Source organism: Rhizobacter sp. P3_C12 (assembly GCF_056402735.1).
In genome coordinates, this window is sequence record NZ_JBFUGW010000005.1 from 1 (window position 1) to 57,671 (window position 57,671).

Annotated in this window: 43 protein-coding genes and 1 pseudogene (1 of these 44 running past the window's edge); 24 read left to right on the top strand and 20 right to left on the bottom strand. The window is 69.2% G+C overall.

The genetic code is table 11. The features are described from left to right. From AC1DXV_RS01945 to AC1DXV_RS01955, 3 genes are all read left to right on the top strand, one after another. Window positions 1–419, top strand: a 419-nt coding sequence (locus tag AC1DXV_RS01945; protein WP_477932235.1) for an NAD(P)-dependent oxidoreductase, incomplete at its 5' end; no start/stop codon positions are given. Between the two features lie 2 nt (window positions 420–421). Beyond that, window positions 422–1,939 carry a class I adenylate-forming enzyme family protein gene (locus tag AC1DXV_RS01950; RefSeq protein ID WP_477865629.1) on the top strand — a complete coding sequence of 506 codons (1,518 nt, stop codon included), beginning with the start codon at window positions 422–424 and terminating at the stop codon, window positions 1,937–1,939. 182 nt (window positions 1,940–2,121) lie between these two features. After that, the gene (locus AC1DXV_RS01955) at window positions 2,122–2,658 is read left to right on the top strand and encodes a porin family protein (protein WP_477865630.1); all 537 of its coding nucleotides are present in this window, start codon (window positions 2,122–2,124) and stop codon (window positions 2,656–2,658) included. 127 nt (window positions 2,659–2,785) lie between these two features. Here AC1DXV_RS01955 and AC1DXV_RS01960 read toward each other — a convergent pair whose 3' ends face one another. Then, on the bottom strand, window positions 2,786–3,136 hold the full coding sequence (locus AC1DXV_RS01960) for a hypothetical protein (RefSeq protein ID WP_477865631.1): 351 nt from the start codon (window positions 3,134–3,136) through the stop codon (window positions 2,786–2,788). A 144-nt stretch (window positions 3,137–3,280) separates the two neighbouring features. Between AC1DXV_RS01960 and AC1DXV_RS01965 the strand changes: the two genes are divergently transcribed. Then, the gene (locus AC1DXV_RS01965) at window positions 3,281–3,847 is read left to right on the top strand and encodes a porin family protein (protein ID WP_477865632.1); all 567 of its coding nucleotides are present in this window, start codon (window positions 3,281–3,283) and stop codon (window positions 3,845–3,847) included. A 49-nt stretch (window positions 3,848–3,896) separates the two neighbouring features. On the opposite strand, the gene AC1DXV_RS01970 is transcribed toward AC1DXV_RS01965, so the two are convergent. Then, on the bottom strand, window positions 3,897–5,216 hold the full coding sequence (locus AC1DXV_RS01970; RefSeq protein ID WP_477865633.1) for a hypothetical protein: 1,320 nt from the start codon (window positions 5,214–5,216) through the stop codon (window positions 3,897–3,899). Window positions 5,217–5,418: 202 nt separating this feature from the next. Between AC1DXV_RS01970 and AC1DXV_RS01975 the strand changes: the two genes are divergently transcribed. The 6 genes from AC1DXV_RS01975 to AC1DXV_RS02000 all read left to right on the top strand — a co-directional run bounded on the left by AC1DXV_RS01975 (window position 5,419) and on the right by AC1DXV_RS02000 (window position 12,926). Beyond that, entirely contained in the window at window positions 5,419–6,945 is a 1,527-nt protein-coding gene (locus tag AC1DXV_RS01975; protein WP_477865634.1) for a DUF4331 domain-containing protein, read from the top strand. A 10-nt stretch (window positions 6,946–6,955) separates the two neighbouring features. Then, a complete protein-coding gene (locus tag AC1DXV_RS01980; RefSeq protein ID WP_477865635.1) occupies window positions 6,956–7,219 on the top strand; it encodes a hypothetical protein in 264 nt (87 codons plus the stop codon). Window positions 7,220–7,280: 61 nt separating this feature from the next. Continuing rightward, window positions 7,281–8,480, top strand: coding sequence for a hypothetical protein (locus AC1DXV_RS01985; RefSeq protein ID WP_477932237.1), 1,200 nt, complete (start codon window positions 7,281–7,283; stop codon window positions 8,478–8,480). Next, entirely contained in the window at window positions 8,477–9,577 is a 1,101-nt protein-coding gene (locus AC1DXV_RS01990) for a HupE/UreJ family protein (RefSeq protein WP_477864597.1), read from the top strand. Before AC1DXV_RS01985 ends, AC1DXV_RS01990 begins: the two co-directional genes overlap by 4 nt. An 85-nt stretch (window positions 9,578–9,662) precedes the next feature. Beyond that, complete coding sequence (locus tag AC1DXV_RS01995; protein WP_477864598.1) at window positions 9,663–10,388, top strand: hypothetical protein; 726 nt, start codon at window positions 9,663–9,665, stop codon at window positions 10,386–10,388. A 93-nt stretch (window positions 10,389–10,481) separates the two neighbouring features. Next, window positions 10,482–12,926: a DUF3772 domain-containing protein gene (locus AC1DXV_RS02000; RefSeq protein ID WP_477932239.1), complete on the top strand. Its 2,445-nt coding sequence runs from the start codon at window positions 10,482–10,484 to the stop codon at window positions 12,924–12,926. A gap of 24 nt (window positions 12,927–12,950) precedes the next feature. On the opposite strand, the gene AC1DXV_RS02005 is transcribed toward AC1DXV_RS02000, so the two are convergent. From AC1DXV_RS02005 to mdeB, 3 genes are read right to left on the bottom strand one after another with little or no spacing between them, the layout of a single operon-like run. Then, complete coding sequence (locus AC1DXV_RS02005) at window positions 12,951–13,820, bottom strand: HNH endonuclease family protein (protein WP_477864600.1); 870 nt, start codon at window positions 13,818–13,820, stop codon at window positions 12,951–12,953. A gap of 9 nt (window positions 13,821–13,829) precedes the next feature. Next, the gene (locus AC1DXV_RS02010) at window positions 13,830–15,176 is read right to left on the bottom strand and encodes an AAA family ATPase (RefSeq protein WP_477864601.1); all 1,347 of its coding nucleotides are present in this window, start codon (window positions 15,174–15,176) and stop codon (window positions 13,830–13,832) included. Window positions 15,177–15,210: 34 nt separating this feature from the next. Then, on the bottom strand, window positions 15,211–17,904 hold the full coding sequence (gene mdeB, locus AC1DXV_RS02015) for an alpha-ketoglutarate dehydrogenase (RefSeq protein ID WP_477932241.1): 2,694 nt from the start codon (window positions 17,902–17,904) through the stop codon (window positions 15,211–15,213). Window positions 17,905–18,051: 147 nt separating this feature from the next. Here mdeB and AC1DXV_RS02020 point away from each other — a divergent pair, with 147 nt between their 5' ends. The 4 genes from AC1DXV_RS02020 to AC1DXV_RS02035 all read left to right on the top strand — a co-directional run bounded on the left by AC1DXV_RS02020 (window position 18,052) and on the right by AC1DXV_RS02035 (window position 23,273). Beyond that, on the top strand, window positions 18,052–20,511 hold the full coding sequence (locus AC1DXV_RS02020; RefSeq protein WP_477864603.1) for a penicillin-binding protein 1A: 2,460 nt from the start codon (window positions 18,052–18,054) through the stop codon (window positions 20,509–20,511). 46 nt (window positions 20,512–20,557) lie between these two features. Next, the gene (locus AC1DXV_RS02025) at window positions 20,558–22,387 is read left to right on the top strand and encodes a DUF885 domain-containing protein (RefSeq protein ID WP_477932243.1); all 1,830 of its coding nucleotides are present in this window, start codon (window positions 20,558–20,560) and stop codon (window positions 22,385–22,387) included. A gap of 21 nt (window positions 22,388–22,408) precedes the next feature. Then, entirely contained in the window at window positions 22,409–22,999 is a 591-nt protein-coding gene (locus AC1DXV_RS02030; RefSeq protein ID WP_477864605.1) for a hypothetical protein, read from the top strand. A gap of 94 nt (window positions 23,000–23,093) precedes the next feature. Next, window positions 23,094–23,273 (top strand): hypothetical protein, encoded by a 180-nt coding sequence (locus AC1DXV_RS02035; RefSeq protein ID WP_477864606.1) that lies wholly within the window; start codon window positions 23,094–23,096, stop codon window positions 23,271–23,273. A gap of 53 nt (window positions 23,274–23,326) precedes the next feature. On the opposite strand, the gene infA is transcribed toward AC1DXV_RS02035, so the two are convergent. Together infA and AC1DXV_RS02045 are read right to left on the bottom strand one after the other, a co-directional pair. Further along, entirely contained in the window at window positions 23,327–23,569 is a 243-nt protein-coding gene (infA, locus tag AC1DXV_RS02040; RefSeq protein ID WP_047501667.1) for a translation initiation factor IF-1, read from the bottom strand. An 11-nt stretch (window positions 23,570–23,580) separates the two neighbouring features. Beyond that, window positions 23,581–23,946 carry a hypothetical protein gene (locus AC1DXV_RS02045; RefSeq protein WP_477864607.1) on the bottom strand — a complete coding sequence of 122 codons (366 nt, stop codon included), beginning with the start codon at window positions 23,944–23,946 and terminating at the stop codon, window positions 23,581–23,583. 70 nt (window positions 23,947–24,016) lie between these two features. On the opposite strand from AC1DXV_RS02045, the pseudogene AC1DXV_RS02050 reads away from it, so the two are divergent. Further along, window positions 24,017–24,109, top strand: a pseudogene (locus AC1DXV_RS02050) (addiction module antidote protein); the annotation flags it as partial. A 1-nt stretch (window position 24,110) separates the two neighbouring features. Here AC1DXV_RS02050 and AC1DXV_RS02055 read toward each other — a convergent pair. The 6 genes from AC1DXV_RS02055 to AC1DXV_RS02080 all read right to left on the bottom strand — a co-directional run bounded on the left by AC1DXV_RS02055 (window position 24,111) and on the right by AC1DXV_RS02080 (window position 34,248). After that, window positions 24,111–25,124: a LacI family DNA-binding transcriptional regulator gene (locus tag AC1DXV_RS02055; RefSeq protein ID WP_477864608.1), complete on the bottom strand. Its 1,014-nt coding sequence runs from the start codon at window positions 25,122–25,124 to the stop codon at window positions 24,111–24,113. Between the two features lie 103 nt (window positions 25,125–25,227). After that, a complete protein-coding gene (locus AC1DXV_RS02060) occupies window positions 25,228–26,460 on the bottom strand; it encodes an alginate lyase family protein (protein WP_477864609.1) in 1,233 nt (410 codons plus the stop codon). A gap of 14 nt (window positions 26,461–26,474) precedes the next feature. Then, on the bottom strand, window positions 26,475–28,397 hold the full coding sequence (locus AC1DXV_RS02065) for a chitosanase (protein ID WP_477932245.1): 1,923 nt from the start codon (window positions 28,395–28,397) through the stop codon (window positions 26,475–26,477). Window positions 28,398–28,424: 27 nt separating this feature from the next. Further along, on the bottom strand, window positions 28,425–31,403 hold the full coding sequence (locus AC1DXV_RS02070; RefSeq protein WP_477932247.1) for an RICIN domain-containing protein: 2,979 nt from the start codon (window positions 31,401–31,403) through the stop codon (window positions 28,425–28,427). A 360-nt stretch (window positions 31,404–31,763) separates the two neighbouring features. Beyond that, on the bottom strand, window positions 31,764–32,984 hold the full coding sequence (locus tag AC1DXV_RS02075) for a URC4/urg3 family protein (RefSeq protein WP_477865887.1): 1,221 nt from the start codon (window positions 32,982–32,984) through the stop codon (window positions 31,764–31,766). Beyond that, the gene (locus tag AC1DXV_RS02080) at window positions 32,977–34,248 is read right to left on the bottom strand and encodes a GTP cyclohydrolase II (RefSeq protein WP_477932249.1); all 1,272 of its coding nucleotides are present in this window, start codon (window positions 34,246–34,248) and stop codon (window positions 32,977–32,979) included. Before AC1DXV_RS02080 ends, AC1DXV_RS02075 begins: the two co-directional genes overlap by 8 nt. 121 nt (window positions 34,249–34,369) lie before the next feature. On the opposite strand from AC1DXV_RS02080, the gene AC1DXV_RS02085 reads away from it, so the two are divergent. After that, window positions 34,370–35,899, top strand: coding sequence for a leucine-rich repeat domain-containing protein (locus AC1DXV_RS02085; RefSeq protein ID WP_477865889.1), 1,530 nt, complete (start codon window positions 34,370–34,372; stop codon window positions 35,897–35,899). 17 nt (window positions 35,900–35,916) lie between these two features. Here the strand turns inward: AC1DXV_RS02085 and AC1DXV_RS02090 are convergent, their stop codons facing one another. Further along, a complete protein-coding gene (locus AC1DXV_RS02090; protein WP_477865890.1) occupies window positions 35,917–38,703 on the bottom strand; it encodes a polysaccharide deacetylase family protein in 2,787 nt (928 codons plus the stop codon). Between the two features lie 76 nt (window positions 38,704–38,779). Between AC1DXV_RS02090 and AC1DXV_RS02095 the strand changes: the two genes are divergently transcribed. The 4 genes from AC1DXV_RS02095 (at window position 38,780) to pyrF (ending at window position 44,213) form a co-directional block, all read left to right on the top strand. Further along, a complete protein-coding gene (locus AC1DXV_RS02095) occupies window positions 38,780–40,306 on the top strand; it encodes a leucine-rich repeat domain-containing protein (RefSeq protein WP_477865891.1) in 1,527 nt (508 codons plus the stop codon). A 70-nt stretch (window positions 40,307–40,376) separates the two neighbouring features. Beyond that, window positions 40,377–41,759 (top strand): adenylosuccinate lyase, encoded by a 1,383-nt coding sequence (gene purB / locus AC1DXV_RS02100; RefSeq protein ID WP_477932251.1) that lies wholly within the window; start codon window positions 40,377–40,379, stop codon window positions 41,757–41,759. 82 nt (window positions 41,760–41,841) lie between these two features. Continuing rightward, complete coding sequence (locus AC1DXV_RS02105) at window positions 41,842–43,395, top strand: leucine-rich repeat domain-containing protein (RefSeq protein WP_477865637.1); 1,554 nt, start codon at window positions 41,842–41,844, stop codon at window positions 43,393–43,395. Then, window positions 43,392–44,213, top strand: a complete 822-nt coding sequence (gene pyrF, locus AC1DXV_RS02110; protein ID WP_477865638.1) for an orotidine-5'-phosphate decarboxylase — start codon at window positions 43,392–43,394, stop codon at window positions 44,211–44,213. The genes AC1DXV_RS02105 and pyrF overlap by 4 nt, the downstream gene beginning before the upstream one ends. A 19-nt stretch (window positions 44,214–44,232) precedes the next feature. Here pyrF and AC1DXV_RS02115 read toward each other — a convergent pair whose 3' ends face one another. After that, the gene (locus AC1DXV_RS02115; protein WP_477865639.1) at window positions 44,233–44,847 is read right to left on the bottom strand and encodes a glutathione binding-like protein; all 615 of its coding nucleotides are present in this window, start codon (window positions 44,845–44,847) and stop codon (window positions 44,233–44,235) included. Window positions 44,848–44,925: 78 nt separating this feature from the next. Here AC1DXV_RS02115 and AC1DXV_RS02120 point away from each other — a divergent pair, with 78 nt between their 5' ends. Next, on the top strand, window positions 44,926–45,846 hold the full coding sequence (locus AC1DXV_RS02120) for a LysR family transcriptional regulator (protein ID WP_477865640.1): 921 nt from the start codon (window positions 44,926–44,928) through the stop codon (window positions 45,844–45,846). A gap of 152 nt (window positions 45,847–45,998) precedes the next feature. Beyond that, window positions 45,999–49,220 (top strand): PAS domain-containing hybrid sensor histidine kinase/response regulator, encoded by a 3,222-nt coding sequence (locus tag AC1DXV_RS02125; protein ID WP_477932253.1) that lies wholly within the window; start codon window positions 45,999–46,001, stop codon window positions 49,218–49,220. On the opposite strand, the gene AC1DXV_RS02130 is transcribed toward AC1DXV_RS02125, so the two are convergent. From AC1DXV_RS02130 to AC1DXV_RS02145, 4 genes are read right to left on the bottom strand one after another with little or no spacing between them, the layout of a single operon-like run. Further along, complete coding sequence (locus tag AC1DXV_RS02130) at window positions 49,221–49,634, bottom strand: PIN-like domain-containing protein (protein ID WP_477865642.1); 414 nt, start codon at window positions 49,632–49,634, stop codon at window positions 49,221–49,223. It lies immediately after the preceding gene. Then, a complete protein-coding gene (locus tag AC1DXV_RS02135) occupies window positions 49,631–50,323 on the bottom strand; it encodes a DUF433 domain-containing protein (RefSeq protein ID WP_477865643.1) in 693 nt (230 codons plus the stop codon). The genes AC1DXV_RS02130 and AC1DXV_RS02135 overlap by 4 nt, the downstream gene beginning before the upstream one ends. A 45-nt stretch (window positions 50,324–50,368) precedes the next feature. Beyond that, entirely contained in the window at window positions 50,369–52,648 is a 2,280-nt protein-coding gene (locus AC1DXV_RS02140; protein ID WP_477932255.1) for a xanthine dehydrogenase family protein molybdopterin-binding subunit, read from the bottom strand. After that, on the bottom strand, window positions 52,645–53,148 hold the full coding sequence (locus AC1DXV_RS02145; protein WP_477865427.1) for a (2Fe-2S)-binding protein: 504 nt from the start codon (window positions 53,146–53,148) through the stop codon (window positions 52,645–52,647). Before AC1DXV_RS02145 ends, AC1DXV_RS02140 begins: the two co-directional genes overlap by 4 nt. A 159-nt stretch (window positions 53,149–53,307) precedes the next feature. Here AC1DXV_RS02145 and AC1DXV_RS02150 point away from each other — a divergent pair, with 159 nt between their 5' ends. Further along, on the top strand, window positions 53,308–54,351 hold the full coding sequence (locus tag AC1DXV_RS02150) for a porin (protein ID WP_477865426.1): 1,044 nt from the start codon (window positions 53,308–53,310) through the stop codon (window positions 54,349–54,351). Between the two features lie 12 nt (window positions 54,352–54,363). Here the strand turns inward: AC1DXV_RS02150 and AC1DXV_RS02155 are convergent, their stop codons facing one another. Further along, window positions 54,364–57,480, bottom strand: coding sequence for a hybrid sensor histidine kinase/response regulator (locus AC1DXV_RS02155; protein ID WP_477865425.1), 3,117 nt, complete (start codon window positions 57,478–57,480; stop codon window positions 54,364–54,366). 164 nt (window positions 57,481–57,644) lie between these two features. On the opposite strand from AC1DXV_RS02155, the gene AC1DXV_RS02160 reads away from it, so the two are divergent. Then, window positions 57,645–57,671: the 5' end (the start) of a substrate-binding periplasmic protein gene (locus AC1DXV_RS02160; protein WP_477865424.1), read on the top strand. Its footprint extends 705 nt past the window's final position; 27 of the gene's 732 nt are visible here — the first part of the coding sequence; its start codon is at window positions 57,645–57,647; the stop codon falls past the right edge of the window.

The following is a 57,671-nucleotide window of genomic DNA, read 5'->3' on the forward strand; positions in this document are numbered from 1 at the left end:
GGGTCGAGGTGTTCGGCGGCGAGGGCGGCCTCGCGGCGCTGCTCGCGCGCAGCGACGTGCTGATCTGCACGCTGCCGTTGACGCCGGCGACCCGCGGGCTGCTGAACCGGGCGACGCTGTCGCAGCTGCCGCGCGGCGCGTTCGTCGTCAGCGTCGGCCGCGGCGAGCACCTTGTGGAGGCCGACCTGCGCGCGCTGCTCGATGAAGGCCACCTGGCCGGTGCCGCGCTCGACGTGTTCGAGCGCGAGCCGCCCGATCCGTCGAACTGGGTGTGGCAGCACCCGCAGGTGGTCGCGACGCCGCACATCGCGGCGCAGGCCTCGTTCGACACCGTCGCGGCGCAGTGCCTCGATGCGTTGCGCCGCGTGCGCGACGGGCAGCTGCCGCGGCATGCCGTCGATCGCTCGGCGGGGTACTGACGATGGACGACGCCTTCCAGACGATCCCCTCGCAGATCCGCGCCCATGCGCAGGCGCGGCCGGCGCACGCTGCCCTGGCGCAGGGCGGCGAGCTGCTGTCGTATGCCGCACTCGATGCGCTGATGGACCGCATCGCGGCCGCGCTGCAGCGCGACGGCGTGCAGGTGGGCGAGGCGGTCGCGGTGTGCGCCGGCACCTCGATGCGCTACGCGGCGGTGTTCCTCGGCGCACTGCGGGCCGGCGTCGTCGTCGCGCCGCTCGCGCCGTCGTCGACGGCCGAGAGCCTGGCCGCGATGCTGGCCGACGCGCAGCCGCGCGCGCTGTTCGTCGATGCCGCGGCCGGCGCGTTGATCGCGGCCTCCGAAGGCTCGCGCATCCCGCTCGACGACGACACGGCCTTCGAGCGCTGGCTCGCGCCGGCCGGCACGCGCGTGGACGAACCCGCGCTGCCGCCCGACGCGCCGTTCAACATCATCTATTCGTCCGGCACCACCGGCGTGCCGAAGGGCATCGTGCAATCGCACGGCATGCGCTGGTCGCATGTGCAGCGTGGCCGGCAGTACGGCTACACGCCCGACGGCGTCACGCTGCTCGCGACGCCGCTGTACTCGAACACCACGCTGGTGGTGTTCTTCCCGACGCTGGCTTATGGCGGCTGCGCCGTGCTGATGCAGAAGTTCGATGCGGCCGGCTACCTGGCGCTGGCCGCGCGGCGCCGCGCGACGCACACGATGCTGGTGCCGGTGCAGTACCAGCGGCTGATGGCGCTCCCCGCTTTCGGGCAGCACGACCTTTCCGCCTTCATCAACAAGTTCTGCACCAGCGCGCCGTTCGGCGCCGCGCTGAAGGCGGATGTGCTGGCGCGCTGGCCGGGCGGGCTGGTCGAGTTCTACGGCATGACCGAGGGCGGCGGCACCTGCATCCTCGCGGCGCACGAGCACCCGGACAAGCTGCACACGGTCGGGTGTCCCGCCGAAGGGCATGACATCCGGCTGATCGACGACGACGGCCGCGAGCTGCCGGTCGGCGCCACCGGCGAGGTGGTCGGCCATTCGCCCGGGATGATGCTCGGCTACCACCGGCAGCCGCAGAAGACGCGCGAGGCCGAATGGTTCGATGCGGCGGGCAAGCGCTTCATCCGCACCGGTGATGTCGGGCGCTTCGATGACGACGGCTTCCTGGTGCTGCTCGACCGCAAGAAGGACGTGGTGATCAGCGGCGGCTTCAACATCTACCCGAGCGACCTCGAGGCGGTGCTGCGCGAGCACCCGGCGGTGGCCGATGCGGCGGTGGTGGGCGTGCCGTCCACCGAGTGGGGCGAGACGCCGGTGGCCTTCGTCGTGCGCCGCGCGGGTGCGGACGCGGGTGCGGACGACGCCACGGCCGACGATCTGAAGCACTGGCTGAACGCCCGTGTCGGCAAGACGCAGCGCGTGGCCGGCGTGCGCTTCGTCGACGAACTGCCGCGCAGCGCGATCGGCAAGGTGCTCAAGCGCGAGTTGCGCGAGCGCTGGCGCTGAGCACAAAGCCGGTGCGATTTCTTGCAGCCGTGTGAAAGGCGGACAAGTTCGTCGGGTATCCGGAAGTCACGGATGCGAAGGGCGGGTTTACACGTAGCATCCCGCCCGCCAAGGGTTCCGCCCGTGGCGCCGGCAGCAGTCAACGGCCGGATTCACCCCTCCGAGACAACACAGGATTCCCCATGAAGAAGATCCTCCTCACCGCCCTCATCGCGATGGCCGGCAGCGTCGGCGCGCACGCCGAAGGCATCTACGTCGGCGTGGCCGCCGGCGGCACCAACACCGACGTCGACTGCGCCGGCACCACCAGCTGCGACAAGAGCGACACCGGCTTCAAGCTGTTCGGCGGCTACAAGCTGACCGAGAACATCGCCGTCGAGGCGCATTACGCCGACTTCGGCAAGGCCAAGCTCAGCGTCGGCGCCGCCTCCATCGACGTGAAGATGTCGGGCTTCGGCCTCGGCGCGGCGTACCTGGGCGACTTCACGCCCGACTGGAACGGCGTGGTGCGTGCCGGCCTCGCACGCAACAAGGTGAAGCTGGAGGGCGCGGCCTCTGATTCGCAGAGCAAGACCAAGGCCTACGTCGGCGCCGGCGTCGGCTACAAGCTGACCAAGGAAGTCGCGCTGACCGCCGCCGTCGACTACACCGAAGGCGAGATCGGCGGCGACAAGGCCAAGGCCACGCTGTACACGATCGGCGTCAACTACAACTTCTGATATCCCACCCCCGAGGCGCTGCGCGCCTCCCCCTCAAGGGGGCGCCTCCAGTGGACCGGCGGAGCCGGATCCACGGAGGCCGCTGGATCGAACCGTTCTTCGCGTGCGTTGGCACGCTTCGGTCCGGCTATTTCTTTGCGCGCTGCGCTTCGCCCCACAGGGCCTGGCACTGCTGGGCCAGCGGTCCGGACGCGGCCGAGGCCGGCGGCGCGGGCGTCTTCTTCAGGCGCTTCTGCTCGGCCAGGTAGGCGCTGCTCTTGCGCAGCGCGGCCAGCTTGCCCAGCATCTTCTCGTCTTCCGCCACGTGGTACATCCGCAGGTAGGCCACATCGCGCTGGCCTTTCATCTGGGGGTACAGCGCCTCGCAGCGCTGGTAGCTGGCATCGTAGCGGGCCAGTTTCTTCGCATCGAGCGTGAGCGCCTGGGCGGAGCCGGCGAACAGCGTGAGGGCGGCGAGAGCGGTCAGGAGGAGGCGCATCCGTCGAACTGTACAGGGTGGGTGAAGGATGGAAGCAGATCTGCGGCCTGCCGGTGGGAACGAACCGCTGCGTCAGGTTACTCACCGCGCCGACCCCGCCGCTTCCGCGCGTGGGCGACTCCCCGAAACAGCACAGGATTCACCGTGAAGAAATTTCTCCTCAGCGCCCTCATCGCGGCCGGCAGCGTCGGCGCACACGCCGAAGGCCTCTACATCGGCGTGGCCGCGGGCGGCTCGCACCTCAATCTCCGTTGTGCAAGCGGCGTCAGCTGCGACGAGGGTGACACCGGCTTCAAGCTGCTCGGCGGCTACAAGCTGACCAAGAACGTGGCCGTCGAAGCGCATTACGCCGACTACGGCAACGTCAAGGGCAGGGTCAGCGGAGACACCAGCGGCTTCGATGTCGCCGCCAATGCGAATCTGTCGGCCCTCGGCGTCGGACTCGCGCTGCTGGGCGATTTCACGCCCGACTGGAACGGTGTGGTCCGCGCCGGCCTCGCGCGCAACAAGCTGAAGACGAGCGGCTCCGCAGGCAGCTTCTCGTTCTTCGACTCGGACACCAGCACCAACGCCTACATCGGCGCCGGCGTCGGCTACAAGTTGACGAAGGAAATCACGGTGAACGCCGCCATCGACTACACCCGAAAAGCCTTGGGGAACGAAGCCATCAAGGCCACGCTGTACACGATCGGCGCCACCTACAACTTCTGATCCGGCTGACCCTGCGGCATCGGGCCGGCCTCGCGCGATGCGGGGTCGGCTATTTTTTTGTGCGCTGCGCCTCGCCACGCTGATAGCGCAACACCGTCATCGAGCGCGCAGGCAAGGTCACCGCCGCAGCCGGCTGGATGCGCCTGAACGCCGCCTCCTTGTCGACCACGCGCGCATCGAAGGACTGCCCGCCAGCCAGCTTCCATGACGCGAGGCTCGTCTTCAGCGGCTTCGCCACCGTGTCGCTGTTGATCAGCACGACCGTCAGCGTGTCGCCATCGACCAGCGCATGGCTCCACACGCCGGCATCGCTCGCGGCCACCGGCATGAAGCGCCCCTGCAGCGGCGCGAGCAGCCGGAACGCGTAGTACGTCGCCCGCGGCGCCCCGCCGCTGTCGAGCAGGCCGTGGAAGCCCGTCCCCTGGTACGCGAAGTAGTGCGCGAAACGCAGCCCCGCCTCGGCGCTGCGCAGCGCGAACTCGGCGGCCCACAGCGCGCCGACCTGCTCGCCGATGAAGCGCTGGCCGTCGGAGCGCGACGACAGGCCGTATTCGGTGATGCCGAGCTCGATCGCACGCGCATGGCCGAGCGGGTTGCTCGCCGGGTCGGCCAGCAGCCGCCGGTACTCGGCCGGCCAGCGCGTCGCCTCGTCGATGCTCGCGAGCGCGGCCGCCTCGGAGCCGGTGCCTTCGGTCGGGTAGATGTGCCAGGTCAGCACGTCCACCACGTCGCCGCACAGCGCAATGAAGCGGCGCGCGAACGCCGGCGCGATCGGCATCGCGCCCGAGACCGCCGGGCCGGCGATGCGCGCCTGCGGATCCTCGCGCCTGATCGCCGCGGCCTGCGCGCGGAAGACCTCGCAGTAGCGCTCCGGCGTCCAGCTCGCGTCGCCGCGCGTGACGGCGAACAGGTCGGGCTCGTTGCCGATCTCCCACACCGGCACCTTCAGCCCGCGTTCGCGCGCCAGGCGCACCGCCGACGCAGCGTCTTCGGGCGTGTTCGCCGCGACCACGCCGGGTCGGCCGCCCTGGAACACACGCGTCTGGATCAGCAACTCGGGCGCCGGCCCGCCCAGCAGGTCGAGGTTGGTCTTGAACAGGTCGAGCCGCGTGCCGTTGAGGTCTTCGTCGTCCCCGGCATTGCCACCCGGGAAGCGCAGCGCCGCCGCCGGTGCCTGCCGCATCTCGCGGGCGAACTCGCCGATCTGCATCCAGTTGCCGATGTTGTAGCCGCGCAGGATCGCCGGCGCGGCCACGATGGGCCCCGGCGATGGGGCATCCGGCGCGATGCGCAGCGTGACGGGTGCCGCCATGACAAGCAGCGGCAGGGCCAGCAGCGACGCGCAGGCGGCAAGTGATTTGATCGGCATGGCCGCGATGCTAGGGGCGTTGAAATCGATTTCACATCGGTACTTTCCAGGCGCGCCCGCTACGCCGCTTCGTGCCGATTGGATGCAAGCCCCCACCGGCAGAGCGTCGAGACGGCGCGCTGCGTCCACCACCTCCGTCGCGGCGTAAACGCAGGTCAGCCGGCATCCCGCCGGCTGCCATGCCAACACACCAGGAGAAGCCATGACACCCACCCGTTTGCGCAGCGCGCCGCTCGCGCTGGCCGCGACCCTCGCGCTGTGCGCCGCCGCCCAGGCCTCCAGCCACCGCGAGGCGCCGTTCATCACCACGCAACCCAAGGTCGACGCCACCGATTTCTACATGTTCCGCAGCTACGAGGCCGACCGCGCCGACTACGTCACGCTGATCGCGAACTACCTGCCGCTGCAGGACGCCTACGGCGGACCGAACTACTTCTCGATGGATCCGAACGCGCTGTACGAGATCCACATCGACAACAACGGCGACGCGAAGGAAGACCTGAGCTTCCAGTTCCGTTTCAGGAACACGCTGAACAACGTCAAGCTGCCGATCGGCGACAAGAGCGTCGCGATCCCGCTGATCCAGGCCGGGCCGGTCACCGACGTGCGCTCGGCCGCGCTGAACCTCACCGAGACCTACACCGTCGACGTGGTGCGCGGCGACCGCCGCAGCGGCCGGCGCAACGCGATCACGAACGCGGCCGGCGGCAGTGCCACCTTCGACAAGCCGGTCGACAACATCGGCGTGAAGACCCTGCCCGACTACGCCGCCTATGCGGCCAGGCACATCTACACCGTCAACATCCCGGGCTGCGCGATGCCGGGCAAGGTGTTCGCCGGCCAGCGCAAGGATCCGTTCGCGGTCAACCTCGGCACCATCTTCGACCTGGTCAACGCGCCGGTGGCCGTGATCACCGACCCGGCCCTGATCAATGCGGCGCCGAACACCATCGACGACAAGAACGTCACGACGCTCGCGCTCGAGGTGCACAAGAGCTGCCTGACCGCCGGCACCGAGCCGGTGATCGGCGGCTGGACCAGCGCCAGCCTGCGCCAGGTGCGCCTGCTCGACCCGACGCCGAAGGCCGGCCACCAGACCACCGAGAAGGCCGGCGGCGCCTGGACCCAGGTCTCGCGCCTGGGCATGCCGCTGGTCAACGAGGTGGTGATCGGCCTGCCCGACAAGGACCGCTTCAACGGCTCGAAGCCGAAGGACGACGCGCAGTTCGCCGCCTACGTCACGAACCCGACGCTGCCCGCACTGCTGGAGATCGCGCTGAAGCTGCCCGGCACCGCGCCGAAGAACCTGCCGCGCACCGACCTCGCGACGGCCTTCCTGACCGGCATCAAGGGCGTGAACCAGCCGGCGAGCGTGACGCCCGCCGAGATGCTGCGGCTGAACACCGCGATCGCACCGGTGGCCTTCGCCGACCAGAACCGGCTCGGCATCGTCGGCAACATCCTCGCCGGCGGCACCGACAACGCGGGCTTCCCGAACGGCCGCCGGCCGAAGGACGACGTGGTCGACGTCTCGCTGGTCGCGGTGATGGGCGGGCTGTGCATGGCCAACGGCGACACCGACAAGTTCGGCTTCGGCGTGAACTGCAAGCCGGCCAATGTGCCGCTGGGGGCCACCTCGCTGAAGCTGCACGACGCGGTCGACCAGGCCGTGGCGCCGCTGCTGCCGGGTTTCCCGTACCTGTACACGCCCATCGGCGGCACGCATTGAGGAGCATGGCATGAACAAGCTTCTTCAAGCGCTCGGCACGAGCTTGGCGGGTGCCGCGTTGCTGGCAGCGTGCGGCGGTGGCGGAGGGTCCGGCGGCGACGCGCCGGCCCCGGAGGAAACCGCGGTGCCCGTCACTGCGGCTGCCACGCCGGCGGCGTACACCGAGTACGCAGCGGCGCGGGTGAACGTGGCGTCCGACAGCGGCGAGCCGCTGAGCCTGGACGCCCTCACGAGCGTGCCGACCAGCGAGACCGACGAACCGGCCACGCTCTGACCGGCACCCGTGGCCCGGACGCCCATCCGGGCCACGGATCATCTTCCATGGCGAGGTGACGATGCTTCACTCGATCTTCCGGTGGTGGCCGGTCGCGCTGCTGCATGCCGCGCTGTGCCACGCCGCCCCCTTCGCACCGGCCGGCGACGACACCCTCGTCGAACGCCTGCCGGCCCGCATCGGCAACAGCGCCGAGCGCCAGCAGCAACGCGCGCTGCGCGAGCAGCTGCGCCAGCACCCGGCCGAACTGCAGCTCGCGACGCGGCTGGCGCGCGACGCCATCGAACGCGCCCGCCGCGACGGCGACCCGCGCGAACTCGGCCAGGCCCAGGCGGCGCTGGCGGCGTGGTGGACCCTGCCTCACCCTCCGGCACCGGTGCGCCTCCTGCGCGCGATCGTGCGGCAGAGCCAGCACGACTTCGGGCCGGCCCTGCAGGACCTCGACGCGCTGTTGCAGCCCGGTCCGCAGCCGGTGTCGCTGGCCCTCCAGGCCCAGGCCGAGCTGACGCGTGCCTCGGTGCTGCAGGTGCAGGGCCGCTGGCGCGAGGCCGATGCCGGCTGCGAACGCCTGCTGGGCGCGCACTACACGGCACTCGGCAGCGCGGTGCAGCTGCCGGCGCAGGTCTGCCGTGCCGAGTTGATGAGCCTGCAAGGCCAAGCCGCCACCGCAGCGACAGCCCTGGCCGCACTGGCCCGGCACCCGGACGCCGACACCGGCTGGCTGGCGCTCGTGCAGGCCGAACTGGCCGAGCGCCGCGGCGATGCATCGGCCGATGCGCTGTACCAGCGCGCGATCGCAGCGTCACCGCTGCCCGATGTCTACACACTGGCCGCGTACGCCGACTGGCTGCTGGCGCAGCACCGCGAGCGCGACACCGCAGCGCTGCTGGCCGGCCGCGAGGATGCGGACGCCTTGCTGCTGCGCCTGGCGATCGCGTGGAAGCGCAGCGCCGATCCGCGCGCGCCGCAGGCCATCACCACGCTGGCCGCGCGCTTCGATGCGGCCCGCCTGCGCGGCGACCGCAGCCACCGGCGCGAGCAAGCGCGCTACGAGCTCGACCTGCTGGGCGACGCGCCCGCCGCACTGGCGAGCGCGCAGGCGAACTGGGCCGTCCAGAAGGAACCGGCCGACGCGCTGCTGCTGGCACGCGCCGCGCTGGCCGCGCAGCAACCGCAGGCGGCGCAGCCGGTGTGGCAACGGGCCCGCGACACCGGCTGGCAGGATGCGCGCCTGCAGGCGCTGGCGGGGAGCGGTTCATGAACGCGCGCCACCTGCTGATCGCGTGCCTGGGCCTGCTGCCGCTCATCGCGCAAGCCCACAAGCCGAGCGACGCCTATGTCCACCTGAAAGTCGATGGGGCCGTCGTGGAACAGCGCTTCGACATCGCATTGCGCGACCTGGAACGCGAACTCGCGCTCGATGCCGACGACGACGGTCAACTCGCCTGGGGCGAGGTGCGCACGCGCTGGGCCGACATCGACCGGCTGTCGCTGCAAGGCCTGTCGGTGCAGGCCGACGGCGCACCGTGCGCGCCCGGCGCCCTCGACGCGCAGCAGCTCGACGAGCACAGCGACGGCCACTATGCGGTGTTGACGCGACGCTGGACCTGCCCCGCGGCGGTCCGGTCCTTGACGCTGGTCTACCAGTTGTTCGCACAGAGCGACCCGACGCACCGCGGCATCGTCCGCGTGCAACAGCAGGGTCGCGACGAGACCGCCGTGTTGGTGCCTGGCGATGCGCCGCGCAGCTTCGGCACGGCCGCCGAGCCCGCCCTCCCCGGCTTCGTCACCGAGGGCATCCACCACATCCTGATCGGCAGCGATCACATCCTGTTCCTGCTCGCGCTGCTGCTGCCGGCGGTGCTGGCATCGCCGCGCCTGCGGCCGGTGCTGGCCGAGGTGCTGCGCGTCGTCACCGCCTTCACCGTGGCGCACTCGATCACGCTGGCGTTGGCCGCCTTCGACCTCGTGAACCCGCCGTCGCGCTGGGTCGAATCGGTCATCGCGGCCAGCGTGGTGTTCGCGGCGCTGAACAACCTGGTGCCGATGGTGCGCGAGGGCCGCTGGAAGCTGACCTTCGCGTTCGGGCTGGTGCACGGCTTCGGGTTCGCAGGCGCGCTGAAGGATGCCGGGCTCACGCAGGGCGCCCTCGCGCTGCCGCTGCTCGGCTTCAACCTCGGCGTCGAGCTGGGGCAGCTCGCGATCGTCGCCGTCTTCGTGACGACCGTCTGGACGCTGCGGACGACACGCTTCTACCGGCAGATGCTGCTGCGCGGCGGCTCGGCGCTGATCGTGCTGGTCGCCACGGCCTGGCTCGTCGAACGTTCCCTCGACATCAAGCTCGGGCAGTTCCAATGAGCGGAGTTGCTCGAAGGCAGGCTTCAGTTCGGTGCCGGCCCCGCCGATAGCATGCTGTGCGGGACCCTCTCGCCGGGGAGACGAGATGAAGACAGCCCTCCTTTCGCCCACGCGCGCACTGACCATCGCCACCGCCGTGCTGGTCGGCGGTCAGACGGAGATGGCCCGACCGACGAGCCCGATCGCAACGAGAAAGAAGGAGGCCACGCGATCTGCATCGACGCTGGTCCAACACAATCTCGTCACCCAGCCCAAAACCCCAGCCACCGTCACCGCACTCGAGGCTGTCCATGCCAGGCACTGGACGATCTGTCGCCAGACAGCCAATAAGCTCACTAAAGCAAGCCGTCTCTGCGGCGACGCGCGATCCCTGAAACTGACGAAGATCAATGGACGGGCAATCGCACACCTGAACAAGCTCGCACGCGCCAACCCCCCTCCCAAAGTTATCGAAATCATCAACCGGGCCCGTAACACGGCTGTGCCCGCGGACCTGCGGTCGAGCGCAGACGCAGACGCAACCGCCCGCGCGGTCGCCACCCTCGTTCGCCTGTTGCTCCGAACGTCCATCCTCGCCGAAGAACAGGCGCTGGGCTCGTGCCCCTCGCTGGACAGATCCGAGGCCATTGATCGCGTCGCGCTGCAGATTCGTTCCTTCAGTCACGCAGCTCGAGCTTCGGTCAACCTTCGCATCCGCATGGAGGCGGGCTATCGCGCGCTCGAACCCGCCAAAGAGGGCACGCGTGACAAGACACGCAAACTCCTGCGCTGGATGGCCAATTCATTGATCAGCGATTCGCTCACCTCCTGACGGGCGCGTCGGAAACCGGAGGGCGTTTGCCAAGCCTCGTGGCGTGGTGGCAGGATGCGCGCTCCCGCTGCCCTTTCGAATGGAGCCGATCGCATGCCAGGCCGACCGCAGGCTGTTTCCTTTCTGACACGCATCACGCGGCGCCTGCTGCTCACGCTGCTGTTCACACTGGGCGTCCTCACCGCCACCGTCACCGCGAGCGCCCAGCCCGCCGACGACCCCGACGCCGTGCTCGAGACCGCCCGCCTGCGCGTCGATTCGATCGAGAAGCGCCTGCAGGCCGACAGCCCCGATGCCGAACTGGTCGCGATGCGCGACGCGCTGCTCGAGATCCAGCACAACGCCGAGCAGATCGCGCAGGCCCAGGCCCCCGAACTCGCACGCGCCCAGGCACGGCTGACCGAACTTGGCACTGCACCCGACGGCACCCGCGAAGACAGCGACGTCGCGACCCAGCGTGGCAGCCTGCAGAAGACCACCGAGGCCCTGAACGCGCGCATCAAGCTGGCGCGGCTGCTGTCGGTCGAGAGCCTGCAGCTCGCCGACCAGGCCGCGCGGCAGCGCCGCTCGCGCTTCCAGGCGCACCTGTTCGAGCGCACCGATGCACTGCTCAGCCCCTCGTTCTGGCACGACCTGCGCGACCTGCTCTCGCCCGGCGAAGCGACGCCCTCGCCATGGCAGGGCCAGCTCGCCGCGGCCTTCGCCCGCATGTCGGCCGCGGCGTGGCTCGCCTGGCTCGGCGTCGCGCTGATCGGCATCGCACTGCGCATCGCGCTCGGCCGCGTTGTCGCGCGGCTGGTCGCCAGCCACTCGCCGGCCGCACGGGTGCGCCGCACGCTGTACGCCCTGGCGCAAACGCTGCTGTGGATGCTCGTCCCCGGCGCCGTCGCCTGGGGCCTGGCGCTCGGCCTGAACTGGCAGCGCCCGGTGCCCGAGCCGCTGCACGGCCTGCTCGCGAGCTTTGTCGGCGCGGTGCTGTTCTCGGCCTACCTCGCCGGCCTCGGGCGCGCGCTGCTGTCGGCCGACCAGCCGGCCTGGCGGCTGCTGCCGATGCCCGATGCGCTGGCGCATGCGCTGCGCCGGCAACCGGTGGTGATCGGCAGCGTCACGCTGGCCGGCTGGCTGCTGCAGCGGCTCGCGGTGCTGGCGCAGGCCGATCTCGCGGCCGAGGTCGCGATCAACTGCGTCTATGCGCTGGTGCTGGCGCTGGTCGTCGGCCGCAGCCTGCGCACCGGCGAGCGGCTGCGGCGCGCGGCGCTGGCCGCGGCGCCGGTCGAGCCGCAGCCGGAGCCGACATCGCCGCTCGACACCCTGCCCCGCCCGCTGTGGGTCTCGCTGATGCTGGGCGGCGTGTGGCTCGCGCTGGTGGCGAGCGTCGTCTGCATCGTGATCGGCTATGTCGCGCTCGGCGGCTTCGTCGCGCGCCAGGTCGTCTGGGTGTTCGCGGTCTCGCTGACCGCCTACCTGCTGAACCTGCTGGTGGGCGATGTCTTCGACACCTGGGTGCGCTCGCCGCCGCTCACCGATCCGGACGCCGAGGAGCCCGACGGCGCGATCGAGGCGCACTCGGATGCCGCGGTGTCGCCCTCGCACCTGCGCAACCAGGTGGCCGTGATCGGCGCCGGCGGCCTGCAGCTCGCGGTGCTGCTGGTGGCGCTGGTGCTGATCCTCGCGCCGTTCGGCGAGGGCCCGGGCGACCTGTGGCAGCGCCTCGGCCAGCTCGACGTGGGCGTGGCGGTCGGCGAGCTGCAGGTGCGGCCGATCGCGGTGCTGCGCGCGCTGCTGGTGTTCGGCCTCAGCCTGCTGGCGGTGCGCGCGCTCAAGCGCTGGCTGACACGCAGCTTCCTGCCGACCACGCGGCTCGACGCCGGCATGCGCAGCTCGACCACCACGCTGTTCGGCTTCGTCGGCACGGTGCTCGCGATCGCGTTCGGGCTGTCGGCCATCGGGCTGGCGCTCGACAAGATCGCGTGGATCGCGAGCGCGCTGTCGGTGGGCATCGGCTTCGGCCTGCAGGCGGTGGTGTCGAACTTCGTCTCGGGGCTGATCCTGCTGGCCGAGCGGCCGGTGAAGGTGGGCGACTGGGTGACGCTCGGCGGCATCGAGGGCGACATCCGCCGCATCAACGTGCGCGCCACCGAGATCCAGATGGGCGACCGCTCGACGGTGATCGTGCCGAACTCGGAGTTCATCACGAAGACGGTGCGCAACGTCACGCTCGCGAGCCCGCTGGGCCTGGTGCAGATCAAGCTGCCGATGCCGCTGGACACCGACACCGAGCGCGTGCGCGACCTGCTGCTGCAGGCCTTCATCGAGCACGACGATGTGCTGGAGACGCCGGCGCCGAAGGTCTACCTGGACGGCTTCGACAACGGCAACCTGGTGTTCAACGCGACCGGCTACGTGGTGTCGCCGCGGCAGTCGTATGCGGTGAAGAGCGCGCTGCTGTTCACGGTGCTGGGCGGGCTGCGCGAGGCGGGGGTGCCGATGTCGAAGCCGGCGGCGATGGTGCTGAGGGAGGCGCCGCCGCCCGAATGACCCGCCTCGGCAGGCCGGTCATGCTCAGGTCGTCGCGAGCACGAGTGCGTGCTCGCCAAGGATCCTGGCTTTGACGGGATCGGCAGCATACAGCGCCCGGAACGAACTCATGCAGGCACTGAACTCGCGTGTCGGGCTGCACGCAGCATCAATCGATGCCGACAGTTGCCTGCGCCGGCCGGACGTTGCATGAGCCAACGAGTCCATCTGGAGCCAGAGTTGCGACAGGAGTGGTGCGCGGCGGGTCGTCAGGTCCTGGTGGTTCAGCTGGAAGAAGGCAATCGTCGTCACCGCGCGCTCGAACCCGGGGCCATGGCCTTGCCTGGGGACGGCGACGATTCCGTCAAACGCGATCAGGTCGGCCGGGTCTTCATCGATGGTCGACAGCGGATAGACCAGCAAGGCCGACTCGCCGCTCATCTGCATAGGATCCGCTGCGTGGACCTGCCGCGTCCCGCGCACCGGAAAGTAGTTGGATTTGAGCGTGGAGTTGCAGCGCGTGCAGGCGATCGCGTAGTTGAACGGGTGATAGGCCAGCTGGTAGTAGCCGGTCGCGCTCGCCGCCCCCATCGCACACGGCGCCTGGAAATCGGCAAGGTAGGTCAGGCTCGGAGCCGGCCAAGCCTTGATGCTTTTCTTGGGCCTGAAGTGCTCGACCTCATGCACCTTGCTCGCAAGCGTGGCGCCTTGCAACTTGGTTTCGCAGTAGGCGCATTTCTCATGCTGCAGCCGGATGTAGACGTTCTTGATCTCGCCCCAGAACTCTGCACCCCCCGTGTAGTCGCGCGCTTGCGCATAGACCTGCGTGCGCGCATGCGCCCGGCCGATCCAGCTCGGCTTCTCCGCGTTGATCAGGTCGATCAGATGCTGCGGGTCGACGGGATAGCGGACCATGCCGGTCGCTTACTTCGATGCCGCTGGAGCCTTGCGACGCGTCGACGTGCTGCGCTTGGCAGGGCGATTGACCAAGGCCTGCACCTCCGCCTTCGGCAATCCCTTTGACAGAAGTTCCAGGTATTTCATCGACGCCGTCGCATCGCCACCGACCGCATCGGCCGCCAGTTTCGACAAGGCCTTCGACACGTCCGGCGCGCGCGTGCTGTCGAGTCCGAAGTACGGCGACAGCAGGATCTGTTCGGCGCTGCGGCCATGCACGAGTTCGGGCAGCTTCTTGACCACGGTGCCACCCTCTTCTTCAGAGAGCACAAACAGGTTCTCGCGCTCCAGCGAGCCGACCACCAGCGGGCTGTGCGTGGTCACGATGAACTGCAGCTTCGGCAGCGCGCGCGCCAGCGTCGGCACGACCACGCGCTGCCACTCGGGGTGCAGGTGCAGGTCGATCTCGTCGAGCAGCAGAACGCCACTGACATCGCGCAGCTTGACGCCGCTGCCCGCGCCCATGCAGACATGGAACAGCATGTCGCCGATCCAGCCGATGTAGGCGCGGTAGCCGTCGGACAGCGCACGAAACGGCAACGACACGCCGTTCATCGTGAACAGGTGTTCGGCACCGCTCTCGGTCTTGGCAGCCGTCTTCTGCATGCGACAGGCATCGGGCAGCAGCTCGTTCATGAGGGCAACGACCTGCGCGTAGCGGCCCTTGTTGCTGCCGGCATAGGCCGGCAACCAGTAAGACAACGGAATCAGTCCGAGGTGGTCCTCGAACAGGCTGGACACGCGCTCGTAGGGGCGCAGCCGCGACTTGGTGCGTGCGCTCTCGTCGACCCGGATCGACGCCTCCACACGGCGCGTCGCGCCGTAGCCGACGACGAAGAAGACCGAGGCGCGGTCGTCGAACTGCAGCCGCTCGATCATGCCCTGCACGCTCGACGGCGTGCTGCTCCATTGCAGCCGCTCGGTGGTGCCGATGCGCGTCACCGTCGTCACCATCTGCAGTTGCTTCTCCTTGGCCAGCGCACGCGCGTAGCTTGGCAACTCGCCCGACTCCAGCGCGACATCGGCCGTGATGCGCGCCGGCGGCAGCTTGTCGAGTGCCGACGCCTTGACCGGCTTCGCACCGGGTGGGCGGCGGATCAATGACTCGGGCACGAAGCCGGAAGACGAACTCATCAACGGCCCCAGTGCGGCCAGCGCCGCGGCACGCAGCACACTGGTCTTGCCGAGTCCGTTGCCCCCCAACATCACGTTGACGTTCGGCAGGCTCAACTGCGGCGTGCCCGGCGCGTTCAGCGCCAGCGTCACCGACTCGAGCGAGCGCAGGTTCTCGATTTTCAGCTGCTTGATGTACATGCGAGGTCTCCGACGGACGCAGTCTAGGGCCTGTTCAGACCGCCCAGGGCACCGCTGCGCCCGCATCCACCCCGTACTTCGCCACCRCCTGCGCCAGCACCCCGCGCGCCAGCCTGCCCTCGCGCACCAGCGCCTGTAGCGCCGCCAGCACCACCTGGTGCCGGTCGACCTCGAAGAAGCGGCGCAGCTGCTGGCGCGTGTCGCTGCGGCCGAAGCCGTCGGTGCCGAGCGTCGCGTAGCGCGCCGGCACGTACTCGGCGATCAGCTGCGGCCACGCGCGCACGTAGTCGGTGGCGGCGATCACCGGATCGTTGCCGGCCAGCAGCGTCGCCACGTGCGACACCGCCGGCGTGCCACCGAGCCGCTCCAGCCGATCGGCCTCGCGCGCATCGCGGGCCAGCTCGCTGAAGCTCGTCACGCTGAACACCTCGCTCGCCACCTGCCAGTCGGCGGCCAACAGCTCGGCCGCGGCCATCACCTCGCGCAGGATCGCACCGCTGCCCAGCAGCCGCACGCGGCCCGCCGGCTTCTTCACCGCATGCGCCGCGAGCCGGTACATGCCGCGCAACAGGTCGGCGTGCGCCGCGTCGGGCAGCGACGGCTGCGCGTAGTTCTCGTTCATCAGCGTGAGGTAGTGGAACTCGTCGCACTGCTGCTCCAGCATGCGCCGCGCCGCGTGGTCCATGATCACCGCGACCTCGCCCGCGAAGGCGGGATCCCAGGCACGGCAGTTCGGCACCGTCGAGGCCATCACCAGGCTGCTGCCGTCCTGGTGCTGCAGGCCCTCGCCGCCGAGCGTCGTGCGCCCCGCCGTCGCACCGAACAGGAAGCCGCGCACGCGCTGGTCGGCCGCGGCCCAGATCAGGTCGCCCACGCGCTGGAAGCCGAACATCGAGTAGTAGATGTACATCGGCAGCATCGGCAGCCCGTGCACGCTGTACGAGGTGCCGGCCGCGATCCACGATGCGAGCGCGCCGGCCTCGGTGATGCCTTCCTCGAGCAGTTGCCCGTCCTTCGCCTCGCGGTACGACAGCATCGAGCCCGCATCCTCCGGCTCGTACAGCTGCCCGTGCGGCGAATAGATGCCGATCTGGCGGAACAGGCTCGCCATGCCGAAGGTGCGCGCCTCGTCGGCGACGATCGGCACGATGCGCGGCCCGAGCGCCTCGTCCTTCAGCAGCCCGGCGAACATGCGCACCGCGGCCATCGTGGTCGACATCTCCTTGCCGTCGGCCTGCAGCGCGAAGCCGCCCCAGCCGGCCAGCGGCGGCACCGGCAGCACCGGTGCCTGCGGCTTGCGTGCCGGCAGCGCGCCGCCGAGCGCGCGGCGGCGCTCGTGCAGGTAGGCCATCTCGGGGCTATCGTCGGCCGGCTTGTAGAAGCGCAGCGCGGCCACGTCGTCGTCGGACAGGGGCAGCGCGAAGCGGTCGCGGAAGGTCTTCAGCGCGCTCACGTCGAGCTTCTTCGCCTGGTGCGAGGTCATGCGCGATTCGCCGACGCCGCCCATGCCGAAGCCCTTCTTGGTCTTCGCGAGGATCACCGTCGGCCGGCCCTTGTGCGCCCGCGCCGCCGCGAAGGCCGCATGCAGCTTGCGGAAATCGTGCCCGCCGCGCTTCAGCGCATCGATCTCGTCGACGCCCATGTGCGCCACCAGCGCCTGCACCTGCGGATCCTGGCGGAAGAAGTGCTCGACGTTGTAGGCGCCGTCGTTCGCGCCCAGCGTCTGGTACTGGCCGTCGACGGTGGCCGCGAGGCGCTGCAGCAGCACATGCTGGGTGTCGCGCGCGAAGAGGGCATCCCAGTCGGAGCCCCACAGCACCTTGACGACGTTCCAGCCGGCGCCGGTGAACAGCGACTCCAGCTCCTGGATGATCTGGCCGTTGCCGCGCACCGGGCCGTCCAGCCGCTGCAGGTTGCAGTTGACGATGAAGGTGAGGTTGTCGAGCTGCTCGCGCGCGGCGAGCGTGAGCCCGGCGATCGACTCCGGCTCGTCCATCTCGCCGTCGCCGAACACGCCCCACACATGGCGCTGCGCGGTGTCGGCCAGGCCGCGGTGCGCCAGGTAGCGCATGAAGCGCGCCTGGTACACCGCGCTCAGCGGGCCCAGGCCCATCGAGCCGGTCGGGAACTGCCAGAACTCCGGCATCAGCCACGGGTGCGGGTACGAGCACAGGCCGTGGCCGCCGACCTCCTGGCGGTAGTTCGCGAGCTGCTCCTCGCTGAGCCGGCCCTCGAGGAAGGCACGCGAATACACGCCCGGCGCCGAATGCGGCTGGAAGTACACCAGGTCGGCGTCGCGGCCGCCCGGCGTGCGGCTGTCGTCGCCGCGGAAGAAGTGGTTGAAGCCCACTTCGAACAGCTCGGCCGCCGAGGCATAGCTCGCGATGTGGCCGCCCAGCTCGCCATAGGCCTGGTTGGCGCGCACCACCATCGCGAGCGCGTTCCAGCGCGTGATGGCGGTGAGCCGCTCCTCGATCGCGAGGTCCCCCGGATAGTGCCCCTGCCGCTCCAGCGGGATGGTGTTGCGGTAGGCCGAATACGGCTGCACGTGCGGCACGATGCCCAGCTGCTGCGCCTGCTCCTCCAGCTGCTCCAGCAGGTACAGGCCACGCTCGCTGCCGCCCTCGGCGACGGCGGCGCGCAGCGCGTCGAGCCACTCCTTCGTCTCCAGCGGATCGGTGTCGCTCGCAGCCTGGGCGAGCAGGTGGCGGGGGGTCTGGCCGTTCATGGGGGCGTCCTGCAGCGGGGGAGCCGAGACTATAGAAGCAACCCACGGAAACCGTCTCCCGCGGGACATTGCATAGACTCGCCACCCCGGCCTGCCGTTTGCCCACGGTGTGCAGGTGTGTCTGCATGTTTGTATGGAAGGCCCTTGATGCCCAGTTTTCGCCCCGACCCGATGCCCACCGTGCCCGGCTTCGAGCCGGCGCCCGCGTGGCGCCAGCGCCTGAAGCGCATCGCGCTGTGGTCGGCGCTCGCGGCCGCCGTGGCGGCAGTCGCGCTCGGCATCTACATCGCGGTGCTGCTGCGCATCACGCCCAGCATCGACGACCTGAAAGAGGTGCAGGCGCAGCAGCCGAGCCTGCTGCTGTCGGCCGACGGCCAGCAGATCGCAAGCTTCCGGCGCGCCCAGCAGGAACGGCTGACGCTCGACAAGGTCTCGCCCTTCGTCGTGAAGGCGTTGGTCGCCACCGAGGACAAGCGCTTCTACGACCACCGCGGCATCGACTTCATCCGCTCGTTCGGCGCGGTGCTGCACAGCGCCGCCGGCGACATGCAGGGCGGCTCCACCATCACGCAGCAGCTGGCGCGCAACCTGTTTCCCGACGAGGTCGGGCGCGCCCGCACCCTGCACCGCAAGGCCAAGGAGTGGGTCACGGCCATGCGCATCGAGCGCGTCTACGACAAGCGGCAGATCCTCGAGGCCTACCTGAACACCGCGCCGTTCCTGTACAACGCGGTCGGCATCGAGATGGCGGCGCGCACCTACTTCGACACCTCGGCCGCCGAGCTCGACGCGCTGCAGAGCGCCACGCTGGTCGGCATGCTGAAAGGCACCTACTACTACAACCCGGTGCAGCACCCCGAGCGCTCGCTCGCGCGGCGCAACGTGGTGCTGTCGCAGATGGCGAAGGCGCAGGTGATCACCGACGAGCAGCTGCGCACGCTGAGCGCGCAGCCGCTGCAGCTGCACTGGAGCCGGCAGCCCGATTTCCCGGCCACCGCGCCGCACTTCGCGGCCTATGCGCGCAAGTGGCTGCTCGACTGGGCCGACGAGCACGAGCACGACCTCTACGCCGACGGGCTGGTGATCGAGACCACGCTCGACAGCCGGCTGCAGGACGAAGCCGTGCGCGCCGTGCAGGCGCAGGCCGATGCACTGCAGCGGGTGGCCGATGTCGAGTGGAGCCGCCCGGCGCTGCCGCCGGTATCGACCGCGCCCGAGGCCTACGCGAAGCTGCTGGGCAAGGCCGAGCCGTTCGGCTACCTGTGGACCGGGCGGCGCGACCTCGTCACCGCGTTCCTGCGCGAGTCGCCGGAGTTCAAGCAGGCGGTCGACGCCGGCGCGGGCCCGGGCGAAGCGCTCGAGAAGCTGCGCGCCGACGCGCCGTTCATGGCGCGGCTGAAGGCGCAGAAGACACGGCTGGAGGCCGGCTTCGTCGCGATGGACCCGCGCAACGGCGAGATCCGCGCCTGGGTCGGCAGCCGCGATTTCGCGCAGGAGCAGTACGACCACGTCGCGCAGGCCGAGCGCCAGCCCGGCTCGACGTTCAAGCCCTTCGTCTACGGGGCCGCCCTCGAGGCGGGGCTGACGCCCGATCGCACCTTCGTTGACGGGCCGGTCGAGGTGACGATGGGCGGCACCGTCTGGCGGCCGACCGACATGTCGGGCGCGACCGGCGCGCCGATGACGATCCGCGACGGCCTCGCACTGTCGAAGAACACCATCACCGCGCAGGTCATGCAGGAGGTGGGCATCCCGCGCGTGGTGGCGCTCGCGAAATCGCTGGGCGTCGACCAGAGCCCGCTGGAGGCCGTGCCGTCGCTCGCGCTCGGCACCAGCCCGGTCACGCTGCTGGAGATGGTGAACGCCTATGCGTCGATCGCGCAGGTGGGCAGCGTGCACAAGCCGGTGTTCGTCAAGCGCATCAAGGACCGCACGGGGCGGGTGATCGCCGAGTTCGGCGAGGCCCCGCGCCGCGGCATGTCGCCCGAGGCCGCGACCGACCTGATCGACATGATGCGTGGCGTGATCGCGCGCGGCACCGGCACGCAGATCCGCACCCGATTCGGCGTGACCGGCGACCTGGCCGGCAAGACCGGCACGACGCAGAAGAACACCGACGGCTGGTTCATCCTGATGCACCCGGAGCTGGTCGCGGGAGCGTGGGTCGGCTTCAACGATGCGCGCGTCACGCTGCGCAGCAGCTGGTGGGGCCAGGGCGGGCACAACGCGGTGCGGCTGGTCGGCGATTTCTTCCGCGACGCGCAGAAGAAGGGGCTGGTCGACCCGAAGGCGAGCTTCCCGCCGCCGCGCGTGCCGGTGCCGGCGTTCGACCCGGCGGCGTCGGCGCCCGAGGGCGTGAACGAAGGCGAGGGCGGCAGCCTCGATCCGGCAAACACCGACGACCAGCCGCCCAAGACCTCGGAGGAGCTCGGGCAGGTGCTCAGCGGCATGGGCCTGGACCCGAAGACCGGCGTGCCGAGGTCGCCGGGCGATCGGCCTGCGCCCCGGCCGCAGCCGAGCCCTCCGAACCCTCAACCGATGGTTCCATTCCATGAAGAACCGGCGCCGCCACCCGCGGCACCGGCGGCTTCCGACAGCAGCCCATGAGGCTTTCGATGACCTGACCTGGGAGAAGACGAAGATGAGCTTTCCGATGACTTGGCTGCGTGCCGCGCAGCCTGCCCTGCTTGCCGTGCTGATCGCGACGGTGGGCACGCTTCACGCGCAATCGGCCGCTGCGCCCGAGGGAGCGGCCTCTGCGCCACAGAGGGCCGAGGCCGTGGCCTTGCGCCACCTGCTCGATACCGACCTCGCCGAGAACTTCCGTCGCGATCCCTTGGAGGCCACGGTGCTGGGCGTCCCCGGCTACAACGCGGCGCTGCCCGACCTGTCCGACGCCGAACAGCAGCGCGTGCAGGCCTACGACCGCGACATGCTTGCGCGCGTGCAGGCGATCAGCCCGGCCGGCCTGCGCGGCCAGGACCTGGTCTCGCGCCAGCTGCTGCTCGACAAGATGCGCATCGCCGTCGAATCGCAGCAGTTCGTGCATTCGGAAGAACTGGTGCTGACCACGCTGTGGGGCATCCAGTCGATGATGCCGCTGGCCGCGCAGATGACGCCGATGCGCAGCGCGGACGACTACCGCGATTACACCGCCCGCGTGAAGGGCGTGCCCCGCATGGCGGAGCAGACGCAGCAGCTCCTCGTGCGCGGCCTGCAGTCGGGCTGGGTGCAGCCCCGAGGCGTGGTCGATCGGGTGATCGCCGGCATCGACGCGCACCTGGTGGCCGATGCGGACGGCAGCGTGCTGCTGAAGCCGTTCAAGGCCTTCGTGCCCGCGGTGGCGCAGGACCAGCGCGACGCGCTGCTGCAGGCCGCGCGCGCTGCGGTGCGCGACGACTACCAACCGGCGCTGCGCCGCCTGCGCGAGTTCCTGGCGACCACCTACCGGCCGAAGGCGCCGGTCGACGTCGGCCTGTCGGCGCTGCCGGGCGGGGCGGCGTACTACGAGTTCCTGATCCGCACCGGCATCGTGCCGGACCAGGACGCCGGCAAGATCCACGCGCTCGGTTTGCGCGAGGTGGCACGGCTGCGGCGGGAGATCGCGCAGGTCGCGCGGCAGACCGGCTTCAAGGGCAGCACGCAGGCGTTCATGCACTACGTGAGCCACGACAAGCGCTTCTTCTTCACGTCCGAAGAGGCGGTGCTGGCCGCCTTCCGCGCGATGTCGGCGCGCGTCGATCCGCAGTTGCCGACGCTGTTCCACAGCGTGCCGCGCATGGCCTACGAGGTGCGCGGCATGTCGGCATCGGAGTCGGCCAGCAGCACGGCGGCCAACTACACGCCAGGCTCGCTGGAGCTCGGGACGCCCGGCTACTTCACGGTGAACGCGCGCGGCTTTGCCGGCGAGCCGACCTGGGAGGTGGAGACGCTGTTCCTGCACGAGACGGTGCCGGGGCACCACCTGCAGGGCGCCCGATCGGCCGAGATCGAGGGCCTGCACGACTGGCGCCGCCGCGGCAGCTGGAACGTGGCCTATGGCGAAGGGTGGGCGCTCTACGCCGAATCGCTGGGCTTCCAGCTCGGCATGTACCGCGATCCGTACCAGCACTACGGCCACCTGCAGGCGCAGCTGTTCCGCGCGGCGCGGCTGGTGGTCGACACCGGCATCCATGCATACCGCTGGCCACGCGCGAAGGCCGTCGACTACATGATCCGGCAGGCCGGTCTCGAACCGAAGAATGCCGCCAGCGAGGTCGACCGCTACTTCTCGAACCCGAGCCAGGCGCTGGGCTACCTGCTGGGCAAGCGCAAGCTGCTGGAGCTGCGCGAGCGATCGCAGCAGGCGCTGGGCGCGCGCTTCGACCTGCGCGACTTCCATACGGTGGTGATCGACAGCGGGACGATGCCGCTGGCGGTGCTGGAGCAGCGGGTCGACGCGTGGATCGCGCGTGGCGGCGGGCGGCCGGATGGCGATGGCTGATCAAGCTGGGAGAATGCGCGGATGACGATTCCCCAGGACGCCCTGATCCAGATCGCCCGCCGCTACTCGCAGCTCGGCATGCAGGTGGCGAAGGCCTACCACCAGCGGCAGACCGAGCTGGAGCTCGACAAGGTGCTGATGCCCGAGCGCCTGTCGACGCCCGCCGGCACCGCGGCGTCGATCGCAACGCTCGAGGAATTGCGCGAGCTCACCGCGACGCACCGGCAGGCGTACCAGAAGCTGATGGTGGCGTTCGCCGGCGAGATGGCGAAGGCGCTCGAGGCGTTGCCCGAGGCCGTGCGCGATGCCGAGCGCGACCGCATCGTCCCGATGCTGGAATGGCAGTTCAACGCGCAGCGCGAGTTCTACGAGAACCGCGAGCGCTGGATCGTCGCGGCGCAGGAGGTGTGCGAGCTGATCGACGAGCGTCGCGCCAAGCTCACCTTCACCGATGACGGCGTGCTGTTCGAGGCCGACGAAGATCTCGACCGCTTCCAGGCCCTGATGACCTCGCTCGACGAGATGCAGCAGCGCGAGGGCGAGCAACTGGCGCAGCGCGTCGAGCGGATGAAGCGCTCGGCCGCTGCGCTCGGGATGAGCATCAGCGAATAGAGGGTTGGCGAGCAGGTTGCGCGCGCCTGGCAAGGCCTTTGCGTTGCGGCAGCGGCAGGAGGGCTACGATGAGCCTCAACTTGTCGAGACCCTCATGAATCAATTCCTGCTTCAACCCGCCGCCACGATCACCGCCGCGCTGATCACCAACCCGGCGCCCGGCGTGTCGCGCACCCGGATCGAGGACATGGGCGCGCTGTTCATCGCGGTCTACAACGAACTGGCCAAGGCGGCTGCAGCGGACGCCGAACGCGCGAAGCCGGCGACCGCCTGAAGCCAGAGCCCGATCTCGCCGAGACTTGGTCTCAGCGGGATCTCCCTGGGCTTTCAGCGGTTCTGCTGCGGCGGCCGGCCGAGGTGGCGGAACGTGATCCGCCCCTTGCTCAGGTCGTACGGCGACATCTCCAGCGACACGTTGTCGCCGGCCAGGATGCGGATGTGGTGCTTGCGCATGCGTCCCGACGTGTAGGCCACCAGCTTGTGGCCGTTCTCCAGCGTCACGCGAAAACGCGAGTCCGGCAGGATTTCGTTGACGACGCCGCTCATTTCGATCAGTTCTTCCTTGGCCATGAGGACACTCCTTAGGGGTTGGATGGTGAAGGCACGGCCACGCTGCGGCCGGCGACCCAGGCGAGGCCCTGGTCGGTGGCATAGCGCAATGCGGCGCGGGCGGTGTTGAAGAGCGGCGAGAAGCGCATGACCCGGTCATGGGTGGCGCTGCCTTGGCCGCTGCGGATGGAGACAGCGGCCTCGTGGCGGCCGTCGCTGCGGGAATGGCTGAGTGGCGAGACGAGGTATCTGCCGATTTCGATCGAGGTCTTGATGCAGTTCTTTCTAGGGCGCGACCGGCCTGCAGGTGCTCCCGTGGAGGACTGCTGCAGCGTCGATCGGTGATGGGGCGTCGATGTCGTCAGATGATGCAGCCCGCTGGACAGGCCGCCCGACACGCGCCAGGAGGAAGCATGGAGTCTACCACCCCGGCCTTTCCGGTGTCGCGCGGGTGTCTCGTGTGCCTGCCGTGCGCTCAGTGCCGAAGGCAACCCCAGCTTCGCGACGGTGTTGAAGGTGGCCAGAGCCCTGGGCTTCAGGCTGCACGCCTCGGCCCTCTGATTCAGCCCTTCTTCGGCCCCGCCAGCGAATCCCGCATGATCAGCTCCGGCCCGAACTCGCGCGACACCGGCAGCGCGGTGCCGAAGCACATGTTCGACAGCAGCCGGCAGGCGTTCAGCCCCATGTCGCCGACGACGATGCGGATCGTCGTCAGGCGCGGCGACAGCCACGCGGCGATGTCGGTGTCGTCGTAGCCCATCACCGACACGTCGCCCGGCACCGTCAGGCCGTCGGCCTGCAGGCGCGACATCGCCCCCATCGCCATCTGGTCGTTGCAGCAGAACATCGCGGTGAACTTCGCGCCCTCGGCGAGCAGCTGGCCGGTGCCGGCCCAGCCGCTCTCGGCAGCGAAGTCGCCGGTCACCATCGACACCGATTCGCGCGCGATGCCGGCCGCGGCCAGCGTGTCGAAGAAACCCTGCAGCCGCAACCGGTTGTCGGGGGCCGCCGCCGGCCCGGCAATCACCGCGATGCGGCGGTGCCCGTGCTCCAGCAGCGTGCGCGCCGCCAGCACGCCGCCGGCCTTGTGATCGACCGTGAAGCACTGGCTGCGCATGCCCTTCACGTCGCGGTTGACCACCGCCAGGTTCGGGAAGCGCCGCTTCAGCGCCAGGATGTCGGCATCGCGCAACGCATAGGTCGTCAGCAGCATGCCCTCGCACTGCCGGTCCATCAGGAACTCGATGCCGTTCAGCGCCTGCTCGCGCACGTCTTCGCCGCCGTGGCCGTTGGCGATCACCATGTGGCGGTCCTGGGCCCGCAGCTCCATGTCGATCGCATGCAGCATCGGGCCGTAGAACGGCCCCTTGAAATCGGGCACGTAGACGCCGATCGCGTTCGTGCTCTTCATCGACAGCGCACGCGCGATGCGCGACGGCCGGAAATCCAGCTGCTCGATCGCCGCCTGCACGCGCGAAGCCGAGTCGGCCGAGAACGGCCCCTTGCCCGAAATCACGCGTGACGCCGTGGCGACACCGACCCCGGCGAGTCGCGCCACATCCTTGATCGTGCCCACTGCTTGCACCTGCTCCAGACTACCGAATTGGCTCGGATCATAGTCTGGAGCTTGTGCAGGGGCTGTTTCTGCTTCGTAATGGACGATGGCGTCGACCCGCGAATCAGTAGTCGTCGCGGCCGTGGGTGGCGGTCGTGAAGCCGAGGAACTGCATCGAGCTGCCGTCCGGGCGGCGCGCCTTCGCGAGCGCCTGGAAGTTGGGAATCGCGACGCCGCGGTTCATGTAGCCGTTGACCGCGATGTCCATGTAGCCGGCCTCCAGGTGCTGGCCCTTGCAGTTGCGCACGCCGCTGCCGCTCTGCAGCGACTTCGCCATGTACTCCAGCCCCTTGGCCAGGCGCGGCGTGGTCTCGCCCGACGCCTTCCACAGCCACACCGAGGTGTCGCCGGCCTGGATCACCGCGATCTCGGCCGCCTGCGCGAGCCCTTCGAGGTTGTACTGCGGGTGCGTGCAGTCGCGGTCCTTCAGTTCATTGACCTCGCCGCTCGAGAAGACCGACAGCGGGATCATCTCGGTGACGCGCTGCAGGCCCGCCGCATAGCGCGTCGGGTTGTCCTGGTAGGCGCCGGCGGCCATCATCGCGAGGCCCGCCGACACCGCCCAGTTGTTGACCCGCGTGCGCGCCTTCGCGGCCTCGGTGTACTGGCGGTCGATGAAGCCGTTGAAGGTCGTGATGTCGGCCTGCGCCCAGCCGGCTTCGCCGTTGTTGTAGTGGCGGATGATCTCGGCCGCGCTGACCCACACCGGCAGCATCCACGCCGCCTCCAGCTGCACCTGGGCCGCATTCGTGCCCGAGGCCACCGAGAAGGTGCGGAAGGTCCTGCCCCAGTCGTTCAGGATCGCCACCGCCTTGTCGCGGTGCCGCGCGTCGCCGGTCTTCACCCAGCGCAGCGCGTTCAGGTAGGCGGCCTGCGCGTCGTTCTTGAAGCGCGCCTCCTGGTCGCCGATCGCGCTGCCCACCACCTGCACGTTGGACAAGGCCTTGTGCGAGTAGGTGTAGGCGCTGCGCGAGTCGTTCATCACCGCCTGGTAGCCGGTCTTCAGCACGCTCGGGTTGGCCGAGTTCTGCGCCGCCTTGAAGCTGTCGAGCCGCGCCTGCGTCAGGAAGATGCCGGGGTGGCGGAAGGTGGTCGGCGTGATGGCCTGCGCGCCTTCGCGTGCCACCGCGGCGTCGTCGGTCGGCGCGTCGGCGACCTGGGCGCTGTCGTCGACGGCCGCGGCCTGCGCGCCGTCGTCTTCGCCGGTGTTGCCGCCGCCGCACGCCGCCAGCAGGGCCAGCGCGATCGGGGCCAGGGCCCAGCGCAGGCGCCGGGTCGTTGCGTGGAATTTCTTCATGGTGTTGTCCTCGCTCACTTGATGCTGAAGCTGTCGCCGTAGACCTTCCAGTTCAGCGGCGTGTTGAGGTCGAAGTTGCCGGCCTTCAGCCACACGCGCTGCGCGGTGTCGACGCGCGTCGTGTCGCTGTGGGCCTCTTCCTTGTTCATCTCGACCACGCGGGCATCCATGAAGGCGTTCAGGTAGGTCGCCTCGTCGCCGCCCTGGGCCGGGGTCCTGGCCTTGGCCATCGCCGCCTTGCGGACGCTCATCGCGCCTTCATAGCCGTGCATCACGGCCGCGTCGTAGTAGGCGAACTGGCCGAGTGCGCGCAGGCCGTCACCCTTGGCCTTGTTGACCGACGGGTTGAAGTAGACGTTGTCGCGCTCGTAGTCCTGCGACTGCTGGAACACCACGTCGGCGGCGGCGGTCTTCCAGTCGCCGGTGAAGGTCGGGTCGAGCCCGGCGTGCGACTCGGTGTTGTTCACCTTCTTCAGCGCCGGCAGGTACTTCGACAGCACGTTGCCCGGCTTGCGGTTGGTGTACTCCTGCACCACCTCCAGCATGTCGCCGGTGCCCGAGCAGAAGCCGATGATGCCGGCGGTGTAGCCGCGGCCGTCATGGATGTCCTGGATGTAGGCGTACTGCGCCTTCCAGTTCAGCGACGAGTTCTCGGCGCTGGAGACGATCTGCATCGCGATGTCCTTCTTGCGGGCATCGAACAGGTCGGACGACGACGGGGCCGGTGCGGGCGCCGGAGCCGGTGCCGGGGCAGGCGCCGGAGCGGGCGCAGGGGCCGGAGCAGGCGCGGGAGCCGGCGACGGTGCGGGAGCAGGTGCCGGTGCGGGGGCAGGCGCCGGAGCGGGTGCGGGCGCGGGTGCCGGGGCCGGTGCGCCGACCGCCGTCAGCTTCCATTGCTGGTTGGCACCGGTGCCGCAGTCCCATTGCTGGATGCCGCCGCCGGCCACCATGCTGTGGTCCTTCACGTCGACGCACTTGCCGCTGTTGCGGGCCTTGATCGAGAAGCCTGCACCCGAGACGGCGATCGCGAAGCGCTGGTTGTCGCTGGCGCCGGTGGTCCACTGCTGGATCAGCGCGCCGTTGGCGGTCGAGACGTCGGTCACGTCGAGCGACTTGCCGCTGTTGACGTTGACCAGGCGGAAGCTGCCGCCGGTCTCGCCGCGCAGTTCGAAGCGCTGCGAGGCCACGTCGGCGCACGCGCTCTGCTGGGCCTTGGTGCCGTTGGCGGTGCTGGCGCCGGCGATGTCCAGGCACAGGCCCGACTCGACCGACTTCACCTCGTAGATGCCGACCGCGACCGCGGCGGTGACGTTGCCGCTGCGCGGCAGGAAGCGGAACGACTGGCCGCCGCCCGTGCCGCACGACAGCTGCTGCAGCACGGCGCCATCGGCCGTCGAGGCGCCGGTCACGTCGACGCACTTGCCGCTGCCGGCATTCACCAGGCGAAAGCGATCGCCGCCCAGGTGCTCGATGCGGAAGCGCTGTGCGTTGGTGCCGTTGTCGACCCACTGCTGCAGCGCCGCGCCGTCGGAGGTCGAGGCCGAGGCCACGTCCATCGCCTTGCCGCTGCCGCCGTTGATCAGCTTGTAGACGCCGCCGCCGGCGTCGCTCAGCTCGAACGACTGGGCGGCGTTCTTGTTGCAGCTGGCCTGCTGCAGCCGGCCGCCGTCGACGGTGCTGGCACCGGCCACGTCGACGCACTTGCCGCTCTGTGCATTGACGATCGTGTAGATGCCGTTGGCCAGCGTGATGGTGCCGGCCGTGCTGGCCCGGGCCGCCTGCGCGGATTCGTGGCCTTCAGCCGTGGCGTCGGGGGCGCTGCTGTTGCTGCCATCGTTGCCGCCGCAGGCGGCGAGGAAGGCGCTGCTCATCGCGACGGCGAGCGGCAGGCGGGCGAGGTGGTATCGCTTTGAAAGCTTGGAATGCCTGGTGTTCATGGTGTGCTCCTGGATGGGGGTGGAGGATTACTTCCAGTCGGAGGTCTGCAGGAGCGGATCGATCGTCAGCCCGAAGGTGGTGCCCACCTTCTGCCCGACCGTCCCCGGCGTGGCCAGCTGTGCGCCGCCGCACGAGCCGCCGCCCGTCTTGATGATGGCCCACAGCATCGCGCCGTCACGTGCATTGCGGTTGGCCGCCGTGCCGTTCGCCACCGCGTTCGTGTAGCGCTGCACCGAGTACGGCAGGTTCAGGTTGGCGCCGTACTGGTCCTGCAGGTTGCGCGAGCCGGTGCACTGGGCGTCGGCATCGTTGACCACCAGCATGCCGCCGGCCCAGCCCTCGGGCGACGGCTCCAGGCCGATCGAGACGATGGTCTTCGACGGGTAGAGGCTGCGGTACTGGTTGTACGCGACGATGCCGTCGAAGTGCTCGTAGCGGGCGTCGTAGCTCATCACGTTGACCATGTCGAGCATCGCTGCCGTCGCCGGGTACTTGAGCACCACGCCGCGCTCGCGCCCGGCGTTGCCGCCCCAGTACGACATCTTGCCGGCGCAGGCCGGGTCGGCCGTCGTGCCCGAGGTGCAGTCCGCACCGCTCGACCAGCCGGCCAGCGTCAGCACGCGTCCGCCGCCTGCCAGGTCCACCGCCTTGCGCAGCGCCTTGATCGAGTTGGCATAGCGGTCCACGTCGCCGTCGGCTTCGTAGTCGACATCGAGGCCGTCGAAGCCCATCTCGGTCTGGATCTTCGCGAGGGCGTTGATGATCGAGCCGCTGCCGGCCGCGCCCTGGGCCGCGAGCGGGCCCCAGTTGTTGTAGGTGGCGCCGCCGACGGCGAGGATCACCTTCTGGTTGCGCTGGTGCAGCACGTCGATCGCGGCCTTGATGTCCTTCGGCGAGGCGCTGAAGGTGATGCCGGTGCCGGAGAAGCTGTTGGTGTTGATGCCGGCCCACGAGAAGTTCGGGTCAGCGAACGACACCATCACGTGCGTGTAGGTGGCGGGCACCTTCGCGAACTTGCTGGCCTTGTAGACGTCGTTGGCGGTCTTGCCGGTGGCGTCGAACCAGTTGTCGCTCCAGGTCGGGTAGTAGCCGACATAGACACGCTTGGTCTGCACGGCCTTCAGCGCTTCAGGCAGCGTCAGCGTGCCGTTCGGTGCGGGGGCCGGAGCCGGCGCGGGTGCCGGAGCAGGCGACGGCGCGGGAGCGGGCGACGGTGCAGGAGCGGGTGCCGGGGCAGGCGACGGGCCGCACGACGAACTCGTCGGCGTCCACAGCGTCGGCGTCGCGGCCGGGTTCCAGTTCGCGCCGGCGAACGCGGTGTGCGTCACCAGGGCCTTGTACTGCTTGCCCTGGTAGCTGACGACCTGGCCGACGTTGTAGGTGATGCCTTCGGTCCAGGCCACACAACTCGACGGCGCCGGCGCGGGAGCAGGTGCCGGAGCAGGCGCCGGCGCCGGGGCGGGCGTGGGAGCCGGTGCCGGAGCGGGCGCAGGCGTCGGGGCCGGCGCGGGCGACGGCGCAGGGGCCGGTGCGCTCGTCACCGGGATCAGCGCCCATTTCTGGTTCGCGTTGACGCTGCAATCCCATTGCTGGATGGCCGCGCCGGGTGCGCTGTTCCAGTCCTTCACGTCGATGCACTTGCCGCTGTTCACGGCCTGCAGGCGCACCGTGCCGGTGGCGGCATCGGCGAGCTGGGCGAAGCGCTGGTTAGCGCCGCCGCCGTTGGCCCATTGCTGGATCAGCGCGCCGTTGGCGGTCGACACGTCGGTCACGTCGAGCGAGCGGCCGCTGTTGATGTTGACGATGCGGTAGGTGCCGCTGGTGTCGGGCACGAACGAGAACACCTGCGAGGCGGCGCCGCTGCAGTTCTGCTGCACGACCTTGGCGCCGTCGGCGGTGCTGGCACCGGAGATGTCCAGGCACAGGTTCGAGAACGACGACTTCACGGTGTATTGCCTGGCGATCGGCGCCGGGGCGGGCGCGGGGGCCGGCGCGGGGGCAGGTGCGGGCGGGTTCGCGCCCTTCGCCGTCGCGAAGATCTGCCAGTACTCGTAGTCGCGCGTGTTCGCCTTGCTGAAGTCGTCCAGGCTGCCCGAGCCGACGCGGTCGCGTTGCGCCGCCCAGTAGGCCAGCAGGCCCACGCCCTTCTGCTTCGCGAAATTGGCGACGGTGGTCGCGTCGGCCGGCGTGAAGATCTCTTCCGCGACGTCGTTCTGGCCGATCATCGGCGTGATGCCGATCATGGCCCACAGCTGCGCGTCGGTCTTCGACGGGTACACGCCCTTCAGCTGGTTGAAGGTCGACTGCGCGGCCGAGACGGCCAGATCGCCCATCTTCTTGCCGCCGCTGTAATAGGTGCCGTAGTCCATCGCCATGATGTTGACCATCGACACCGTGACGCCGGCACTCGCCGCGCCCTTGATCAGCTCCAGCGCCTTGGGCGGCAGGCCGCCCGGCTCGGAGTTGGTGCGGAACGGATCCACCGGCAGCGTGAACGAGGTGTACAGGTCCGGGTAGATCGCCTGCAGCTGCTTGATCGCCGCGTTGCGCACGCCGTTCAGGCGCGTGTCGCCGAGCTGGCCGCCTTCGATGTCGAAGTCGAGCATGCGGGTGCCGTGCGTGTCGATCAGCTTGCGGATCAACGCGACCAGGTCGTTGGTCGAGCAGACCGATTCGAGGTAGGTGCCGCTCGCGCCGCCGAAGGACAGGATCACCTTGCCGCCGCCGTCGATGTACGACTTGACGTCGGCCTTGATGGACGCGTTGTTCAGCGTGTTCTCCATGCCGCCGCTGAGCGTGCAGCCGCCGCCGGAGATGCCGAACGCGATCGTCATGCCGTCCATGCCGGCGCGCGATTTCGCCTCCGTCAGGTTCTTGAACTTGTAGGCGGTGCTGCCGAAGCCCCAGCCGAAGAAGTACGGCGCGACGATCGTGCCCGCATGGGCTGCCGACGTTGCGGCCACACCGGCGGCGAGCGCGAGCGCGCTCAGCTTGAATCTGTTCATGGTTCCCAACCCTCTCGCGGCCTGGGCGCGTTGCTGCGCACGGCCCTGCCTGTTGATTCGATCTCGCGTCGACGTACTGCGCGGGCCTTCGCGAGGGCCTTGCTGTGTTCGCGTTTCGTCAATGTGGAAACGCTTCCACAAGACCAATTGAATCACCCCGAGTCGTCAGACAAACGCGGGTAAACCCTTGCGGAATGCCACGATAAGGTGTCGAGTTGTGTGCAAAGTTGCAGCCTTTCCTGCATTCATCGGGTGCACACGAAGGAATCCATTCGCAAACGCGATGGAGACAGGGAACATCTGGTATTGATTTGGTCTCGTGACGAAACCGGCAGCTGCCCGCCGCAAAACCCGATGGTTTCAGAACACGGTGCCGTCGCTCTCGATCACGAGCGGCGGGCCGCCATCGCGCAACTCGCGAGCGATGGCGCGGCCTGCAGCCCAGGTGCCGCCTTCGAGGATGCAGGCGAGCGGCATCCCGGTGACGGTCTGGCCGAGGCGGTGGCGCACCAGCGGCGCCAGCTCGTCGATCAGCGCGACGGTGAGCGCCCGCCATTCGACGATCGCCTCGTCACCCGTTGTATGACGACGCTGCGAGAAGCCGGCATCGCGCGGCACGATGACGCCGCTGTCGAGCAGCAGCCCGCCGTTGCGGTATTCGGGCAGGCCGGTGAGGCCGTCGAGCTGGGTGACCGGCACGCCGGCCCATTCGAAGGGTTCGAGCAGCGAGTAGCACAGCCACTGGCTGAGCTTGTGGAACGGCACCCAGCCAGCGCTCGCCCCCTGGCCGCCGGCGAACGGGTGGCGCCAGCAGTCGCCGAGCGGCACGCCGTCGAGCTCGTTGCCGGCCAGCCAGATGCCGCTCAGCGTGTCGAGCAGCGCCTGCAGCAGCTGCGGGGCCGTCAGCGGCGCCTGGTGCGACTTCAGCGCGAGCCGGTCGAACAGCGCGCCGGGCCGGCCCTCGGCACCGAAGCTCGCATGCTGCACCTGCATCGCCTCGCCGAGCCGCCGCAACAGCAGCGTGCGGCCGTCGAGGCCGACCAGCGGGTTGTCGGCGCGCACCTGGAACATCGCGGCGAGCGTGTCGGCATCGAGCCGCGCCAACCCCGCCGCATCCACGCGCAGCGGCTGCGATGGATCGCTCGAGAACAGCCCCTGCATGAAGCCGCGGAAGCTGGCCACGCCCAGGCCCTCGGAGCGGCTGAAGGTCTGCCCGCTTTCGGCTTCGGCATAGCGCCAGCCGGCGCCGGCGCCGGCATCGAGCAGCACGCTGACCACCGTGAGGTCGATGCGCGCACGGGCCTGCGCGGCGGCGTCGAGCCCGGCGAGCCGCGCATCGAGTTCGGCCTTGCGATCGACGCCGCCGGCCTCGAAGTGGCGCCAGCGGCTGTGGTACGGGATGCGCAGCTCGGGGTAGTTCTGCCGCGTGACCTGCTCGACGCGCTGCGCCGCGTCGGCCAGCTTCGTGTGATCGAGCGTGAAGTGGTCGGAGCGGCCTTCGCCGACGGCGCGCGTGATGTTGACGCAGCGCTCGCGGATGGTTGCGGCCTGCCGCAGCTCGGCAACGGCGGGGCTAGACAAGGCCGCGCCCCTTGGTGGCCGCGAGCTTGATGTCGTCGGGCACGCTGCCGTCGGTGAAGTAGCCGGCGGCGATCTTGGCCTCGATCTCGACGCGCGCATCGGCCGGCACGAGTTCATCAGGGATCTTGATGCGTTCGCCGACGGCGATGCCGCTTTCGGTGATCGCGTCGTACTTGTCGTTGCTCATGCTGACGAGGCGGTGGATCTTCTGCACGCCCAGCCAGTGCAGCACGTCGGGCATCAGCTCCTGGAAGCGCATGTCCTGCACGCCGGCGACGCATTCGGTGCGCAGGAAGTACTTGTCGGCGCTGTCGCCGCCGACCTGCCGCTTGCGCGCGTTGTAGACCAGGAACTTGGTGACCTCGCCGAGCGCGCGCCCCTCCTTGCGGCTGTAGGCGATCAGGCCGACACCGCCATGCTGCGCGCCGCGGATGCATTCCTCGATGGCATGCGTGAGGTAGGGTCGGCAGGTGCAGATGTCGGAGCCGAACACGTCGGAGCCGTTGCATTCGTCGTGCACGCGGGCGGTGAGCGTGACGGCCGGGTCGGCGAGGTCGCGCGGGTTGCCGAAGATGTAGAGCGTCTGCCCGCCGATCGGCGGCAGGAAGACCTCGATGTCGCTGCGCGTGACGAGCTCGGGGTACATGCCGCCGGTCTCCTCGAACAGGTGGCGGCGCAGGTCGCCCTCGCTGACGTTGAAGCGCTTCGCGACACCCGGCAGCCACCACACCGGCTCGATCGCGACCTTGGTGACGACGGCCGAGCTGTCGGCCAGCAGCACGCGGCCGTCGACCTGCAGGCGCTGGAAGGCGAGCGCCTGCCGCACCTCGGGCAGGTGGATGTGCGCCTGGGTGACCGCGATGGTCGGGCGGATGTCGTAGCCCAGCGCGATGKGCTCGGCGAACACGTCGGCGACCGACGCGCCCCAGGGGTCGATCGAGACCATCTTCGTGGCGTCGCACCACTGCGGGTACGGGCCGATCAGGTCGGTGGGCGCGGTGTTGGTGAGATCGGCGCGGTGGCCCTTCTTCAGGTTGCCGGCAGCCAGGGCCAGCGCGCGGTACACGCCGTACGAGCCGCTGTGCGTGCCGATCACGTTGCGCTGGCTGCGGTTGGTGGTGGTGCCGACGACCGGGCCGCGCTCGGCCGCGGTGGCGGCGCYCCAGCSGATGGCCGGCGCGCCGGACGGCCCCTGCTGGCCGGGGTGGGAGGTCAGGCGGATGTGCTGGGCCACTCGGGGCTCGCTGCCGGGCTCTTGACTCATCGCGGACGCTCCTGCGGAAGACAGTGGTCGATGGGCCGAGGATACGACGTCGGGCGGCGCACTGGAACTTGCTGGAAAGGCGCGTTACTCAGCTGGTCTTGCCACCAAGCAGTTGCCCTCCATGCGCGGACTCCTCCCATCCCGGAAATTCATCCAGAACACGCGGCTCGGCAAGACGAACAAGCCGCCGCAACCCTCGAAGCTGGAAACACTGCGTCAACTCTCGCTCCCGCCGTTGGAGACGCTCGATGCATCCGGCCTGCCTGACGGCTGCGTCAAAGCCTTCTTCGTCGATGGTGCAGTGCCCACCGGATCCCGGGCGCAGGCCGAGCTTTCCCGCTTTTGCCTGAAGAACCGGCAAGGCCTCGCATTGGCATGGCTGTACTCGAGGTTTGAAGACATCGCACCGGAAAGGCAACAATCGCTTCAGCTCGCTCACACCGACAACGTCCGCCCGGGGCTGAACGAAAAGGACACGACGTTTCTGGCGAAATGGCTCACGGAATGGCTTGATTCGCTCCCGCTGCTGCGCTCGGTCGACCTGAGCAACAACAGCATCGGCAAGCAAGGCGCCAAGGCCCTCGCCGAACTGCTGAAAACCAACCGACCCTTGCACCACCTGAAGGTCAGCAACTGCCAGCTGTCGTCTCAGAGCACCGAGAAGATCGCAACGGCTGTGGTCCACAACACGAGCCTGCTGTCTCTCGACATCTCGTCCAACGCCTGCGATGCTCCCGGTGCCGTGGCCCTCGGTCGGATCGTGGTGGAAAACAAGACGTTGGAGGCCTTGGATGTCTCGCACATGCACTTGCCCGAGGACCTCTCTCACAGCGAGTTCATCAAGCCGATCGCAGCCGGAATTGAAACGAATACGCGCCTTCGCCATTTCGGCTGCGCCCGCATTTCGATGAGCGATGAACTGATCCGTGCCATTCAGTCCAACAACTCACTCACTTCGATCAACCTGAATTGCACGACAGGTGCAGGGCGTCGCACCTCCGATGCGCTGCTCAAAGCACTGGGCGATCACCTGTCGCTGAAGCGAGTCCACTTCTGTCACAACAGTCTTCGGAAAGCCAACCCGGAGACCCTTTGCAAGTTGATCCGGAAGCCAGGCCTCGAAATGATCGACCTGTCCCACTGCGCACTGCACAACGACGCATGGAAAGAGCTGCTCACCGCACTGCGCGAGAGCCAGTCCATGCGACACATCGACCTCTCCGGCAACCACATGAAGGGGCAAGGGAAAGCCATCGCCGCCCTGCTCGACGGCAACGACAAGCTGAGGTCCGTCCGACTGGCCGACACCAAGCTATTGGCCGACGACGTTGATGCCATCGAGCGCGCCGTGGACCACAACCACAGCTTGCGGAAACTGGACCTTTCGAGAAACGACGCCTTCCCGAAGCGACAAGACAGGCCCTTGCAGGCGCGCCTGCTGTTGAACAGGCGCTCGCATCGCGCGAAATTGAACAACGCAGCCAACGCGCTTCACATGCTTGTGAACCGAGAGAACTCTCATCACGTTCCTCCCGACCTCACCCAGGAGATTGTCTGGTTCCTCGGAGCGATGGGTCCGAAGGGCATTGCCTCTCTTGACCAACTCACGGCGACTGTCGGTCGACTGCCGGCCCTCAAACCATCGGAGTGAGGCTTCGGCAGGGCGGATCAAGGCAGCTTCGGCCGATGCACCGCATCCGGCGCCGCGATCCACGCCTGCAGCTCCGCCACCCGCGCATGCTTCGGCGCCAGCCCCACGAAGGTCGTGTACGCCTTCAGCGCCTTCGCATCATCGCCCGCCTGCAACTGCGCATCGCCGAGGTTCAGGTAGGCCAGCGCCCGGCTGCCATCCATCTCGATCGCGCGCTCGAACCAGCGCGCCGCCTCGGCCGGCTTGCCGCGCTTGAAGTAGACGAAGCCGAGGTTGTTGGCCGCCAGCGCGAACACCGGCTGCAGTTTCAGCGCCTCGGTGAACGCCGCCTCGGCCTCGTCGTAGCGGCGCTCGCGGTACAGCGCGAGGCCCCGGTCGTTGGCGCGCTGCGCGGCCACGCGCGGCGCCACCGGCGCGGCGGCCGGCGTCGAGAGCTTCACGTCGCCACCTTCCAGGTTCTTCACGACGACCTGCACGTCCTTCGCGGTGCCCTTGCCGGCACCGGCCTGCAGCGCCGCCGTCTTCGCATCGTCGAGCCGCTTGTTCAGCTGGCTCGCCTCGGCGTCGAGCTGCGGCGAATCGCCGCTCAAGGCTTCGCGGTCGGCAGCCACCGTGAACACGAATTCACCGCCCTCCGAGCCCGGCAGGCTGCCGAAGGCCGGGGTCTGGCGCGCGATCGCCGACACCGCGGGCGCCACGTAGGCGGCCAGCTCGGTGGCAGTGATCACGCTGTCGTCGTTCAGGTCGGCCTTGCCGTTCAGCGCCTGCAGCAAGGTCCAGGTGAACACCGAATGGCCGCCCGGCCCGTCATCGGCGACCTGCTGGTCGACACCGCCGGCGGTCAGCATCTGCCGGCCCAGGCGGCGTGCGTTGTCCCTCAGGAAGCTGTCGGTCTTCGGCGCGCCGCCGCCGCGCGTCAGCCCGAGGCCGGAGTAGCAGGCGTCGATCAGGAACAGCACATGCTTCGCCGGGGTGGCTTCGGCCACCTCCTGCAACTGCGGCATCGAGATCGCATCCGAGGCGAAATCCGCCTGCGTCGCGTCCACCGGAATCAGGTAGCCCACGTCGCGGCCACTGGCCAGCTTGCGCGTGCCGCCGTGGCCGGCATAGAACACCAGCACACGGTCGTCGCGCTTGAGCTTCTTCGGGTCCGCCAGCTTGTCGTTCAGCACGCGCAGGATGTTGGTGCGCGTCGCCTCGCCGTCGTACAGCGCGGTCACGTTCTCCGGCTTGAAGCCGAAGCGCGCCACCAGCGTCTCCTGCACCGCGCGCGCATCGCGCACCGCATGGTGCAGCTGCGGCCACTTCGTGTACTGGTCGATGCCGATCACCAGCGCATGGCTGTCGCGGTACAGCGTGCCGGCATCCCCGGCCGGCGCCGCATCGGGTGCGGCCTTGCGCGGCGCGTTGACGACGAACCTGCCGTCGCGCCAGGTCGCGAAACGGTAGCCGTCGGCGCTCAGCTGGTCGAGCACCAGCGGCAGCGCCTGCACGGTGCGGCCCTGGATGTCGTGGAACAGGATCACGCCGCGGCCGGCGCGCTCCACCTCGCTCAGCACGCGCTCGGCGATGCTCTTGGGCACCGGGTCGGCCCAGTCCATCGAGTCGACGTTCCACATCATCGAGCGCAGCTTCAGCGCCTCGACGGTGCTCAGCGCGCCCTCGGTGCGCGCGCCGTACGGAAAGCGGAACAGCGACGACGGCTGGCGTCCGGTCGCGTCGAGCAGCGCCTCGGTCTGGGTGGTTTCGGTGCGCACCGCGTCGTCGCTCAGCCTGGCCATCACGCTGTGCGTGAAGCTGTGGTCGGCGAGCTGGTGGCCGGCCTGCAGCACCCGCTTCGCGACCGCGCCGTTCGGGCCCAGCTTCGCGTGGCCCTGCGCATCGACGGTGCCGAGGTTGCGGCCGAGGTTGAAGAAGATCGCCGGCGCGTCGTAGCGCTTCAGGATGTCGAGGATGTCGTCGGTGTACTTCGGGTGCGGGCCGTCGTCGAAGGTCAGCACCACGGTCTTCGGCGGCAGCGAACCGCCGAAGATCTCGCGCGAATCGGCCTCTTCGGCGGCGCCGGATTTCGTCGAGGCCGCGGTGTACGGCACGATGGTCGCGTAGTCCTTCAGGATCTGCTCGCGGTTGTAGAGCTTCGACAGCTTGGCGACGTAGTCGGCCCACTTCTCGCGCTGCAGCTCGATGCCGCGCTTGGCGAAGCGGCCGAACACGTCCTTCAGCTCGCGGTCGTAGGCCTGCTCCACCTCGGCGAGCACGGCCAGGTCTTCATTGGCACGGCGCGCGAGCTTCAGGCCGGCGATCGACTGCGACTGCGCGTACTGCGCCGCGAGGCGGGTCAGGAATTCCTTGAAGGCGAGGCGATCGGCGTCGAACCAGCCGGGCTCGCTCTCGATGCGGTCGAGCAGGGCTTCGAGCGCCGGCAGCGTCGCGGGGTTGGCCGTGTCGGCCGCGGCGACAGCGAGCGCATCGACACGCTCCTGCAGGTCATGGAACAGCAACTGCCCGACAGCCCCGACCGCGCGGCGCTCGGCCGGCTTCAGCCCGCGCTCGCCGGTCATCAGCACGATCATCTGGCGGTGCGCGGCGAGCACGCCGTCGGCGCGTTGCTGGAGTTGGGCGGTGAGGGCCGCGGCAGCCGATGCGGCGGTGATCGCCGGAGGGATCGCGGCGGATGACGCAGCAGCCGAAGCGACCGGCGATGCGGGCGATGCCGGCGCCGTGTGGCGATCACAGCCTGCCACGACGAACAGCACCGCGGCGAGGACGGTGACGCTGGAACGAGCGGAGGTGAAGACGGTCATCGGGTGCGATCGCTGAACCATTGGCGGGCCGATGTTACTCACTGCGCTCATGCAACCAATGGCGGGAGAAATTGCGATGAAAGGACTCAACCTCGGCAATGTCAAACGTGCCGCGCTCAACGTGGTGTCACCGAGAAAGCGGGAGCCAGAGGCCGTGGCTGCCGAGGCATTGTTGAAGATGGAAGAGCCACCGCTCGACAGAAAAGTCGCGCAGGCACTGACAAACTGCGGACATGGGGGCTTTGTCGATGGTCGGCAGCTCGCTGGCCTGACAACGGTGGCGTTGGGTGAAATCGGCCGCCTGCTCGCCAAGCACCGTCAAGGTAACGCCCTGGCGTGGTTGTATCTCCGCCGCCAGCGTGACCAGGTCGGAGGCGCCAAGACCTTGCACCTGAACGTACGGCCCGCGTCCAGCGAGTTCCTGCCTGAAGACAAAGACCGGCTCACCGGCAAGGACGTCAAATTCATCGGCCAGTGGTTGCAAGCGTGGAAACCAGCCCTCGAGACGCTGATAGCCATCGATCTTTCAGGCCACGCGATCGATGAATCGGGCTTGAAGCACCTCGACGAGATCCTGCCCGGCATCGAGCGGCTGAACCTTCGGGGGAATATCTTCCACGACAAGATCAGCAACTCCTTTTACCGGGCACTCGCGCAAGCGGCCGACCTGAAAGAGGCGGATCTCTCCGTCAAGGGCGTGAACTGGGAGAAACTCTGCAAGGCGCTGCAGTCATCGGAGTTGCGCAAGCTCGTGATCAGCAGGGAAGACGGCAAGACGGGACACCAGGCCGAGATCTGGTCTCACTGCCATCTGCTGCTGGGCAGCCAACACATCCAGCACCTGGACCTGTCAGGGCAGCAACTTTTCGAGCCGACGGCAACCCTCACTACCGCACTCAAGAAGAACTTGTCCCTGACGCAGCTCATCCTGCGCGGTTGCTTCACCCGCGCGGCTGCATGCCTGGACTTCATCGCTGCCATCGGATCTCACGACACCCTGCAAGTCGCAAACCTCGCCGGGCTGCCCCTGAACGAGTGTTGCAGCAAACTGGCGGCGCGTTTGCTGTCAACTCAATGCAGCCTGCATACCCTCGATCTGTCGCTGATCCGACCCGAAATGTTCGGAGAAAGACCTCTTGAAACGGACCCGGAGTACCGGGGGCTTTTCACACACTTCCCGAAGAACACAACACTCCGTTCCGTGAACATCGCCGGGCATCCGCTCAACGTGGCGACCCAGGAGGCGCTTGTGAAGGCGTTGGAGACATCGCAGCTGCAAAGCCTCGACGCCCGGGGCTGCGGCGTCAGCGTGAAGCTCCTCAGTGAAGCCATCTTGAAGAGCCACTCACTCATTGAAGTGCACGCGGAAGGTCTCGATGACTGCGAGGCCGCCCCGTCGATTCGCGAGAGATTCGAACTCAACTTGCCCGAGATCAAGTCGGCAGGACACAGCCTCCAACTCTTGTCGCCTGTGGCGCTGCCTGCAGAGCTGGCTCTCAGCATTGCCTTGTGGAACTTGAAAAAAAACAATGATCCGACCGACCTCCAGAAGCTCGCTGCGGCCGGGCGCTGGTTGCCACCTCAATCATCGAGCAGAACTTGACGGATCGACCCGGCAGCTCCCCGCGGAGCGCCCCGCCTAAAATCGCAGCTTTCCGCCCGCCCGCTCCGCCATGAACCTCTCCGCCCTCTCCGCCCTGTCCCCGCTCGACGGCCGCTATGCCGCCAAGGTCGCCGCCTTGCGCCCGCTGCTCAGCGAGTACGGCCTGATGCACCGCCGCGTGCAGGTGGAGGTGGAGTGGTTCATCGCGCTCTCCGACGCCGGCCTCGCCGAGTTCAAGCCGCTCAGCGAGGCCGCGCGTGGCCTGCTGCGCGGGTTGGTGGCGCGCTTCAGCGAAGCCGATGCCCAGGCCATCAAGGACATCGAGCGCACCACCAACCACGACGTGAAGGCGGTCGAGTACTGGCTGAAGGGCCGCTTCGAATCGAATGCCGAGCTGAAGGGCGCCGGCGAGTTCGTGCACTTCGCCTGCACCAGCGAGGACATCAACAACACCAGCCACGGCCTGATGCTGAAGGCCGCGCGCACCGAGGTGCTGCTGCCCACGCTGGACCGCATCGTCGACAGCCTCGCCGCGCTGTCGGTCGAGCTGGCCGACGTGCCGATGCTCAGCCGCACGCACGGCCAGACCGCCAGCCCCACGACCGTCGGCAAGGAGGTGGCCAACGTCGTCGCGCGGCTGCGCACCTCGCGCGAGCGCATCGCCGGCGTGCAGCTGCTGGCCAAGATGAACGGCGCGGTCGGCAACTACAACGCCCACCTGGCGGCCTACCCCGAGGTCGACTGGGAAGCCTTCTCGAAGCGCGTGATCGAAGGCGCGCTCGGCCTGAGCTTCAACGCGTACACCATCCAGATCGAACCGCACGACTACATGGCCGAGCTGTTCGATGCGGTGACGCGCACCAACACCATCCTGATCGACTGGTCGCGCGACGTCTGGGGCTACATCAGCCTCGGCTACTTCAAGCAGCGCACGAAGGAAGGCGAGATCGGCTCCAGCACGATGCCGCACAAGGTCAACCCGATCGACTTCGAGAACGCCGAGGGCAACTTCGGCCTCGCCAACGCGCTGCTGACCCACCTGAGCCAGAAGCTGCCGATCAGCCGCTGGCAGCGCGACCTGACCGACAGCACGGTGCTGCGCAACATGGGCGTGGCGCTCGGCTACGCGGTGCTGGGCTACGACAGCCTGCTGCGCGGGCTCGGCAAGCTGGAGGTCAACCGCGAGGCCCTCGCGGCCGACCTCGACAGCGCCTGGGAAGTGCTGGCCGAGCCGATCCAGACGGTGATGCGGCGCTACAAGCTCGCGAACCCGTACGAGCGCCTGAAGGAGCTGACGCGCGGCAAGACGATCACCCGCGAGGCGATCCAGCAGTTCATCGGCACGCTCGAGATCCCGCAGGCCGAGCGCGAGCGGCTGCTGGCGATGACGCCGGGCAGCTACACCGGGATCGGGGCCGAACTGGCGAAGCGGATCGGCACGCCGCGGCGCTGAGGTCGCGGGGCGCCGGTCCGATCTGGAACATCCTGGCGGCAGATGCCACTCAGGAGAATCGCAGATCGACGGAGTACCGCGCGTGAACAACCGCACCGGCAAGGCGCATCAGCGCAGCAAGACGTTATTTGCAAAGCTCTCCCTGAGCACGCTCCCGATTGATCTGAAGGCCCCCTCGCCGCCAGAGTTCGAGAACATTCCGGTGCATGACCTACCCACGACGGGACCGGTGGCAAATTTCTTTCGCGATCGGACGCTCCCGTCATCCCCGGAGGACCTGTCGCAGGTCATGCGTTTCTGCATTCGCGAGAGGGATGGCGGCAAAGCCGCCCGGTTGGTCAAGGAGTTCCTGGCCCAAGGTGGCGACAGCGCCCCGACGCTGTGCCTGGGCTATCCCCCGCAAGGCGACGAGCAAGGTCCCCTGACGGACGATGACCTGAAGTTCCTGGTGATCTGGATCAATGAGTGGATGCCGCAGCTGCCAGGCGAGGCGTTCACGCTCGATCTCAGCGGCAACGACCTCACCCCTCGGGGCCTGCAGCGACTGGACAAATGCCTGATCGAGAACCCGAAGGTGCAGGGGCTGGATCTGTCGCGCACTCGCTTTCTTGTGCAGCCCTGGCTGTGCAAGAAAAAGCCGGCAGAAAAGAAGATCCGCAAACTCCACAGGAAGCTGACCTCCCCGCGCGGCGAGCAGGAGCCGCCCCAGGTCGGTGAGGTAGTCAGCAAACTGCTGAAGTCCCGCCACCTCCAACGACTATGGTTGAACGGCAATCCATTCTCGAAGGAAGTTCGCGAGCGCATCATCGGGGCGGCAGAGGAGTGCCACGTCCTGCGTGCATTGGGCATGTCGGGTTGCGCGCTGTCGGAGAGCGACATCAGGAAGCTGCTCTCCCTGAATCGGAGCAAGCACTGGAGCGATCTGGCCCTGGGCACGAAGTTGACACCAGGCATGGTGACCGCCATCGCCAAGCTCCTGTCAACAACCAGGGATCTCCGCACTCTGAGCCTGGAGATCAGCGGGTCTTGTTCGCTGATCGAGGTCACCGAGCTGTTCAGTGCCCTGGGCGGCAATCACAGTCTGGAGGTCTTGTCATTGGCCGGACTCCGCCTCGCCGTCGACTCAGCTGTCGTGGCCGATGCACTCCGCCGGAACACCTGCCTGCATACGCTGAACCTGTCGCGCAGCGAGATCTCGGAGAAGCTGGTCGAGGCTTTGGTGAAAGCCTTGGCACGGGAGAGCTCTTCCGAGCCGAACAAAACCCTGACGAACCTGATCCTGCCGAGCTACGACCACCTGACCTCTGAGCACCAGGCCGAGGCAGAAATGAACAGCCGACTGTGCGCCCTCGCCATCAACCGCAACCGCAGCGCGCCCCCAAAAGGCCTCGTGCAATTGAGGGCCGAGGCCTTGTCAGTCTTCACAGCCGGATGTTCGGCCGCGAATCCCGCGCCCGTGAGCACGCTCTCGCCTGAACTGTGCAAGGAGATTGTCCAGCACATCAGCAACGATGAACTCTCACTGCGCAGCCTCGCCTGCGTGGTTCGCAAGCCAGACCCCACACCAGCAGTTCGTGCGCCGCCAAGGACCTGGCAGGCAGTCCGCAGTCCACGCGACCTAAAATCCCCGCCATGAAATTCACCGACCAGCTGCGCCGCGCCGAACGCCGCAACGACTCCCTGCTCTGCGTGGGCCTCGACCCCGATCCGTCGAAGTTCCCCGGCGCCTGGAAGGGCGATGCGGCCCGCATCTTCGATTTCTGCGCCGCCATCGTCGATGCCACCAAAGACCTGGTGATCGCCTTCAAGCCGCAGATCGCCTACTTCGCCGGCCACCGCGCCGAAGACCAGCTGGAGCGCCTGATGGCCCACATCAAGCGCGTCGCACCCGAGGTGCCGGTGATCCTCGACGCCAAGCGCGGCGACATCGGCGCCACCGCCGAGCAGTACGCCCGCGAGGCCTTCGAGCGCTACCAAGCCGACGCGGTCACGCTGTCGCCCTTCATGGGCTTCGATTCGATCGAGCCGTGGCTGCGCTACGGCGACAAGGGCCTGATCCTGCTGTGCCGCACCTCCAACCCCGGCGGCTCCGACCTGCAGGCACAGCCGCTGGCCGGCGGAGAACTGCTCTACGAACGCGTCGCCCGCCTCGCGCAGGGCGACTGGAACCGCAGCGGCCAGCTCGGCCTGGTGGTCGGCGCCACCTTCCCCGGCGAGATCGCCCGCGTGCGCGAGATCGCCCCCACGCTGCCGCTGCTGATCCCCGGCGTCGGCGCGCAAGGCGGCGATGCCGCGGCCACGGTGCGCGCCGGCTGGCGCGCCGATGCGAGCATCGTCGTCAACTCGTCGCGTGCGGTGCTGTATGCCTCGAACGGCGACGATTTCGCGAGCGCCGCCCGCCGCGTCGCCCAGGCCACCCGCCTCGAGCTGAACGCGCACAAGCCCGCCGCCTGAGCCCTCGGCGGGGCCCGCTTCAGTCCTTCAGCAGCCCCTCGGCCCGCAGCGCCTGCTGCACCGCCGGTCGGGCCGACACCCGGGCCATCCACGCGCGCAGCTGCGGGAAGTCCGACAGCGGGATGCCGAGGAGGTTGCTCCAGTTCACGATCGTGAAGCCGTAGGCATCGGCGACGCTGTAGTCGCCGGCCAGGAACTCGCGCGTCGCGAGGTGGCGCTCCATGTCGGCGAAACGCGCGGCGAGCCTGAGCTTCGCGTCGCGCTTCGTGCTGTCGGCCGTCTCCTTGTGCCACAGCCACGGGCTGAAGGTCTTGTGCAGCTCGGTGCTGACGTAGGTCAGCCACTCGGTCACCTCCAGCCGGCGGCGGCTGCCGGGTGCACCGATCAGCACGTGCGTGCCGTCGAGCCCGGCCACGTGCTGCAGCAGCGCGGCGCCTTCGGTGTGGCGCGAGCCGTCGTCGAACTCCAGCAGCGGCACGTAGCCGCGCGGCGCGATCTCGAAGTAGTTGCCGCCGCCATCGGCCAGCGTGTGGGTCGCGAGGTCGACCTGGTGCGCCTCGAAGGCGACGCCGGCCTCGCGCAGCGCGATGTGGACGGCCAGCGAGCAGGCGCCGGGGGCGAAATAGAGCTTCATGGAAAAGTCCTGTTGAGGTGTCGAGGCTGTCAATCTAGGATTGCGTCCTTGCATTTGAAATAGGCAGGCAGGCAAGCGATGAATGCACAGACGCAATCGAGTGGAACCTCGCCGATCGGCGCCGGCGAGCTGGCCGTGCTGCTGGCGCTGGTGCGCGGCGGCACGCTGGCGGCCGCCGGCGCGCTGGCCGGTGTCGACGGCTCGACGGTGTTCCGCACCGTGCAGCGCTGCGAGAAGGCACTCGGCCAGCGGCTCTTCGAGCGCTCGCGCAGCGGCTACCTCGCGACCGAACTGGGGCTGCAGCTCGCGCAGCATGCCGAGCGCATCGAGGCCGAGCTGGAGTCGGCGCGCAGCGCGGCGCGGCTCGATGCCGGCGCGGTCGGCGGCCTGGTGCGCATCAGCACCACCGACACGATCCTGAGCGGGCTGCTGCTGCCGGCGCTGGCCGGCCTGGCGGCGGCGCACCCGCTGCTGCGGCTGGAGCTCACCGCGCGCAACGAGCTCGTGAACCTGTCGCAGCGCGAGGCCGACATCGCCTTGCGCGCGACGGTCAAGCCGCCGCCGCACGTCGTCGGCCGCGAGCTGGGGCCGATCCGCTCGGCGGTCTACGGGCTGAAGCCGGCCGCACGGCAGCGCAAGCCGATCGACCTGGCCGACCTGGCGTCAGCGCGCTGGATCGCCGTCGACGACGCGCTGCCCGAGCATCCCTCGGTGCGCTGGCGCAGGAAGCACCTGCCGAAGGTGGAGCCGGTGCTGCGCGTCAACAGCGTGCAGTCGGTGGTCGATGCGATCGCCGCCGGGCTGGGCATCGGCATCGCGCCGGTGTTCCTCGCGTCGCAGCGGCGCGAGCTGCAACTGCTCGGCGAACCGCTGGCCGAATGCGAGACGCAGCTGTGGCTGCTGACGCATCCGGAGTCGCGACACCTGCGGCGCATCGCGGTGGTGGCGGCGCACCTGGCATCGGCCCTGCGGATCAACGCACACCCACCCGCCGCCTGACGCTCGCCCGGGGCAGCGCGCCGTGCAGTCCTGCACGGCCCGCCGGCAAAACCGGGAAAACCAACCCGCCACGGCCACGGCGCGGTGCCACACTCGGCGGCACCGCGCAGGTCGCCAACGCGCGGGCCCTCGCCGTGCCGCTCTCCTCGCCCTTGCCCCTTCTGCCGCGCGAACCGCTGGACCGGCTGGTGGCCCGGTTGTTCTTCGGCGTCGGCGTCACGATCTCGCTGCTGGGCGCGCTGATCTACCTGTCGCCCGCCCTGCCCACCCGCCCGGGCATGCGGGCCTTGCTGGTCGGCGATTGCCTGGTGCTGGCAGGGTGCTTCGCGCTCGGCCTGTGGGGCCTGCGCCGCATGGCGCTGCCGAAGCTGGTGCATGCGATGGGCTGGATCGCCGCCATCGCGGTGCTGATCACCGCGATCGGCCTCGGCCAGGGCGTGCATGCGCTGAACCTCGGCTACCTCGGGCTGCTGATCTGCGTCGTCACCGTGCTGTCGAGCCCGGCCGCGGGCCTCGTGCTGGCGCTGGCGATGGCCGCGGCGGTCGCCGGCCTCGCGCTGGCGAACAACAGGGGCTGGCTGCCCGGGCCGATCCCGGCAGAAGCCATCCCGCTGCCGGTGCGCGTGCTGACGCACTGGCTGATCTTCGCCTCGGGCGCGACCTGCGGGATGCTGATCGCCGGCGTCGTGCGCCGCGCGCTCGGCGAGGCGCGCGACCGCGAGGAGCGCTTCCGCAGCCTGCTGCTGATGGCCGCCGACTGGTACTGGGAGCTCGATGCCGACCTGCGCTTCACGCACATCAGCGACAAGCTGAACCAGTACTCCGGCATCGATGCGACGGAGCGCCTGGGCCGCCGCCCGTGGGAGATGCCGCAGATCGGGCTGGATGCCGACACACTGGCCCGCCACCGCGCCGACCTCGAAGCCCACCTGCCGTTCAGCAACCTGATGGCCAGCCGCCCCGGCGAGCACGGCGAGCTGCGCCACAGCGTGGTCAGCGGCCGGCCGCGCTTCGATGCCGACGGCCGCTTCCTCGGCTACTGGGGGCTGGGCCGCGACATCACCGCCGAGGTCGAGGCGCGCCGCGCCACTGCCGAGAGCGAGCGCCGCTACCGCGAGCTGTTCCAGCGCTCGCCGACCGCGCTGGTGCTGCACCGCCACGGCATCGCGGTCGATGCGAACGACGCCGCCGCGCGCATGTTCGGCTTCGCGTCGGCCGAGGCGATGAAGGATTTCGACCTGATGCAGCTCTACCCCACCGGCGAAGGCCTCGAGCAGGTGCGCCGGCGCATCGCCACGCTCGAGACGCTGCCGGTCGGCGAGGGCCTCGGCGTCGCGGATTTCGAGCTGGTCTCGCTGGACGGCCGGCCGCTGAGCGCGCAAGCCTCGGGCATGCGGGTCAGCGCGCCCGACGGCCCGGCGACGCTGTCGATGTTCCACGACATCACCGCGCGCGTGCAGGCCGAGTCCGCGCAGCGCCGCTCGCAGGCGCTGCTGTCGCACCTGGTGGCGACCAGCCCCGACTGCATCACGCTGACCGAGGTCGCGAGCGGCCGCTACGTGATGGTCAACGAGAGCTTCACGCGCATCACCGGCTGGCGCAGCGACGAGGTGGTCGGCCGCACCGCGCTCGAGATCGGCATCTGGCACCGGCAGGCGCACCGCGAGGCGCTGGTCGCCGGCCTCGCCCAGGGCGACCTGGTGACCGATCTGCCGGCCACCTTCGTACGGCGCGACGGCAGCATCGTGTCGCTGCTGCTGTCGGCGGCGCGCTTCCGGATGGACGACCAGGACTACCTGGTGCTGAACGGCCGCGACGTGACCGAGACCGAACGGGTCCGGCTGGAGCACGAGGCGATCCTGCAGAACGCGTCGATCGGCATCGCGCTGACGCGCGACCGCCGTTTCATGCAGGCCAACCCCTGCTTCGAGGCGATGTTCGGCTGGCCGCCCGGCGCGCTGATCGGCCTGCCAGGGCAGGTGGTGTGGAGCGACGCGGCCGCCTATGCCGAGATGGGCGCGCTGGTCGGCCCGCGGCTCGCGCAGGGCGAGCCGGTGGAGGTCGAGCGCATGATGCGGCGCGGCGACGGCAGCAGCTTCCTGTGCCGATTGCTCGCGCAGGCGGTGGACCCGACGCACCCGAGCCAGGGTGGCACCATCTGGATCGCCGAGGACGTGACCGAACGGCGCGCCTTCGAGCAGGCGCTGGCCCATGCGCGCGACGTGGCCGAGGCCGCCAACCAGGCCAAGAGCGCGTTCCTCGCGAACACCAGCCACGAGATCCGCACGCCGCTGAACGGGCTGCTGGGCCTGGCACGGCTCGCGATGCGCCCGGGGCTCGACGCGCTGCGCCGCGACCAGTACCTGGCGCAGATCCAGGACAGCGCGCAGAACCTCGCGAGCATCATCTCCGACATCCTCGACCTGTCGAAGATCGAGGCCGGCAAGCTCAGCGTCGAGGCGGTGGCCTTCGACCTGCGCGGGCTGCTGGTGGCGGTGCACCGCGCCTACCAGTCGCTCGCGCAGGCGCGCGGGCTGTCGCTGCGGCTCGCGATGACACCCGAGGTGCCGGGCACGGTGCTGGGCGACCCGGTGCGGGTGCGGCAGATCCTCAGCAACTACCTGACCAACGGCATCAAGTTCACCGAGCGCGGCCACGTGACGCTGGACGCCTCGGTCGGCAGCGACGGCCTGGTACAGCTCGCGGTGCTCGACACCGGCCCCGGCATCGACGAGGCGACCCAGCAGCGGCTCTTCCAGCCGTTCACGCAGGCCGATTCGTCGACGACGCGGCGCTTCGGCGGCACGGGTCTCGGGCTGTCGATCTGCAAGGAGCTGGCGACGCTGATGGGCGGGCGCGTCGGCGTCGAGAGCGCGCCGGGCCGCGGCAGCCGCTTCTGGGCCGCGCTGCCGCTGCCGGCCACGCCGGCGCGCGAGGTCGGCACCGATGCCGAATCGCTCGACACCGCGTCGCTGGCCGGTGCGCACGTGCTGATGGTGGAGGACAACCCGGTCAACATGATGATCGGCGTCGCGATGCTCGAGCAGTGGGGCATCGACGTGGTGCAGGCGGTCGACGGGCTGGAGGCGCTGGCGGCGGTGCGGCGCTCGGTCGAGGACGGCCGGCTGTTCGATGCGGTGCTGATGGACGTGCAGATGCCGCGGCTGAGCGGCCACGAAGCGGCACGGCAGCTGCGCGAGCGGCACCCGGCCGACGAGCTGCCGATCATCGCGCTGACGGCGGCCGCGCTGGTGTCGGAGCGCGACCAGGCGCTGGCCGCGGGGATGAACGAGTTCCTGACGAAGCCGATCGATGCGCACCGCTTGCGGCAGGCGCTGCTGCGCGCGGTGGCGCAGGCGGAGAAGCGGGTCTGATCACCGCTTGATGCCGGTGAATTTCGCCTTGGTGGAATGCTGCCACGGGACATTGAAGGACTGCCCGGTGACCAACGCCGCCTGATTGATGATCTGAGGCCACCATCGAACCAACCGCTCCGCCTGAAGCCAGTACAACTGCTTGGACCACTGCCGGTCGAGCACGAACACGGTGTGGCCGGCGCGACGGATGGCCTCCCGCTCGGCGCCATGTTGCTTGTTCAATCGATCGACGGACACGATGTACCACGGCCCGTCCTTTTCGAGGGCAGCGAGCCACTCGGTGTCTGGCGCGTTCCGAGAGAATTCGTCGCTCAGGTGAATGACCCGTTCGACTTCGGGATGCCGCTTTGACAACTCCCCGATGGCGTGCGCCAAGTGAGGCGACAGGTTGTTGTCGAAGAAAAACTTCAAGCTGGCAGTTGCTGTTCGAACTGCACGGCCAAGTCAACCATCTTCGATGGGATGTCGAAGATGCGCGCGACGGCCTTCGAATCCCGACCCTCCGCAAGATACGACGCGTAAACCGTGTCGGTCGGAATACCTGCCTCTGACAGGACCGGTGTGCCGAATTGAAGCGCGGGGTCAAGAACGATGGCCTTTTTCCGAGGCCCCATGGGGTACCAGCGGCGCGCATCTTCGTCTTCGTACTCGATACCGGCGTAGAGCGACGGCGTGATGATGTCGGAGAACACGAACTGCCGCCTGAGCAGGTCGATCAGGTGAGGCTCGCCAGTGACCTTGGCGATCGCCTCCGCGAAGATGCGGCGACCATCGGACCGAAATCTCTTGAGCGTGAGCGGGTAGCGGTTGCCGTATTCCTCTCGTGCAGCGTCTGCCGTCGCGCGGATGATCTTGAGGTCGACGCCCTGCTTCGAGAATGCAGCCACCATGCGCAGCTCGATCAGGTCGCGGAAGCCTACGACGTCACCCGGCAGCTCCTCGTTGGCAAATTCCGTCGTCCACAAGGGTTCTGAACGGACATGCTGGCCTTTATAGGTGCGTCCATAGCCTTTCAGCCAGCGACGAACGGAACGTGGCTGGGCTCCCACCAGGCGCGCGGCCTGATTCAATGGATAGATGCCTGTTCCGATGAGAGTCATGTTGCCCCGCGTTCGATCTCCATGTGAGTGTAGGCCACACGGAAATCAACCCATCAACGGCAAAGCCCGCTGCCGCTTGCCGGTCAACGCATACAGCGCGTTCGCCAGCGCCGGGGCCGCCGGCGGCGTGCCGGGCTCGCCCATGCCGCCCGGTGCGCGGCTGCTCGGCACCAGGTGCGTCTCGATGCGCGGGCACTCGGCCAGCGTCAGCAGCTTGTAATCCGGGAAGTTGCGCTGCTTCACCGCACCGCCCTCGATGTCGATGCGGCCGTACAGCGCCGCCGACAACCCGAAGATCACCCCGCTCTCCATCTGCTGCGCGACGATGCCCGGGTTCACCACCGCGCCGATGTCGGCCGCGCAGACCACGCGGTGGATGCGCGGGCGGCCATCGGCCAGCGACACCTCCATCACCTGCGCGACGATGCTGCCGAAGCTCTCGTGCAATGCCACGCCGCGCGCCTGGCCCACCGGCAGCGGCCGGCCCCAGCCCGACTTCGCGGCGGCGAGCTTCAGCACCGCGGCATGGCGCGGCATGTCGGCCAGCAGGCCGAGCCGGAATGCCACCGGGTCCTGGTGCGCCGCCTCGGCCAGCTCGTCGATGAAGCATTCGCTGAAGAACGCATGGTGCGAATGCCCGACCGAGCGCCAGTAGCCCACCGGCACGCCGCTGTGCGTGGCGACCTGCGCGATGCGCTGGTGCGAGATGCCGTACGGCAGGTCGTACAGGCCCTCGGCCGCGCTCTTGTCCGGCGTGTCGACCGGCCCGGCCAGCGCCGGCAGCACGCGCTCGATCCAGCGCGGCGTGATCGCATCGCCGGCCGAGGTGATCGACAGGCCCGACACCATGCCCTTGGCGTCCAGGCTCGCCTGCATCAGCGCGACGCCGGCCGGGCGGTAGAAATCATGCGCGATGTCTTCTTCGCGCGGCCACACCAGCTGCACCGGGTGGCCGCCGCATTCGATCGCGATGCGCACCGCCTGCGCGACGAAGTCGACGTCGAGCCGCCGCCCGAAGCCGCCGCCCAGGTAGGTGACGTGCAGCGTGACGGCCTCGAGCGGCACACCGGCCACGCGGGCCGCGATCTCGCGCGCCATGTCGGGCACCTGGGTCGGCGCCCACAGCTCGACGCCGCCGTCGTGCACGCGCGCGGTGCAGTTGATCGGCTCCATCGGCGCATGCGCGAGGTAGGGGGCGCGGTACAGCGATTCGATCTGCCGCGCGGCACCGGCGCGCGCCTGCTGCACGTCGCCGCGGGTGTGGAACGCGAAGCCGCCGCCGCTGTGCGCGGCCTCGCGCGCGGCCTGCTCGAGCGCCTCGTCGATGCGCTTCGTGTCGGCCCCGCCGGCCGGCGGCGGCGCCCAGTCGATCTCCAGCGCCTGCGCGCCGCGCTGCGCATGCCAGGTGCTGCGGCCGACGACCGCCACCGCCGCGGTCGAGCCGGCATACGGCCCGAGCCGCACCACGCGCTGCACGCCGGGCAGCTGCATCGCCGCCTCGACCTTCACGCGCTGCGGGCTGCCGCCGAGCATCGGGCAGTGGCGCACCACCGCGTAGAGCTGGCCCGGCTGGCGCGTGTCGAGGCCGAAGCGCGCGCTGCCGTCGACCTTGGCGGCCAGGTCGGTGCGCGGCGCGGGCGTGCCGATCAGCGTCCAGTCCTTCGGATCCTTGGTGCGCACGTCGCCGATCGGCGTCGCCGCGGCCAGCCTCGCGAGCTCGCCGAAATGCGCATGCGGGCCCGACACATGGCTGACGATGCCGCCATGCACCTGCAGCTCGGCACGCGGCAGCTTCCATTGCAGCGACGCCGCACCCAGCAGCTGCGCGCGCGCGGTGGCCGCCGCCAGGCGCAGCACGTCCCACGCGTCGGCGACGCTCGACGAGCCGCCGGTCACGCTGACCCCCAGCTCGCGCGCGAACTTGCTGACCATCCACTGGCCCGCCTTGACGGTCGCGGTCTCGCGGCCGGGCTCGGTGTCGTCGGGATGGAAGGGCAGCGCGCCCACGAACATCGCGACGTTGCCGTAGAGCGATTGCGGCGCCGCCTGCACCAGCTTCACGCGCGCGAGCGGCGTGTCGAGCTCGTCGGCCACCAGCATCGCGAGCGCGGTGTGCACGCCCTGGCCCATCTCGCTGCGCGCCATCGCGAGCTGCACCTGGCCGTCGGGCTCGATGCGGATCCAGCCGTTCAGCGTCACGCTGCCGTCGGCATCGGGCAGCGGGTGCGAGGTGCCGATGCGGCTGCGCGGCGGCAGCGCGCTCCAGCCGACCAGCAGCGCGCCGCCGCCGGCCAGCGCGCTCAGCAGCAGGCTGCGCCGCTTCATGCGCGCGCCTCGTTGCCCTTGTCCTGCCGGGGGGCGTCGCCGCGCAGCGCGGCGGCCGCACCCTTGATCGCGTCGCGGATGCGCGGGTAGGTGCCGCAACGGCACAGGTTGGTGATGGCCGCATCGATGTCGGCATCGGTGGGCGACGGGTTCTTCGCGAGCAGGTCGGCCGCGGCCATCAGCATGCCGCTCTGGCAGTAGCCGCATTGCGGCACCTGGTGGGCGATCCACGCCTGCTGCAGCGCGTGGGGCCGGCCGGGCGCGCCCAGCGCCTCGATGGTGCGCACCGGCTTGCCCTGCGCGGCCGAGAGCGGCGTCACGCACGAGCGCACCGCCTGGCCATCCACGTGCACCGTGCAGGCACCGCAGGCCGCGACGCCGCAGCCGAACTTGGTGCCGGTGAGCATCAGCACGTCGCGCAGCACCCACAGCAAGGGCATGCCGGGCTCCACGGCCTCGGGCGGCAGGGGCAGGGTCTGGCCGTTGACGGTCAAGTCCATGGATCGGGTGCTCCGGTGTCGGTCCCCATTCTGGGCCGGCCGCGGGCGGGGCGATGTGGCGTCAACGAAACGGGGTGTGACCGGCCGCACACGCGTCCGGGTTTATCCTGACGGGCCTTTTTCCGAATCCACCCCACGTCCCTGCCGGAGTTCCGCTGCATGAACCGTCGTCTGTCCTGCCTGGCCGCTGCCGCGGTCGTCCTCACGCTGCCTGCAGCCGCTTCCGCACAACAAACCGCGTCATCGCCGGCGTCGTCCGTCACGCTGTACGGGCTGCTCGACATGTCGGCCGGCCGCTTCCAGGATGCCGGCACGCAGCGCACGCTGCGCTCCGAGAGCGGCAAGATGACCAGCAGTTTCCTTGGGTTCAAGGGCACCGAGGACCTCGGCGGCACGCTGAAGCTGAAGTTCGCGCTCGAGCACTACCTGCGCGCCGACACCGGCGCGGCGGGCCGTGCCAGCGGCGAGGCGTTCTGGGGGCGCAATGCCTACGTCGGCTTCCAGGGCGATTTCGGCACCAGCACGCTCGGGCGCAACACGACGCCGCTGTTCGTCTCGACGCTGTCGTTCAACGCGATCGGCGATTCGTTCGGCTTCTCGCCGAGCATCCGCCAGGTGTTCGCGCCGAGCACCGGCCTGGCCTTCCAGGGCGACACGGCCTGGAACAACTCGCTGCTCTACAACACCTCGAACACCGAGGGCTACAACGTCGGCCTGATCGCCAACCTGGGCGAAGGCGCGCCCGGCGCGACCGGCCGCAACATCGGCGGCAACTGGGTGCTGCTGACCGACACCTGGGGCGCGACGATCGCCTACCAGCAGGTGAAGAACGGCCTGGTCGCGGTGCCGGCCGGCTTCGAGCGCCAGGAGACGCTGCAATTCGGCGGCTCGTACGACTTCAGCGTCGCCAAGCTGTATGCACAGGCCACGCGCGTGAAGACGCGGGCCACGCTCGACACGAAGTCGACGATCTACGGGCTCGGTGTCGCGGTGCCGGTGGGCGCGCTCGGCAAGGTGGTGGCGCAGTACGGCCAGGCGAATGCCGACTTCAACCCGGGCGAGGTGAAGAACCGCACCGTCACGCTCGGCTACGACCATGCGCTGTCGAAGCTGACCGATGCGTATGCGGTGGTGATGAGCGACCGGCTGACGAATGCCGAGAACGGCACCAGCGTCGCGGCCGGGTTGCGCGTGCGGTTCTAGGGCCTGTCGGCACTACGGGGAGGCTCGCGCCTCGAGCGAGCGCAAGCCGGCGAGCACCGGGTCGAGACGCTCGACCACCGCCGCGAGCAGCGCGTCGATGTCCGCCGGCCCTGCACCGTTGGAGCAGGCATGCTCCAACTCCGCCGCGACCTCGCACACGGCCGTCGCCCCCAGGCTGCCGGACACGCTCTTCAGGTCGTGGGCCAGGCGCGTGGCCGTGGTCATGTCGAGCGCCGCACGGGCGGCACCGAAACGGGCCGCAAAGCCGGCTTCCCGATCCCTGAACTTGCCCAGCAGGCGCCGATAGAGTTGCTCGTCGCCCATCATCCCGGCCAGCGCGGCGGCGCTCTCGATGCCAGGGAAACCGTTGCCTGCCCCGGCAACGCCAGGCCGGATCCAGCGCGCCAGCGTGGCGAACATCTCACCCACGTTGATCGGCTTGGCGATGTGGTCGTTCATCCCGGCGGCCAGCACCTTCTCGCGGTCGCCGACCATCGCGTTGGCCGTCATCGCGATGATCGGCAGGTCACGCCACGCCGGGTCGCTGCGCAATTCGCGCGTGGCCGCATAGCCGTCCATCACCGGCATCTGGCAGTCCATCAGCACCGCGTCGAAGCGCTCGCGCGCCAGCATCCCGATGGCTTCGCGGCCGTTGCTGGCCACCAGGACCTCGATCCGCGCACGGCCCAGCAGCTCACTCGCCAGCTCCTGGTTGAACGGGTTGTCCTCGACCAGCAGCACGCGCACGCCGGCCAGGGCGGCGCAGTGGCCCTGCAGCGCTTCATCGCGCAGCCCGCTTCGCAGGGCACGCGGCCGCGGCGTGCCCCTCACTTGCAGGCAGGCGTCCAGCAGCGTCGAAGGCGTGACCGGCTTGGTCAGCGTCGCCGCCACGCCGAGCCGCTCGGTCGCCAGGACGCGCGCCATTTCATCGCGGGAGAAGGCGGTGACCATCAGCAGGGTGGGCGGCGGGTGCGCCAGCGGCATGCGTGCCACCTGCCTGGCACAGTCGACCCCGTTCATGCCCGGCATCTTCCAGTCGAGCAGGAGCATGTCGAAGGGCTCCCCGCGCGCATCCGCCGCCGCGACCGCGTCGATGGCCTCGCGGCCCCCGCGCGCGGCCGACGCACGCAGCCCGAGCGCGCCGGCCATGTGCACCAGGATCTCGCGCGCGGCGCCGTTGTCGTCGACGACGAGCATCCGGACACCCTGCAGGCCGCCGTCCGGCAAAGCCGCGTCGTGGGTGGCAGGTTCAGGCCCGAGGCCGAAGCGCGCACTGAAGTGGAACCGGCTGCCGCGCCCGGGTGTGCTGTCGACCCCGAGCTCTCCTTCCATCATGTGCACCAGGTGGTGGCTGATCGCGAGGCCCAGCCCGGTGCCGCCGAAGCGGCGGCTCGTCGATGAGTCGGCCTGCGAGAACGGCTTGAAGAGCCGCTGCTGCTCCTCGGGCGCGATGCCGATGCCGGTGTCGCGTACCTCGAAGCCCAGCCGCACCGAGGCCGCATCGCGCGCGAGCACCTCGACGGCCACGATGACCTCGCCCCGTTCGGTGAACTTGACCGCGTTGTTGCCCAGGTTGATCAGCACCTGCCCCAGCCGCCAGGGATCGCCCACCAGGGTGCCGGGCAGGTCCTGCGGCAACGCGAACACCAGTTCCAGGCCCTTCTCCTCGGCGTTCAGGCCGACCAGGTTCGCGAGGTCGTCCATCACGTTGCCGAGGTCGAAGGTCAGGACCTCCATGTCGAGCTTGCCGGCTTCGATCTTCGAGAAGTCGAGGATGTCGTTGATGATGCGCAGCAGCGATTCGGCGGATCGGTGCACCTTGCGCATGTAGTTGTGCTGCTGCGGATCGAGGTCGCCTTGCAGCGCCAGGCGCGACATGCCGAGGATCACGTTCATCGGCGTGCGGATCTCGTGGCTCATGTTGGCAAGGAATTCGCTCTTGGCCTGGTTCGCGACCTCGGCCCGCTTCATCGCTTCATCCAGTTCCGCGGTGCGCTCGCGCACCGCCTCCTCCAGGTGGTCGCGATGGCTGCGCAAGTCCTCCAGCGTGCGCTTGCGCGACGTGATGTCGCTGACCAGCCCATGGAATCCGGCCGCCCCGCCGCCTTGCTGCCACGCGTTGAGCTGGACCCAGACCGGGCTGCCGTCGGCACGCGCCAGTTGCAGTTCCATGCCGGCGATCTCGCCGTCCCGTTCGAGTGCGGCGAACAGCGAGGCCGTCCGATCCGGCGTGAACAGGGGCCGGCGACCGGGCGGCGCGCCGTCGTGGCCATCGCCGTTCACCGCCGCCATCAGCTCGGCGGGCGTGGCGTAGCCCATCAGCCGTGCCAGCGCCGTGTTGGCGTCATGCAGGCCCCCCGACCGGTCCAGGTGGAAGATGCCCTCCAACGAGTTCTCGAAGATCCCCCGGTAGGTCGCTTCGCTGTCGCGCAATTGCCGGGCGGAGTCGCGCAGCCGATCCGCCATCGCGTTGACGCGCAGGGCCAGCCGGCCCAGTTCGTCGCTCGATTCGACCGCACAGCGCGCGTCCATGTCACCGATGGCGATTCGATCCACCGTCGCCTCCAGGCGATGGATGGGCGCGCTCACCATGCGCCTGAGCAGCAGGAAGGTCGCGGCATACAGCACGGCCACGATCGCGGCGACCAGCGCAAGAATGGTCCGGCGGGCCGTGCCGATGGCCGCCTCGACCACCGCGCGCGTCAGCACGACACGGACTTCTCCGATCTTCTGCCGGGCTCCGCCGGGTGGCGCGTACTCGATCGACTGCACGCGCACGATCGGGTTGACCAGATCCCGCGCCTGGATCCGGGTGACCGCGGACACCATGCCGTCGCCGACCGTCGTGACGCTGAACTGGGCGACCTCCGGATTGGGGGCCAGCGCTGCGAGCTGGCTGTCGATCGCGGCATGGTCGACGTTCCAGAGGGGGTAGGCCAGCGAGCGGCTGTACAGCTCGGCGATGCGCGCGGCCCGGCTCTCCAGCTCCAGGATTCGACGCTCCCGCTCGCGTTCGATCAGCACATAGGCTGCAGCGAGCGCCACCAGCGCGACCAGGATCGCCAGTGCCAGCATCAGCTTGCTGTGCAAGCTGCCGGCCCGCGGGATCACCCGGAATCGCAACGGCATGTCGGTTGCTCCAACGCGCTTCGCACGACCCCCGGCGCATGAAGCGCGCTGCCTGCGGAGGACCGAAATGGTGTATACGTTTCGATGTTAAGACAATGCCGAGCGCGCCGACAAGCGGACTCGCCGTCACTCTGACGGCCCGGTAGCGCGAGAGGAGTTCCCGCATGCGAAGAATGACCCTCCAGGGCCTT

Bases quoted from the DNA above. Each gene is read 5' to 3' on its own strand.
- AC1DXV_RS01950 (WP_477865629.1), top strand. From the start codon at position 422: ATGGACGACGCCTTCCAGACGATCCCCTCGCAGATCCGCGCCCATGCG.
- AC1DXV_RS01955 (WP_477865630.1), top strand. From the start codon at position 2,122: ATGAAGAAGATCCTCCTCACCGCCCTCATCGCGATGGCCGGCAGCGTC.
- AC1DXV_RS01960 (WP_477865631.1), bottom strand. From the start codon at position 3,136: ATGCGCCTCCTCCTGACCGCTCTCGCCGCCCTCACGCTGTTCGCCGGC.
- AC1DXV_RS01970 (WP_477865633.1), bottom strand. From the start codon at position 5,216: ATGCCGATCAAATCACTTGCCGCCTGCGCGTCGCTGCTGGCCCTGCCG.
- AC1DXV_RS01975 (WP_477865634.1), top strand. From the start codon at position 5,419: ATGACACCCACCCGTTTGCGCAGCGCGCCGCTCGCGCTGGCCGCGACC.
- AC1DXV_RS01980 (WP_477865635.1), top strand. From the start codon at position 6,956: ATGAACAAGCTTCTTCAAGCGCTCGGCACGAGCTTGGCGGGTGCCGCG.
- AC1DXV_RS01985 (WP_477932237.1), top strand. From the start codon at position 7,281: ATGCTTCACTCGATCTTCCGGTGGTGGCCGGTCGCGCTGCTGCATGCC.
- AC1DXV_RS01990 (WP_477864597.1), top strand. From the start codon at position 8,477: ATGAACGCGCGCCACCTGCTGATCGCGTGCCTGGGCCTGCTGCCGCTC.
- AC1DXV_RS01995 (WP_477864598.1), top strand. From the start codon at position 9,663: ATGAAGACAGCCCTCCTTTCGCCCACGCGCGCACTGACCATCGCCACC.
- AC1DXV_RS02000 (WP_477932239.1), top strand. From the start codon at position 10,482: ATGCCAGGCCGACCGCAGGCTGTTTCCTTTCTGACACGCATCACGCGG.
- AC1DXV_RS02005 (WP_477864600.1), bottom strand. From the start codon at position 13,820: ATGGTCCGCTATCCCGTCGACCCGCAGCATCTGATCGACCTGATCAAC.
- AC1DXV_RS02010 (WP_477864601.1), bottom strand. From the start codon at position 15,176: ATGTACATCAAGCAGCTGAAAATCGAGAACCTGCGCTCGCTCGAGTCG.
- AC1DXV_RS02020 (WP_477864603.1), top strand. From the start codon at position 18,052: ATGCCCAGTTTTCGCCCCGACCCGATGCCCACCGTGCCCGGCTTCGAG.
- AC1DXV_RS02025 (WP_477932243.1), top strand. From the start codon at position 20,558: ATGACTTGGCTGCGTGCCGCGCAGCCTGCCCTGCTTGCCGTGCTGATC.
- AC1DXV_RS02030 (WP_477864605.1), top strand. From the start codon at position 22,409: ATGACGATTCCCCAGGACGCCCTGATCCAGATCGCCCGCCGCTACTCG.
- AC1DXV_RS02035 (WP_477864606.1), top strand. From the start codon at position 23,094: ATGAATCAATTCCTGCTTCAACCCGCCGCCACGATCACCGCCGCGCTG.
- infA (WP_047501667.1), bottom strand. From the start codon at position 23,569: ATGGCCAAGGAAGAACTGATCGAAATGAGCGGCGTCGTCAACGAAATC.
- AC1DXV_RS02060 (WP_477864609.1), bottom strand. From the start codon at position 26,460: ATGAAGAAATTCCACGCAACGACCCGGCGCCTGCGCTGGGCCCTGGCC.
- AC1DXV_RS02065 (WP_477932245.1), bottom strand. From the start codon at position 28,397: ATGAACACCAGGCATTCCAAGCTTTCAAAGCGATACCACCTCGCCCGC.
- AC1DXV_RS02070 (WP_477932247.1), bottom strand. From the start codon at position 31,403: ATGAACAGATTCAAGCTGAGCGCGCTCGCGCTCGCCGCCGGTGTGGCC.
- AC1DXV_RS02085 (WP_477865889.1), top strand. From the start codon at position 34,370: ATGCGCGGACTCCTCCCATCCCGGAAATTCATCCAGAACACGCGGCTC.
- AC1DXV_RS02090 (WP_477865890.1), bottom strand. From the start codon at position 38,703: ATGACCGTCTTCACCTCCGCTCGTTCCAGCGTCACCGTCCTCGCCGCG.
- AC1DXV_RS02095 (WP_477865891.1), top strand. From the start codon at position 38,780: ATGAAAGGACTCAACCTCGGCAATGTCAAACGTGCCGCGCTCAACGTG.
- purB (WP_477932251.1), top strand. From the start codon at position 40,377: ATGAACCTCTCCGCCCTCTCCGCCCTGTCCCCGCTCGACGGCCGCTAT.
- pyrF (WP_477865638.1), top strand. From the start codon at position 43,392: ATGAAATTCACCGACCAGCTGCGCCGCGCCGAACGCCGCAACGACTCC.
- AC1DXV_RS02115 (WP_477865639.1), bottom strand. From the start codon at position 44,847: ATGAAGCTCTATTTCGCCCCCGGCGCCTGCTCGCTGGCCGTCCACATC.
- AC1DXV_RS02120 (WP_477865640.1), top strand. From the start codon at position 44,926: ATGAATGCACAGACGCAATCGAGTGGAACCTCGCCGATCGGCGCCGGC.
- AC1DXV_RS02135 (WP_477865643.1), bottom strand. From the start codon at position 50,323: ATGACTCTCATCGGAACAGGCATCTATCCATTGAATCAGGCCGCGCGC.
- AC1DXV_RS02140 (WP_477932255.1), bottom strand. From the start codon at position 52,648: ATGAAGCGGCGCAGCCTGCTGCTGAGCGCGCTGGCCGGCGGCGGCGCG.
- AC1DXV_RS02145 (WP_477865427.1), bottom strand. From the start codon at position 53,148: ATGGACTTGACCGTCAACGGCCAGACCCTGCCCCTGCCGCCCGAGGCC.
- AC1DXV_RS02150 (WP_477865426.1), top strand. From the start codon at position 53,308: ATGAACCGTCGTCTGTCCTGCCTGGCCGCTGCCGCGGTCGTCCTCACG.
- AC1DXV_RS02155 (WP_477865425.1), bottom strand. From the start codon at position 57,480: ATGCCGTTGCGATTCCGGGTGATCCCGCGGGCCGGCAGCTTGCACAGC.